Origin of the sequence: Nocardioides sp. (genome assembly GCF_036493135.1) — a bacterium.
Taxonomy (GTDB): Bacteria; Actinomycetota; Actinomycetes; order Propionibacteriales; family Nocardioidaceae; genus Nocardioides.
The window spans coordinates 1-57165 of the sequence record NZ_DASXQG010000027.1 but is presented as its reverse complement, the minus strand read 5'-3'; the positions used below and the strand labels follow the sequence as shown (position 1 = coordinate 57165).

Here is a 57165-nt window from a genome sequence, read left to right as displayed (position 1 = left end):
CCGGAACCGGATGGGTGCTCATCGGCGTCGGAGACATCATCAGAGTCGTGTGGCTCGCGAACGTTTCGAAGTCCCCCATTTCATTTCGCAGTGGCGGCCACAAGGTCTTGTCCTCCTCGAGGTGGTTCCCTCCCGCGGCCAGGAGGCGCATAGTGGGGGCAACACTGTGACGTTCTCCGGGGGATGAACGCATGGACGACCAAAATGTGGCGAACTGGGTCGGCGGGGTCGCGATCGGGCTGATGCTGGCCGCCCTGGCATGGCTGCTCGTAGCTCCGAGCTCCGGTACGAGCGGCGGCAATGACCAGGTGCCTGTGAGCGACCGGCAGGCCTCCGGCACCGGATTCGCGGTCCATCGACCGCTGCACCAGGGGCAGCGCTGCATCGCGGCAGGCTGCGTGGCAGCGCGCTTCGCACCGGCCCCGCCTCCTACGCCGTCCAACCGCGTAGTTCAGCGGTCGACCAGCCCGCGTGCGGTGGCGGTCACGCCTCCGCCTGCCCAAGTCTCCGCGCCCTCGGCACCGGCGAGTGTGCCGCCACCGACCACGCCGCCATCGACCTCGTCGTCGCCCGCCCCGACACGGCAGCGGTTGCCACATCCCGGGCCCGTGCCAGGAGGGAACACCAGCCCGCCGCACACCGGTCCCCGCCCCTAGCTCCTTCGCCCGTGCACGCCGTCGCACCCAGCGACAAGGGATTCGTGGAGCAGCCGGATCAGACGAAAGGAAGGCCGATGACCCCCAGCCACACGCGACCTCGTCACGCCGTCGCACTGGCCGCCGTGCTCCTCGCCGGCGTAGGCCTCGGCACCATCCCGGCCCCCACGCAGGCCGCAGGCCCACAATCACGGCCGGGGCTGGGGTTCCGGATCGGGGGAAGCCCTCACGCCGACGGGACCTGGGTGGGGCGGTATCGGGTCGGCAGCCAGCTTGCCTACCGCACCCAGCCCCGCAAGAGCAATGCCGAGTCCGCCTACCACCCCCCGCACCGGGTCACCCAGGTGCGGGGCGTCAGCCCGGCGGCCACGGCGCGGTCCGCGTGGATCCTCTCGACGTACGGCGGCACCCGTGACCGCACCACGGCCGCTGCGGTCGACGTCGCCCTGCACGCGCTGCTCAGCCGCGGCAAGTGGCGGGTGGGCACGGCGTACACGGCCCGTCGGACCAACCTCACGGGCGACGGCCGCGTCCTGCGCGCCTACGCCAGGACGATTGTGCGGCAGTCGAAGCACCGCCACGGCCCGTACCGCACGACCGTCACGGCTCGCCGGGTGCCGGCCGGCAACCAGACCACCGTCACCGTTCGGGTCCAGAACAAGCGGGGCCTCGGGCCGGTCATCACCGGCCAACAGCGAGGCCTCGCCGCCGACGTCACCTACCCCGGCGCGGGGACCAGGACCGTCTATCTGAACAACCACGGGGTGGGCCGGGTCTACTTCCGTGCCGTTGCCGGGAGGACACGTATCACCGCGGCCGTACACACCGTGCCCGACGTGGCTCTGTTCCTTCGCCGCCCGGACAACAAGGCGGCCTCCCGGATCGCGGTCGCCGGCCATCAGCGGACCCTGAGGCTGCGGGGCTACGGTCTCGGGGTCAGCACCCAGACCCTCACGGTCACCAACACCTCGGCCTCCGTCCTCGTCGGCCACCCGCTACCCGGCACCTACAGCGTGACCGGACTGACCGGACGCGAGACCGTGGACTACGCGGTCTACGGCCCGTTCACCGCGGCCGCCATCGGCTGCACCGGGACCGCGCGGACGACCGCGAAGACCATCATCGGCAGCAACGGCACCCGCTCGCTGCCGCCATGGAGTCCGGCGAGGACCGGCTACTACGCCTGGCGGGTAGCCGCCCGCGGGAACTCCACCACCCGACCGGCGAGCGCATGTGGCACCGCCTATCTGGCCCGGAAGAACACCACGACCAAACAGTCCCGGGTCGGGGTGGCCCGCACCGTCAGGATCGGCCACGCGTTCGGCCCGGACATCCTCGTGTCCGGGTTCGACCGGCCAGAGGTGCACACCGCCTACACCCGGGTCTACGGGCCGTTCCGGCACAAGGAAAGGACCCGCTGCACCCGCAACCACCTCTTCCGTACCCTGCCCACGTCCGTCCGCGCCAACAAGCGGTGGCACGAGACCACGGTCGTGAACTACCGCGGCAACATCGGTTACTTCGTCTTCCGGACGACGCTCGACGCCGGCACCTTCATGCGCGGCTCACAATCGGGATGCGGCAGCACCATCCACGTGACCACGTGATGCTCGGACGGCAGACTCGCCGGCGTACGACGAGACGACGCAGGGCAGGATCGACCACACGATTCGGCGCGGTGACGACAACAGGCACGATCGCTTCGGGGCGGGCAGATCTGACCTGACCACCCCGATCCGACGTGCGACGTGCCTCGCTCGGGCGTCCACCGGTCGAACCTGGAGCTGGCCCGACACTCAGCCGGCTGAACGCCGGCGTCAGGTCATCCCACGACCTGTCGGGCGAGGGCGGCGGCTTCGCCGCGGTTGGTGACGCCGAGCTTGGCCAGCAGGTTCGACACATGCACGCTGGCGGTTTTCTCGGTGACGAACAGGGACTCGGCGATCGCCTTGTTGGTGGCGCCGGTGGCGAGGTGGTCGAGGACCTCGCGCTCCCGTGGCGTCAGCCGGCTCAACGGTCCCTCCCGCGCTGCCGACCGGGGCAGCGGGACGCGGGTGCGGGTGGCGAGCCGGCGGGCGCGGCGCTCGAGGTCGTGGGCACCCATGTCGTGGGCAGCCCTCCAGCACTCGACGAGCAGCTCGCGGCCCTCGTCTCGACCGCCGTGGGCGAGTAGCTCGGTGGCCAGGTTCAGGCGCGGCTCGAGAGCGAAGTAGGCACCGAACGGCTCCGCCAGCCCAGCCGCCGCCCGGAACTGGTCGACGGCCGGCTCCCCGGCGTACCTGGCGGCGTAGGCCTCGGCGAGCGCGAGCTGGACGCCGTGGTAGGCCGGGCGCCACTCGTCGGTGAGGCCGGCCCGCGCGCGACCGAGGTGCCGCGCTGCGCCGTCCCGCAGCTCGTCGGTCATGAGCCGGGGCGTCGTCCGACCTAAGCAGAGGGCCTGGAAGCCGATCCGGGCGGCCCCGGCCGAGAGCAGCGGCGAATCGGTGTCGTCGAGCTGGGCCAGGCACGACCTCGCCGCCTCGAGGGCACTGGGCAGGTCGTCGAGCATGATCGCCAGCGCGAACTCGGTCAGGACCTCGACGTCCCAGGGTTTCCGATTCGCCGCCTGGGTGTCCGCCGCGGTCTCGCGTACCAGGGGGGTCGCCGCGGCCGCGGCACCTCGTGCCAGCAACAGGTCCGCGCGCAGGGAGCGCCAATGCCCGCTGGATGCGGGCAACCCCAGCTCTGTGAGCTCCTCCAGCCTCTGTTCTGCCTCGTCGAGGCGCCCGCGCCACAGGAGTGCTTGCAGCGCCGCTCCACCACACAGGGTCGCTTGTATCGGAAGTCCCAGGGCCATGCCCTCGTCGAAGCCCTCACTGGCGAGGGCCAGGCCACGATCGACCTGTCCGGCCTGCATGTACTCCAGGGCGAGATATTGGTCGAGCGCGTACCCGACCATGCCCGCCGCCCGTGACACGTCATTGGCTTGCTCCATCCCCGCGAGTGCGGCGGCGATGTGGCCGAGGGCTCCCAGGGAGAGGCATCCGGGGTAGAGGGCATACACCTCGGCTTCCACGCACGCCGCCCTCCTGGCGACGTCGATAGCTCGTTGTGCGGCTGCGACGCTGGCAGCGAACTGGGCCTGACTGTTCAGGTACTGCGACTGGGCGCTCAGGGCCCAGGCCAGCTCCTCGGTCGGGGAGTCACCGGCGTACTCGACGGCGAGGCGGATCGCCTCCTGCGCACCGATCGTGTCCACGGTGTGGAAGGAGCTGAGGGCCAACGCGGAGTAGACGCGGCTGGCCAGCAACCGGTCGGGGTCGGGCCCGAGCATGTCCACCGCCGTGCGGACGAGCGTGTGCCAGCGCTCGAGGTCACCCTGGTCGCCCAACGCGTCCCCCAGCAGGACGACGAGCTCGGCCCGCGGGTGCTCGGCAAGAGTCTCGGCGTCGGGGACCCGGTCCCACAGTGACAGTGCGCGTTCGAGCTGGATGACTGCCTCGGCGGCTCTGAGCCGCTTCGCCGCCAGCCCGGCGCGCACCGATGCGGTCAGGGTGCGGGGCAGGTCGTGGGCGGCGTTCCAGTGGAAGGCGAGCCGGCTCAGGATCGCCAGCCGGGGATCGGGCGCGGCGTCGACCTGGGACTGGAGCTTCTCGGCCAGCCTCGCGTGGATCCGGGTGCGTTCGTCGGGCATCAGGTCGTCGTACGCCGCCTCGCGCAGGAGCGGGTGCCGGAACTCCAGGGAGCCGGCGGCGTGACGCAGGACGTTGGCGTCCAGCGCCTCCCTGAGATAGCTCTCCATCCGACCTTGGTCGAGCCCCGCCAGCTCCGCCAGCGTCTCGGTGTCCAGCCGGGTCCCGTTCACCGAGGCGACCCGCAGCAGCGCCCGCGGGCCCTGGTCGAGGGCGTCGATCCGGGCCAGCAGCAGATCGGAGAGGTGACCCGGGGCCCCTTCCTGGTCGACGGCCAGGAGCTCCTCGGCGTACAGCGGGTTGCCCTCGGATCGCGCGAGCACGGTGCTCACCAGTGACGGGTCTGGTGGCCCTTCGGTGCGGGCGGCGACGAGGCCCGCGATGTCGTCGCCGCCCAAGCCGCCGAGGTCGATCCGTCGGGACCCGACGGTCCGGCCGATCTCGACCAACGCCTTCCGGAACGGATGTCGGCGATGGAGCTCGTCGCTGCGGAACGTCAGCACCAGCAGCAACGCGCCGCGGGCGGTCCGGGACAGAGCGGCCGCGAAGTCCTGGGTCGACCGGTCCGCCCAGTGCATGTCCTCGAGCACTACCAGCACCGGACCGGCGGCCGCCGCCTCCAGGGCGGTCTGACGCAGGTCATCCAGCACTCGGAGCGGTTCGACGCTCCGAGGTGCCTCCGGATCGAGCAGGGTCAGCATCCGCCGCGCGGACGGGCGCGCGTGAAAGTCGTCGAGGCCGGCGAGCAGAGCCCGGACCGCCTCGACCACCGGGGCGAACGAGATGCCCGCCTCGAGGTCGAGGCAGTGCCCGGTCGCCACTGTGAACCCGAGGTCCGTAGCGCGTCGCTCGAGGTGAGCCACCAGCGTGGTCTTGCCGATCCCGGCATCGCCCCCGACCAGCACGACCTGCGGGGTCCCCTGCACCGCGAGCCCGAGTGCCTCATCGAGCTCCGCGGTCTCCCGCTCTCGCCCCAACAGAAGAGGAGGTCCCCCGCTGGGTAGGGGCATGTGTTTCACCGCCCTCGGCGTGGAGGGAGCGAAAACCCCCGGACCAGCCATCGTAGGCGTCTCCCACACCGTTGGCGACCGAGATCGGGCTGGGCCGGGCACGCGCTCGGCACCGGAGGTGCCTTGGACCCTGGCGACCCTTAGGTGGTTCCGCCCGACGGGTGCCGAGGACTAGGAGTCCTCCCCATGTCGTGGCTCGCTCTTTGCGCGAGCGTGGTGCTCATGCAGGCCGGACATCCCGCTGTCACGCGATCGAGGGCGTGAGGCGGTACCGACTCACTTCCGAGAGGAACTCACATGTACAAGACCTTGACCAAGCGCGCCCTGATGACGGTCGGCGGGCTGACCGCCGGCCTCCTGGCCGCGGCCATAGCGAGCCCAGTGGCCCCTGCAGCCGGCGCCTCCAGCTCCGGCTGTGCACCCTCGTCCGCCGATGCGGTGGTGGCCTGGAACGACACCGCCTCCGCGGCTCTGGGCACCGATGCCGCACTCCCCGCACCCGTGATGGCCGTCGGAATGGCCTACGTGCAGGCCGCGGTCTACAACGCCGTGGAGGGGATTGAGCGTTCACACCCCCTCTACCGCTGGCACACCCACGCACCTCCCTGCGCGTCGACCGCCGCCGCTGTGGCCGCGGCTGCCCGTGGAGTTCTGCTGCACTACTTCCCGGTCAGCAGCCCACGCGTGGGAGCGGCGTACGCCGACGCGCTCGCGAGCATTCCCGATGGTGCCGCGAAGGACGACGGAGTTGCGTACGGCGAGCGCGCAGCGAACCACCTGCTGACGCAGCGGGCCGGAGACGGCTGGCTCGGGACCACGATCTTCGACCTACCCCCGGCTCCGGGCACCTGGCGGCCCACGCCGCCACTGCTCATGCCCTACCTGGCTCCCTGGCTGGGCACGATGACCCCGTTCGTGCTGCGGAACGCCGGCCAGTTCCGGCCGAGCGGCCCGCCACGGCTGACGTCTGCGACGTACACGCGCGACTTCCGGGAGGTCGCTGACCTCGGTTCGGCGACCAGTACGACGAGGACGGCCGAGCAGACCGAGATCGCGCTCTTCTTCGCCGGCAACCTCACCAGCCAGCTGCAGGGTGCCTACCGCGACCACGTCGTCCGTCACGGTCTGGACGGGGCCGATGCCGCGCAGTACTTCGCGATCGCCAACCTCGCCGCTGCCGATGCGGTGATGGCGGCCTGGGACGCCAAGCTGCACTTCGGATTCTGGCGCCCCGTGACGGCCATCCGGCTGGGCGACACCGATGGCAACCCGGGCACCCAGGCCGACCCGACATGGACGCCGCTGATCGTCACGCCCCCCTTCCCCGACTACCTGAGCGGGCACACGACGGTGATCGGCTCGGTGACCGCCGCACTCACCGGTCTCGAGGGCACACAGTCCATCGATCTCAACCTGTCCTCGACCGTCACCGGCACCACGCGTCACTACGCCACGGCCAACACCCTGCGGCAGGAGGGCATCGGTGCCCGCATCTGGGGTGGGATCCACTTCCGCACCGCCGACGAGACCGGCGACCGCGTCGGGAGGCAGATCGGCGCAGCGATCGTCGACCGGATCTGTGACTGTCGCGGGTGAACCCCTGGCGCCGAGCGGTCCCGGCCGACGCCGGGGCCGCTGCCGACGCGGGCCACCGTTCCTCGGCTGAGAGCGCACGCGGGTAGCGGCGGTTCAGTGCACGACAGATGGCCACCCGCGCCAGTAGTCTCCACAAGAGCGTTCAGCGATGACGAGGGGGCCGCACATGAGGGCACCGCGATTCTTCCTACCAGCGATGTTGGCTGCGGCTCTCGTGCCGCTTGCCGCCGGGCCCGCGAGTGCGGCACCACCCGGGAACGACGAACCCGCAGGGGCAGTCGCGCTGCACCTGGGTGACCGAGTGCAGCAGGACACGACTCAGGCCACGACCAACGCCGGGGACGACGCTCTCAACGCGAACTGCGGGGCTCCCGCGACGAATGCGTCGGTCTGGTACACGTACTCCCCCCACGTGAAGCGCAATGTCGCACTGGACACCACCGCATCGAGCTACAGCGCCGGCTTGATGGTGTTCGACGGCCTCCCGACAGCGGACTCCCTCGTCGCCTGCGGGCCGGGCGAGGTGGGGCTGCGCGCGCGGGCCGGCAGGACTTACTACGTCATGGCCTTCTCCGACACCGACGTCAACGGCGGCAACCTCGTCCTGACTTTGCAGAACGCACCGACGCCGCGCGTGCACGTGTCGCTGGCCAAGCGGGGGGTGGCCTTCCATGGCGGCGCCGCCAAGCTTCACGGCACCTACTCCTGCACGCACGCTGAGAGCTTCGCCGAGGCGGACACCCACCTGTTGCAGCGTGCCGGGCGGTTGAAGATCCAGGCCGACTCCGGCACGCGCATCCGGTGCGACGGCAAGCGTCACCACTGGTCCACCCGGTTGGTCTCGCCGGTCGGGACCTACGCTCAGGGCGATGCCGTGGCCAAGGTCAAGATCATCTCGTGCGGGCTTATCCAGTGCCGCCAGGACAAGGTCAAGCGACACGTCCACCTTGCGTGGGCACGGGCGCCGCAACGTCAGTGGATGGCGCACCCGACCACTGCCCGGACCGAACACCGGCACCCGCTCCTGGCTCGGCAGAGGCATTGGCCGAGCACCTAGTCATCGAATGCCCGGGCACCGCTTTCGATTCGCGGCCGCCGAGCCCCGCGCCGTACGATTTCTCCTGACCGCTGTGGGGCGTGACGAACCCCCTCCGATCCGGGAGACGAGCGGTGGTCCGTGCGTACGACGTACCGACGAGAGGCCGGCCACTCACTGACAAGGCCGGCGAAGGTGTGGTGGCACCGCGACTTTGCCCCCGCCCACACCTCCAGGGCTGTCCGCTACTGGAGGAACGATGAAACGCACACTCACATCCGCACTGCCCGAGACGACGCCCGGCGAGCAGGTCCGGCTGCAGGGCTGGGTGCACCGCCGCCGCGAGCTGGCCAAGGTCACCTTCCTGATCGTCCGTGACCGCACCGGGTTGGCTCAGGTCGTGCTCCCCGCCGGTACCGACGTCCCGCCGGAGGAGACCCCGGTCGAGGTCGTCGGCACCATGACCGCGAACGCCCAGGCACCTCAAGGCGTCGAGGTCAACGACGCCATGGTGACCGCGCTCAGCGAGCCCGCCGACACCCCGGTCGTCGAGCTCTGGCGGCCGACCCTCGACACCGGCCTGCCCACCCTGCTCGACCACGCCGCGACCACCTGGCGCCACCCACTCCAACGAGCGAAGTGGGAGCTCGCGGCCGCGAGCCTGCGCGGCTTCCGCGAGACGCTCGACGCCGAGGGCTTCACCGAGGTCCACTCGCCCAAGCTCGTGGAGCAGGCGACAGAGAGCGGCGCCAACGTCTTCGAGGTCGACTACTTCGGCCGGCCGGCGTACCTCGCCCAGAGCCCGCAGTTCTACAAGCAGCAGCTCGTGGGCGTCTTCGAGCGGGTCTACGAGGTCGGCCCGGTGTTCCGCGCCGAGCCGCACGACACCGTGCGGCACCTCGCGGAGTACGTCTCGCTCGACGTCGAGCTCGGCTTCGTCGACGACCACCGCGAGGTGATGGCGTGCCTGCGCGACGTCGTCGCCGGGATGATCACGGGCGTCAAGCGGTACGCCGCGCCCGCGGTGGAGCGGCTCGGCATCGAGCTGCCGGAGGTGCCGGAGAAGATCCCGACGCTCCACTTCCCCGACGCCCTCGAGATCGCCGGCGCGCCGGCCGGCGAGCCCGACCTGAGCCCCGCCCACGAGCGCGCGTTGGGCGAGTGGGCCATGGCAGAGCACGGCTCCGACTTCCTGCTCGTCGACGGCTACCCGACGGCCCATCGCGCGTTCTACAGCCACCCCGACCCGGAGGACCCGCACTGGAGCCGGTCGTTCGACCTGATCTTCCGCGGCGTCGAGCTCGTCAGCGGGGCCCAGCGGCTGCACCGGTACGACGACTACGTCCGCGCGCTCGAGCAGCGCGGTTACCCCTACGCGCCGTACGCGTCGTACGTCGAGGCCTTCCGGCGCGGCATCCCGCCGCACGGCGGCTTCGCGATCGGCCTGGAGCGTTGGGTCGGGCGGCTGGTCGAGGCGCCGAACATCCGCGAGGTCACGCTCTTCCCGCGCGACCTGCACCGGCTCGCGCCGTGACGTTGCGATCGCGCGTCAGTGATGCCGGTGGTGTCGCGACTTGCACACCACCGCCGGCAGCGGCGCGTAGCTCACGGTGTACGTCGACGTGTGGTCGACCTGCCCGCGGTCCGCGAAGCTCCTGATCACCGTGACGTCGAAACCGTCGCTGCCCTGCTGCGGCGTACAGCCCTTGTCGTACTGCACGTGTCGTCCGGCCGGTACGACATGTGTGCGGCCGCTGTGGCGCGAGGTCACCGTCCACCGCGGCGTCGACCACAGCGTGACCGTCAATGAGCCGGGCTGTGTGGCGGTCGGGCGCGCGGCCGCTGCCGAGACCAGCACGCCGTACCTGGTGTTGTCGGTGAACGCGAGGTCCTGACCGTCGCGCAGCGACGCGTCGCGCCCGACCGGCGCCTTCCCGGTGTACGTCGCGCCCGCGGCGTGGGACGTCACCTGCAGACCGCCGAGCCAGGCCGCGTTGAAGACCGCCGTCGCAACCGCGTTGCCGCTCGTACCGGTCGGGGTAGCTGACCCGAGGAGACCCCGCACCGACAGAGCATGGCCCGGCTTGATGACGACCCCGTCCAGGCGCTGGACGGCCGCGGCGACCTCCGAGCCGTGCGAGCCGCGGGGCAGGTGGACCGTGAACGACGACACCTGTGTACGGATGCCGAGCCGGCGGGCGTCGGCATTGGTGAACGACGCCTTCGCGAGCGTCGGTCGCACCCGTGCCGCGCGGTGGGGTGAGCCGATGGCGTGCATCAGCGCCGACGCGACGGCGCCGGGCCTGAACGTCATGCCTGGTCGTGCCTTCACGACGTGCGGCCGGCCGCTGACCAGCGCGACGGTGGCCGGGGTTGGCCGGTCGATCGGGGCGCCGGCCAGCTGTGAGTATGTCAGTCGCGCGAGGGCGTGTGCCCGCACCTGTGGCCGGAGCTCGTTGCCGACGCGTCGAGCGACCAGCAGCCTGCCGTACGAGCGCGGCGACAGGTGCAGGGTCGCGCCCCCGAAGTGCAGCTCGACCGACGAGGCCATCGCCGGATTGGCGAACCGCCTCACGAAGCGCTGGATCACCGCCGCGTCGATCGCGGGTGCCGTCGGCATCATCCGCAGGCGCACCGACGGGTTGCCTGAGAGATAGGCGTTCCAGAACGCCGTACCCGCGACGCGCGGGTCGAGCGCGAGCCCCGGACGAGGCGGCTGCACCGTGAACGTCTGATGACCGAACACCACGGACCCGTCCGTCGCGGTCCGCCCATCGGTCACGTCCAGGCGCTCGATCAGCGCGGCGAGGCGGTCCTGGTCGAGGGTCACGACGGGGTCGTACGACGCGCCCTCGGTGAAGTACCTCCACAGCCGCGACGGTCGCCAGCTGCGAGCGGCGCCCGCCTTGCGGACCGAGGCGTCGTAGTCGACGCTCAGCCCGACCTGCGACGGGAGGACCTGCTGGGTGCGGCCGTTGAGCACGACCGTGAACGGCGAGTCGGCGCGCGCCGCGAGACCGGCGCGAAGCACCTGGACGGCCGAGCTCTGGTCGTGACCGCCGATGTCGACGCCGGCGACCTGTGTCCCGACGGGCACCTTGTCGCTCGCTGCGGCGTACGCCGCGACGTACGCGCCACTGGCAAGGAGCGCGAGCCCGAGGATGAGCGCAAGGACGACCCGGCCGCCCTCTTTCTCGGGGCCGGGCCAGTCGTCCCGTCGGGTCGAGCGTGCCACGCGAAAATGCTAGGAGACCGGAGCCCTCGGCGTGGCCGAACGCGCCGATCAGAGTCCGGCGAACAGATCCGACTCCAACCCGTCCGGGCCGGGTGCCGGGGTGCCCTTGGCGATCCGGAACGACTCGACGCCGAGCACCTCGTTCCCCTCGCGGTTCGACAACGCGAAGAAGGGCCCGTCCACCTCGATCTGCGTGCGATGCGCGTGCAGCGCCGCGACCTTCCGGTCGGCGTACTCCGGCGCGTCGATCTCGGCGGCGAGGTCCTGGTCGGGTGTCGCCATCGGCAGCGGACCGTCGGGATCCAGGCCCCGGAAGGACGTCGTGTCACCGGCCTCGCGGATCGCGTGCAGGGTGTGCCGCCAGCGGGACTCCGACCTCGAGACCCAGTAGATCTTGGCGATCTCCCACGGCGTACCGAGGTCGAGCCGGTACGTCGGGACCGCGGCCAAGTGGGTGGCGTACGTCGCGACCCGGTGGGCCTGGATGTGGTCCGGATGGCCGTAGTTGCCGAACTGGTCGTAGGTGATCAGCACCTGCGGCCGCACCTCGCGGATCACCTCGACCAGCAGGGTCGCGGCCTCGGTGAGGTCGGCGTTCCAGAAGGCGTTGCCGGGCACGTCGTCACCGATGACCGCATGGCCGTCCTCGTGCCAGACCATGCCCGAGTCGCTGAAGCGACCGAAGCCGCCGAGGAACCGGTGGTCGGTCACACCGAGGGCCGCCATCGCCTCCGCGAGCTCGCCGCGTCGATGCTCGGCGAGCGTGTCCTCCTGGTCGTGAGCCAGGTGGGTCAGGGCAGGCACCAGGATCTCGCCCCGCTCACCGCCGGTACAGGTGACGAGGGTGACGCCCGCGCCCTCCGCGACGTACTTCGCCATCGTCGCGCCGGTGCCGATCGACTCATCGTCGGGGTGGGCGTGCACCAGCAGCAGCCGACGATCGGGGGTCTCGCTCATGGTCACGACCCTAGGAGCACGGGCAGGAGCTGCGGCAGGAAGGGGCGGTCGGGCTCGAGCCAGTCGAGGGCGTCGAGCTCCTTCGGGGCCAGCCAGCGGAGCTCGTCGTGGTCACGGCCGGGGAGCGGACTGCCCACCGCCACGAAGCAGACGGCCACGTGGAGCAGGTGCGTCGTTCCGATCGGCTCCGCACCGTCGAGCCAGCGATCGATGACGACCCGACAGCCGAGCTCCTCGTGGATCTCGCGTAGCAGCGCGGCGGTGGAGGTCTCGCCGGCCTCGACCTTGCCCCCCGGGAACTCCCACCGGCCCGCGGCCTGGGGCGGCGACGTACGGCGGGCCGCCAGCAGGAGCCCGCCCTGGACGATCGCGGCCCCGACGACGAGATTCACCGTCTTGCCCCCCGGCAGTCGAGACCCGACGTCCGGGCCAGGCAGGAATGTACCTTCCGCGGCAGGCGGCCGGACGGCGAGTCGCCGAGCGAGCAGCGACTGGGGCACCATGAGCGGTGTGACGACGCGGCAGCCGCGCTGGGTGTACGGCGCGGGTGAGGACCCCGACCCCCGCTACACGCTCGCCAACGAGCGGACCTTCCTGGCCTGGGTGCGGACCGCGCTGGCGATGCTCGCCGGCGGGGTCGCGCTGCACGCGCTGGCCGTGCCGAGTACCGACTGGGTGCGCGCCCTGCTGGTCGTGCTGCTGATCGGCGTCGGCGGCCTCGTGTGCGTGTTCGCGCTCGTGCGCTGGGCGCGCATCGAGCGGGCGATGCGACGGCGCGAGCCGCTCCCGTCGTTCGGCCTCGGCGTCGTGATGACGGTCGCGCTGGTGCTGGTCTCGGCCCTGCTCGTGATCGTGCTGCTCTGAGGCCTCAGGCCGCGCGCCCCGAGGTCAACCGGCGGACCATGGCGCGGAGACCGGAGTCGGCGGGCTGCGGACGGCGGATGGGGAGCAGGTGCGTCTTGCCCTCGTGGACCGCGATCATCCGGATCGCCTCGTCGTCGTACTCCGCGGCCAGGCGGTCGGCGCGGGCGAGGTCGTTGTCGCCGATCGCGGCGTTGACGGCCTCGACGTAGCCATCGTGCAGCGCGTTCAGGTCGTCGATCAGGCGGGTCATGGTGGTTCCCTTCGCTGGATCTCAGCTCGAGCCACCAGTCTGCCGGATTTTATTGGATCGTTCCAATCGCCGCGTTCCCAGCCATCGGGATAGTACGTATCAATCGGCCGGCGACCACCCGCGGCGAGTTCCGGCCTTTTGATACGTACTATCCCTCGCTGCGGGGGCGGCCTCGGCGGGGCAGCGGGCCGGCCTTCTTGGGCATCCGGCCCACCTCGGTCAGGGCCTGCCGCAGCAGCATCTCGACGTGGGCGTTGAGGCTGCGGTACTCGTCGTCGGCCCAGCGCATCAGCGCGTCGTGGACGGCCGGGTCGACGCGCAGCAGCACCTGCCGTCTGGAGCTCACCGGTCGCTCGCGTTCTAGTACAGCGAGCCGGCGTTCACGATGGGCGAGGCCGGCTGGTCACCGCACAGGACGACCATCAGGTTGCTGACCATGCTCGCCTTCCGCTCCTCGTCCAGATCCACGACCTCGTGCTCGGCCAGCCTGGCCAGGGCGAGCTCGACCATGCCGACCGCACCTTCGACGATCCGGCCGCGAGCGGCCACGACGGCGTTCGCCTGCTGTCGGCGGAGCATCGCCTGGGCGATCTCCTGGGCGTAGGCGAGGTGGGAGATCCGCACCTCGACGATCTCGACACCCGTGATCGACACCCGCTCGGCCACCTCGGCCGCGAGCTCGCCGGCCACGACGTCGGTCGCACCGCGAAGCGACGCCTCGTCGCTCTCGGAGTCGTCGTACGGGTGGCTGTTCGCGACGTGGCGGAGCGCGGCCTCTGCCTGCACGGAGACGAAGCCCTCGTAGTCGTCCACGGCGTACGTCGAGCGCGCGGTGTCGACGACCTGCCAGACGACGATGGCCGCGATCTCGACCGGGTTCCCCGCACTGTCGTTGACCTTGAGTCGGTTGGTCTCGAAGTTCCGGACCCGGATGCTGACCCGGCGGCGGACCGTCAACGGCAGGACCCACCAGAAGCCCGGGCGGCGCACGGTGCCGACGTACGTGCCGAAGAACTGGATGACCGAGGTCTGGCCCGGCGGCACGATGACCAGCGACGTCACGACCAGCACGCCGACCACGATCGGCAGCCAGATCCAGCCGGAGCTGTGGTTCACGGCGGCGACGATGCCTCCGACACAGAGGGCGAGGACGACCACGCCGAACCAGCCGGTGACGGCGAGAGCGGGTCGCTGGGTGATCTCGACGCGCGCGCCCTGGTGGCCGACCGGGGTGGTGGCGGGTGTGGGCGTGGCGGCCGGTTGGATGTCCGACATGGCATGCTCCTGACCTGAGAAAAAGTGCTATCAAAGTGATATCACTTTTTGGAGCATCTGCCAAGACCAGGGTCAGTCACCCCCAGTACGCCTGCGCACAGCAGGCGGGGACCAGGCTGGAGATGCGCTCTGGTGCCGCTTGTCCGGCTCACTCAGCCGATGAGCGATCGCGACCTTCCGCCGTGGAGGGCCCGCCTCAACCTGACAGACTGGCCGGATGGAGGAAGATGCCGCATCGGCGGAGTCGGGGCAGGCGGGCGATCCACACCGCCGTCGGGCTGCGCACCTCTACGGGCTGATCGTCAGCGGCGCGGTGCTCGCCACAGCGGCTGACGAGTTTCGGCTGGTTCGAGTCGCGATCATCCTGCTCTGCACCCTGGCCATCTACTGGGCGGCGGAGACGTACGTGCACTGGATCGCTCTGCGCACCCTGGTCCGGCGCGATCTCACTCGCGACGAGCGGCGGAGGATCGTCTCCGACGGCTGGCCGCTGATGGCGGCCTGTGCGGTGCCTCTGCTCTTCCTCGGCCTCGAAGCCGTCTTCGGAGTCGAGACGCCACTCGCACTCGACCTGACGCTCGGGGTCAACACGGTGCTGCTCTTCGTTGTCGGCTGGCAGATGGGCGAGGCCGGAGGCCTGACGGGAGCCCGACTGGCGCTCTCCGTGGGGGTCAGCGGCCTCCTAGGCGTGGCCCTGATCGTGCTCAAGACCCTGATGCACTGAGAACCCGGAGCGACGTGGGGTGGTGCGCCCGGCGGAAGTCATGGGTTTAGGGCCCTCCCGAGTGGGTACAACTAGCTGCATCTCGGGTGTCCCGGTCGCGTTCCCCCGTACGTGACCAGGAGACGCCCCGCCGTTCTTCACAAGGCGCAAGGCGGCGGGGCGTTGACACCGGGGTGCCGGGATCGTTGTCGAGCCGGCCCCCCAAAACGGACGATGCGGAGCAGCATGCTCTCGACGTAGGTTCGAGCCATCAGCCTCACTCGGGGAGTAGGGCTGACCGTCTGCCAGTGGCCCCATGCTCTTGCAGGCGGTGACGTCTGGTCGAGAGCCGGACTTACGCCCGCCGGATTTGGAGAGCCGGCGGGCGTTGTCTTGCTCGAAACCGGCACGATCATCGGGCGGATTGGGAGCCGGGATCGCCAGGCCGGTGCCTCCGCCAACGCTGCATCGCAGGGCCCGGGGCACGGTCTGGTTTGATCCGTCTCGGCGCAAGTCGTGGGGAGCTAGGGCTGCGGCGGGACTCGGTGACCACGGAGGAAGCAATGGGCAGCGCTACGACGGGCAGACGGGGCACGTTCGTGGTCGGTGGACGCGGCAGATCAGACGTAGATCAGACGTTGAAGCAAACTCCATCGGGCCCTCCCCCATCCACTCTCAGCCGATGAGCGATCGTTCGAATCGTCCGCGTTTCGGCCTTGACAGCGACCGGCCTGGGGCGTACTCCGAGCAGAGGGGGCATCTCTGCCACTCCCATAGCGGGAGGAGCAATCATGCGCGCCAGGTACCTTCTTCTCGTCGCGGTGGTGGTTGCCGGTCTCTTCAGCGCCATGGCATTTCGATCCGCCCAGGGCGAAGCCCGCTCGGCCCAGGGGCAAGCCGGGCGGACGCTGACGTTCAGGGCCGTCCAGATCTCGCCGCGCGACCACCATCACGTGGACGTGCGCCCGCACGGCCTCTCGCTGGGTGACAGGGACGTCGGGGCGGTGAGCCTTCGCAGGAACGGTGAGCTGTTCGGGCGGGCGATGGTGGTCTGCACGATCAACGATTTGAGTTTCAAGGGACTGCAGTGTGCTCTGACGCTCGTACTCCGAAAGGGTACGATCACCGCCCAGGGTGGGGGACTCGACCGCAACCTTCCACATGCACCACCACCCAGTAACGCCGATGTCTTTGCAGTCACCGGCGGAACGGGAATCTATGCCGGAGCAAACGGCACCCTCACCATCAGCCATGGCCGCCACGCCGACTTCTTCACCGTGGCGCTTCGTGAGTAAGCAACAAGCGCCGAAACGAGTGTGCCCGTCCGGGGAGTGGCCTTGAGTTCTGTTCTGGACCACTGCGGCTAAGCGCGTCGCGCACCGCCGTCAACACGTCGTCAGAAATCCAAATCACGGAGCAGAGTGCCAGTTCCATCGACAGATCATGCCGCTGTCCGGGCGCGGTGAGTGCCGTCATGAGACGATTCGGCTCGTGATCTGGAGACTTCCGCATCCCGGCCGTGGGATCGCAACCTTCCTCGTCATCTTCGTGGTCGGGAGGATGCTGGGCGGGTTTGCGATGGGCTTGTTGGAGTTGGCCGTCTTGGCGCTTCTGGCCGCCGGAGCCGGGCTCCTTGTTGCGACCCGCACCTCGGGAGACGGCGGCTCTCAAAACTGACTCAAGACGGGCGCACATGCCGCTGTCCGCGCGTTACTTCTTGCTTGCAGATGTTTGGGAGAACCGAAACTCCACGACGTCACCGTCCTGCATGACGTAGTCCTTGCCCTCCATCCGCACGCGGCCGGCCTCGCGGGCCTTGAGCAGGGAGCCGGCGGCGAGGAGGTCGTCGTACGAGACGATCTCGGCCTTGATGAAGCCACGCTGGAAGTCGGTGTGGATGACGCCGGCGGCCTGGGGGGCGGTGGCGCCCCGGCGGATGGTCCAGGCGCGGGTCTCCTTGGGGCCGGCGGTCAGGTAGGTCTGAAGGCCGAGGGTGTCGAAGCCGACGCGGGCGAGCTGGTCCAGGCCCGACTCCTCGATGCCCAGCTCCGCGAGCATCTCGTGGGCCTCCTCGTCGGAGTCGAGCTCGACGAGCTCCGCCTCGAACTTGGCGTCCAGGAAGATCGCCTCGGAAGGCGAGACCAGGTCCTGCATCCGCTTCTTGAGGTCGTCGTCGGTGAGCTCGTCGGCGTCGCAGTTGAAGACGTAGATGAACGGCTTGGCCGTCAGCAGTGAGAGCTCGCGCAACAGCGAGACGTCCACGGCCCCGGATTGACTGAGTGCGATCACCGGCGTCCCACCCTCGAGCGACGACTGCGCCGCGCGCGCGGCCTCGAGGTTCGCGGTGAGCGACTTGTTGCCCCGGGCCTCCTTCTCCAGACGCGGGATCGCCTTCTCGAGCGTCTGCAGATCGGCCAGGATCAGCTCGGTCTGGATCGTGGTGAGGTCGGACTCGGGGTTCACCTCGCCGTCGACGTGGGTGACGTCGTCGTCGCGGAACACCCGGGTCACCTGGCAGATCGCCGCGGACTCACGGATGTGGGAGAGGAACTTGTTCCCCAGACCCTCGCCCTCGGACGCGCCGCGCACGATGCCGGCGATGTCGACGAACTCGACGGTGGCCGGCATCAGCCGGGCCGACTCCATCAGCTCACCCAGTGGCTTCAGGCGCGCGTCGGGGACGCCGACCACGCCGACGTTCGGCTCGATCGTGGCGAACGGGTAGTTCGCCGCGAGAACGTTGTTCTTCGTCAGTGCGTTGAAGAGAGTGGACTTGCCGGCGTTGGGAAGGCCGACGATGCCGATGGTGAGAGCCACGTTCGGCGAGTCTACGGAGCGGGAGGGGGCGGCTCCGAATCCTCCGGTACGCCGCGGTCGCCGGCGAGCAGCTCGCCGCGACGCGTCCAGGCGTAGCGCAGGACGGTGATCGAGAAGATCCACGTGACGGCGACGATCACGGCCTCGAACGCGCCACCGCCTCCCTTCGTGAAGATGTCGTGCTCGAGGTCGTAGAGCAAATCCATGCTGCCGAGGTACAGCCCGGCCGCTCCGGTCGCGACCAGCCAGAGCAGGGCGGTGGGGCGACGTCGTACCAGCGTGACCAGGGCGAGGACGCAGACCAGGCCGAGCCAGAGGTCGGCGAGGGGGAAGGCGTTCTCGAAGTCGTAGTAGGCCTGCGTGTGCTCGCTGGCGATCCAGTCGCGTTGCGTGAACCAGATCGCCCAGTACGCCGCATCCAGCGCAATCGCGACCACCAGCATGACCATGACGGTGCGACGCATGTCCAGATCCAAGCAGGTGACTCATGACGACGCCCGGCCCCTGGCCAGGGCCGGGCGTCGTTCGTCAGGTGGTTCAGTGGTGACCGGGGCCGTCGTCTCCGCCGCCGTGCCGACCGCCGTGTGAGCCGCCGTGTCCGCCGCCGTGGTGGTCGGCGTCGTCGCCGTGCCGACCGTGGTCGTCACCGGGCTCCGCCTCACCGTGCCGACCGTGGTCATCGCCCGGCTCGGGCTCGCCGCTGTGCCGTGCGCGACCCGCCGGGTCGTCGGCACCGTGCCGGTGGTGGCCAGCGGGGTCGTCGGCGCCGTGATGGCGGTGGTGTCGTCCGTGGTCGTCGCCCGGCTCGGGCTCGCCGTGCCGGTCGGCGACGCGTCCGTGGGACGACGCGGGGCCGTCGTCGGTCGACGCGAACGCCGCCCACGCTCCGAGCGCCGGGGTGGCGACCAGGGCGCCGGCGGCGGCCAGGATGGTGATGCGCTTCATGGGTGCTCCTCGGGGGTTCGTTCTCCGTGGTCTCCACCGTCACCGAACCCCGGTCGGAACCGCCATCGGACGGTGGTCCTAGGACCATCGGCCACGCCCGCTGATGACAGTGCTGCTAGCGGACCAGCCGCCCCACCCGTCCGTGGGATCCGGAGGACCAGCACACCCCGCCGTGCACGCACTGCACCGAGTCGTATCCCTTGCCGAACGTCGTCCAGCTGAGCCCGCCGTTCTCGCTGACGTCACTCCCGCTGGTGCCCACGGCGATCCACATCCGCGACGATCCGCGGACCCAGTCGACTCCCGACCGGTAGCCGCCGAGGTCGCCCCCGTTGAGCCACGAGCGCCCGCCGTTCCCCGTGGACGCCGAGGCGTCGGTGCCGTCCTTCGGGTGGGTGAAGTCGCCGCCGACCGCGAGGCCCTGCGAAGGGGTGCGGAAGGAGAGGCCGAACGTCCCGCCGGCGGCGGAGGCCGGGATCGTCGAGTCGGCGACGTGCCAGGTGCGACCGCGGTTCGTGGTCCGGAAGACCCGGCTCGCCGCCCCGCCCGACGCCATCCAGGCGCGCGCGTGCCCAGCGGTCACCAGGCAGGTTCCGGACGCGGCGAAGCCGAACTCGCCGTTGACCGCCTTCGGCATGCCGCCGCGGGGCACGACCGTCCAGCTTCGCCCGCCGTTCGTCGTCCGGATCACCCGGAACTTGCCGTTCACGGGATCGCTCATCGCCAGTCCCACGCGCCCGCCGGGCCACATCGCCATGCAGTCGTAGAAGGCCTGCTTGTTGTGGTTGACGAACGTCTTCGTCCAGGTACGCCCACCGTCGGTGGTCCGGTAGATGCGGCTCGCCGTCTTCGTGCCGACGGCCAGGACGAGCGCGTGCCGGGCGTCGGTGGCCTCGACGTCGCGGAACAGCAGCTTCGAGGAGTGTGGCGGTGCGACGTCCTTCCAGTGGTGCCCGCGGTCGGTGGTCAGCCACACGCCGCCGGCGTCGCCGCTCACCCAGGCCGTCCGGCCGTTGATGGCGTCGAGGCCCCGCAGCTCCTGGTCCGAGCCGACCCGGGTCTGGTGCCACGTGACGCCGGCGCGAGCCGTGGTCGTCGTGGCGGAGACCTGGCCGGCCAGAGGTACGGCGAGCGCGAGGGCCAGAGCAGGGGCAAGGGCGAGAGATCCGAGAGTTCGTCGCATGCTGTCCACCCTGTACGGCATCCGACGGGGTGTCCAGATGCCCCTAGGCTGGCTCGGGTGCGGATCGCCACCTGGAACGTCAACTCCCTCCGCTCCCGCATCGCCCGAGTCGAGGCCTTCCTCCAGCGCCACGACGTCGACGTGCTCGCCGTACAGGAGACCAAGGCGCGCGATGACCAGCTGCCGCTGATGGGCCTCCAAGCCGGCGGGTACGACGTGGCGTCATCCGGGGTGAACCAGTGGAACGGCGTCGCGGTGATCAGCCGGATCGGACTGGACGACGTGACGACCGGGTTCAACGGCATGCCCGGGTGGGGCGAGCCGCTCGGCACCGAGTCGCGCGCGATCGGCGCGACCTGCCACGGGGTGCGGATCTGGTCGCTCTACGTGCCGAACGGTCGCAAGCCCGACGATCCTCACTACGTCTACAAGCTCGACTGGCTGGCTCGCCTCCGCGACGCCGCCAAGCCGTGGCTCGACGACCAGACCGCGCTGGTCGGCGACTGGAACATCGCCCCGCGCGACGAGGACGTCTTCGACATGGCGGCGTTCGCCAAGGACACGCACGTCACCCCGCCCGAGCGCGCTGCGTTCCAGGCCTTCCTCGATGACGGGTACGCCGACCTCGCACGGCCCTACACCTCCGACCCGGAGACGTATACCTACTGGGACTACTACCGGCAGCGCTTCGAGCGGAACCGCGGCATGCGCATCGACTTCCTACTCGGCTCACCCTCGCTGGCCGCGCGCGTCACCGGTGCCTTCGTCGACCGCGACGAGCGGGCCGGGCAGGGCGCCTCCGACCACGCACCGGTCGTCGTCGACCTCGCCGACTGACCTCAGCAGGACATCGAGAACTTCGTCGTCGCGACCCAGGTGTCGGTGTGGGCGGCGCCGTCGGCGTCGTGGTAGCGGAAAACGAGCCCCTTGGTCGCCGAGTCGCCCGGCGTCGGATCGACCTGGAGTCGGAGGAAGACGTTGTACCAGCCCACGCCAGGGTCGAGCGTCGCGCCGGTTGCGGTCATCCGTTTGCTCCACTGCAGGTTCGGGTCTCCGGTGACGATCTTGCCCGGTGGCCACCCCTTCACGGTGCCCGTCTCCCCGGTCGGCGCACTCGGTGCGACCCACGACCCCGCCAGGACGACGCCCTGGGTGGTGTGCAGGTCGCCGATCGAGTCGAGGGTCACCGGGCTCGAGGCCTTGACCAGGACCGGGTAGTAGAGGAACTCGGCCGGATCGTCGCCCGGGACGAGCCGCTGGCAGTCGTCGAGGTGCTTGCCGCCGGACTTCGGGCTGAACCGGAGCACCGACGAAGACGGTGCCGTCGTCGGTGGCTGGGACGTGCCGATGGTCGACGTCGGGTCGGTCGGAACCGTGGGCCCCGTGGGCCCCGTGGGCCCCGTGGGCTCCGTGGTCCGGGAGTGGTGACCGGTGCCGTGAGCCGCGGTCGACTCCTGGGAGCCCGAGCCGAAGCAGCCGGACAGCAGGGTGAGCGCTGCCACGGACCCGACCACGGCCGCCCAGGTGTGCCTTCTGTGACTCATGGGGTTCACGCTATCCACTGTTGTCGGTGGTCCCTGGCACCCTCGCCCGTATGGACATGATGTCGGCACTCCTGATGCTCCTGGTCGGGCTCGCGCTGGGGGCCGCGGTGGGCGTGCTCTGGGCGCGCTCGCGACCGGCGTACGTCGACGGTCTGGGGCAGGGTCTGGTCGACCAGGCCGAGGTGATGCAGGGCCTCGACCGGCTCAGCGACCAGCTCCACGACCTCGACCACGCGCGGGCGTCCTGGCAGGGCCAGCTCCACCAGCAGGTGCTCGACATGCGGCTGACCACCGACGACCTGCGTCGCGAGACCCAGACCCTGTCGACCGCGCTGCGCCGGCCCCAGGTGCGCGGACGATGGGGCGAGCTCCATCTGCGCCGTGCCGTCGAGGTGGCGGGTCTCGTCGACCGCTGCGACTTCCTCGAGCAGGTCCACCTGCACGACGGCGCCGACCGCACCCTGAGGCCCGACGTCGTCGTCCGCCTCGCCGGCGAGCGGTCGGTCGTGGTCGACGCCAAGGTGCCGCTCGACGCGTTCCTGGACGCCATCGCCGCCGATGACCCCGACCAGCGCGACGCCCACCTGGCGAGGCATGCTCGGCAGCTCCGCGCCCACGTCGAGCTGCTCGGCTCGAAGCGCTACTGGCGCTCTCTGCCCGAGACGCCGGAGTTCGTGGTCCTGTTCCTGCCCGCGGAGTCGTTCCTGTCCGCGGCGCTCGAGGCCGACGCCTCGCTCATCGAGTACGCCGCAGACCGCGGCGTCGTCCTCGCCAGCCCGACCACCCTGATCGCACTGCTCCGCACGGTCGCCCACGGCTGGCGCCACGAGGCCCTGGCCGACCGGGCCCGCGAGATCCATCGCGTCGGTCGCGACCTGCACGAGCGGATCGGGACCATGAGCGGTCACCTGGGCAAGCTCGGCCGCTCCCTCGACGGCGCCGTCGCGGCGTACAACCAGGCGGTCGGGTCGTGGGAGTCGCGGGTGCTCGTGGGGGCTCGCCGCTTCGAGGAGCTCGATGCCACCGACGACCGGCTGGAGGGGGTCCGAGCGGTCGAGTCGACCGCGCGACCGGTCGGCTCGGTCCATCCGCTGCCTCGGCGCGCCGCGAGCAACGACGACTCGCGCGAGCATACGGTGGGGCCGTGACCACGCGTGCGGCGCGAGCTCACCCGGAGGCACGGTGAGTGACGTGAGGGCGCGCCCGGGACACCCCCGCCTCTCGCCCCGCCGCGAGCCGCTGCGCCCCGTCTGGGACGGCGTCAGTCGCGGGAGCGAAGTCGTCGCCCTGGCCAGTGCGCTCACGCTCACCGCGGCCACCGTCGAGATCGCCGTCGGTGGCCATCTGGGGCTGTTCTTCGACGTCTGCTTCGTGGCGATCTGCCTGGCCTCGGCGCTCATGGTCCGGCCCCGCGACTACTTCACGGTCGGCGTCCTGCCGCCACTGCTGATGTTCGGGACCATGGTCCTGGTCGCGCTCAACGGCACCCGGGTGATCGCCCACCGGCACGACAGCGTGGTCCAGGCGGTGATCACCGGGCTCGCGCACCACGCCGTGGCGCTGTTCATCGGGTACGCCGTATGCCTGGTGACGCTCGTCCTGCGTCAGCGTGCGGGCCGCTGAGGGCTCACTCCTCGAACCGGTCCGGATCTCCCGCGCCGCGGCGGATCACCTCGGGATAGCCCTCCGACCAGTCCACGACGGTGGTCGGCTGCGCGAGCGTCTCGCCGGCCTCGACCACGAGGTCGACGGCATGGTCGAGCTCCTCCTTGATCTCCCAGCCCAGCGCCCTCGGCTCGGTCTCGCCCGGCAGGATCAGGGTGCTGGTGAGCATCGGCTCGCCGAGCTCGGACAGCAGCGCCTGACAGAGCGCATGGTCGGGGATGCGCACCCCCACGGTGCGCTTCCTCGGATGCAGCAGCCGGCGCGGGACCTCGGCCGTCGCCGGCAGGATGAACGTATAGGGGCCCGGGGTCGCGTGGCGGATGGCCCGGAACGCGCTGTTGGAGATCTGCACGAACTGCCCGAGCTGGGCGAAGTCGGAGCACATCAGCGTGAAGTGGTGCTTGTCGTCGAGCTCGCGGATCGTCAGGATCCGGTCGCGTCCGTCACGGTTCCCCAGGCGGGCACCGAGCGCGTAGCCGGAGTCGGTCGGGTAGGCGATCAGCTCGTCGGCACGCACCGCGCCGGCGATCTGCGCGATCAGCCGCGGTTGGGGGTTGTCGGGATGGACGTCGACGAACGTCGCCACGGGGCGAGTCTAGGAGTGTCTGGCGTCCCGCGGGTCCGTCGCATGGTCGACAGGTTCGCAGCACACCCACAGGTCGCACGCAGCGGACGCGCAGGCTCACGACGTACACCTCGGGCATGACCCGACGTCAAGTTTGGCCGTTCCGCCGACGCTCCCGGACCACCCGTGTCACCCTCGGTGACATGGCCGAGAGCGGTGGTGCGCGGCGAGCGCTGCCCGTCACCGTCGTGCGCTTCGCCGCCGTCGGTGTCGTGAACACCGCTATCGACGTCGGGCTGTTCTGGGTGTTGAACGCGCCCCTCGGCATCCTTGTCGCGAACTTCGTGTCGACGTCGGCCGGCATGGCGTTCAGCTTCGTGGTCAACGGGCGTCACACGTTCGGCGCGGACCGGGTCACCTGGCGCCAGGCGGGACTGTTCCTGGCCACCAACGGTTTCACGATGTGGTTGCTCCAGCCCCTGCTGATCCACGCGGCGTACGACGTGGCGGCGACACCGTTGATGGTCGCCAAGGTCGTGGCGCTCGGCGGCAGCGTCGTGGCGAACTTCCTGCTCTATCGATACGTGGTCTGGGGCGACCGCGCCGCCGCACCCGCCGGAGGCGGGGGCGGCGACAGCGCGGGAGCGTTGAGCAAGCGCACGGCCGAGCCTGCGAGGCCGTGACCGCGCGGCGAAACCGCCGCCGGAGGCGGCGTCAACCGACCGCCGGAGGCGCCGTCAGCCCTTGGCAGCGGCCCGCAGATCTCGTCGCAGCTCCGGAGGCAGCGCGAAGATGAGCGACTCCTCGGCGCTGTGCACCGCCTCGGCGTCCGGGTACCCCTTCTCTGCCAGGTAGGACAGCACCCCCTCGACGAGCGCCTCGGGCACGCTGGCGCCCGAGGTGACACTGACCTTGTCGACCCCCACCAGCCACGACTCGTCGATCTCGGCGGCGTCGTCGACGCGATGGGCGGTCTTGGCGCCGGCCTCGAGCGCGACCTCGGCCAACCGGACGGAGTTCGAGGAGTTCGCCGAGCCGACGACGATCACGAGGTCGGCGTCGTGCGCGATCTCTTTGACCGCGAGCTGGCGGTTCTGCGTGGCGTAGCAGATGTCGTCACTGGGCGGATCGAGCAGCTCGGGGAAGCGCTGCCGGATCGCATCCACGGTCTCGAGGGTCTCGTCGACCGACAGGGTGGTCTGGGAGAGCCAGGCGACCTTCGACGGGTCACGGACCACGATGCTCGCGACGTCGCGGGGCCCCTGCACCAGCTGGATGTGCTCGGGTGCCTCGCCCGAGGTGCCCTCGACCTCCTCGTGACCGGCGTGGCCGATCAGGAGGATGTCGTAGTCGTCGTTCGCGAACCGCTTCGCCTCGTGATGGACCTTGGTCACCAGCGGGCAGGTCGCGTCGATGGTCTTGAGGTTCCGCGCGGCGGCCTCCGTGTGGACCGTCGGCGAGACTCCGTGGGCGGAGAACACGACCGTCGCGCCCTCCGGCACCTCGTCGAGCTCCTCGACGAACACCGCGCCGCGGGACTCGAGGTCGGAGACGACGTGCTTGTTGTGCACGATCTGCTTGCGCACGTAGACGGGCGCGCCGTACAGGTCGAGGGCCTTCTCGACGGTGATCACCGCGCGGTCGACGCCGGCGCAGTAGCCGCGCGGGGCGGCCAGGCGGACGCCTTTCGTGGGCATACCCAGGTCGACACTCATGTCGTCGAGGCTACCGGCGGCGGGGCGAACCCCCGAGTCGGCGGGCTGCCCTAGGGTCGCCGCATGGCTCTGGAGACCTCCCCGTCGGCGCCCGCGCCGGTGCGGCAGATCGCCCTGGCCATCTCGCAGTGGGTGGGTCGGCTGGGGGCGGTGTGGGTAGAGGGACAGATGACCCAGGTCAGCCGCCGGCCGGGTGTCGGCACCGTGTTCATGACGATGCGCGACTCGGCCGCAGACATCTCCGTGCCGGTCACCTGCGCCCGCACCCTCTTCGACAGCCTGAACCCGCCGCTGGTCGAGGGCGCCAGTGTGGTGATCCATGCCAAGCCCGACTACTACGCCAACCGCGGCTCGCTCTCCCTGGTCGCCCGCGAGATCCGGATGGTCGGGCTCGGCGAGCTGCTCGCCCGGCTCGAGCGCCGGCGTCAGCTGCTCGCCGCCGAGGGGCTGTTCGCCGCCGAGCTGAAGAAGCCGCTGCCGTTCCTGCCTCGATGCGTCGGCCTGATCACGGCCCCGGGCTCCGCGGCCGAGCGCGACGTCGTGGAGAACGCCCGTCGCCGCTGGCCCGGCGTCGCCTTCGAGACGGCGTACGCCGCGATGCAGGGCACGCGCGCCGCCAACGAGGTGATCGACGCCCTCGAGCGTCTCGACCGGGCCGAGCACGTCGACGTGATCGTGGTCGCGCGTGGCGGAGGCTCGGTCGAGGACCTCCTGCCGTTCAGCGACGAGGCTCTCGTGCGCGCCGTGGCCGGCATCCGCACGCCCGTCGTGTCGGCCATCGGCCACGAACCGGACACCCCGCTGCTCGACCTCGTCGCGGATCTGCGCGCCTCCACGCCCACCGACGCGGCCAAGCACCTGGTGCCCGACATGGTCGAGGAGCTCAAGGGCGTGAGCTGGGCCCGCGACCGGTTGCGGTCCATGATCCGTCAGCTGGTGGAGCGGGAGTCACAGGCGCTCGCCGAGCTCCGGGCCCGGCCCGCCCTGGCCGACCCGCGCAACCTGCTCGACGCCCGGTCCGTCGAGCTCATCGACCTGCGCGACCGCGGCCGCCGTGCGTTCGACCACGTGCTCGCCCGTGCCCACGACGACGTCACGCACCAGCGCGCCCGAGCCCAGGCGCTGTCCCCGCTGGCCACGCTCGAGCGGGGATACGCCGTGGTGCAGCACGCCGGGGGCGAGGTCGTGACCTCGGTCGGCGGGGTGACCGACGGGACACCGCTGAGCATCCGGGTGGCAGACGGCAGGATTGCCGCGACCACCACCGGTGTGGAGGCCGATTCGATCGAGGAGAGCCATGGCTGAGACGACCCCGAGCAACGGCGAGGACCGTCCGGGCTACGAGGAGGCGCGCGCCGAGCTGATCGAGGTGGTCCGCGCCCTCGAGGCCGGCGGCACCACCCTCGAGGAGAGCCTGGCGCTCTGGGAACGAGGCGAAAGACTCGCCACGATCTGCCAGGAGTGGCTGGACGGGGCCCGGCGTCGCCTCGATGCGGCGATCGAGGCCGACGAGGACTGACCTGCGCCCCGGATGATGGTGTCCGGCGTGCTGTCATAACTGCGCGATCGCGCCGTTGTGACAGGCGCGCAGGCGTTTTCGGTGTCATAACCGCGCGATCGCGCGGTTACGACAGCCCCCCGTCAGCCCTCGCCCGGTATCGCAGCGGTGGTCAGCGAGGCCGCCAGTTGCTCGAGCTCGGCCCGTGGCACGGAGCCGAACACCAGCAGCGACCCCGCCGACGAGCCGTGCCCACGCCGGGCGACGAGCGCGGTGTCACCGCCGCTGTCGGTCCACGTGTCCCACCGCCTCGCCACCGACCCGTCGACGATCGCCGGGGCACCCGCCTGCGGATGCGGGTCGACGTACGTCGTCACCAGCTCGGGTGCCGACTCGGGCGACTCGACGATCCCGACGTACTCCCCCTCGCCGGTGAGCATGGACAGCTCCATCTCGACGGGCTTCCCGGGCGACACCGTGATCTGGGTGGCGTACCAACCGGAGGGGAGGCGGGAGGGGTAGACCACGTGGGAGCCGGCCTGCTGCGCGTACCTCACCTGAGCGAGGTAGTCGACGTGCTCCGGCTTCACGTCGAGGTCGGACCGGTTCAAGGCCCGGAAGCCGACGAAGGCCAGGATCACCAGCAGCGTGACGAGCAGCGCGCCGATCATGCCGGACGTCGAGCGCTGGTACCGACCCGGCTGCTCGCTCACCTCACATCCCCTGCACCCATGAGGCCCCAATCCTCACAGGTGCACCCCCAGGGCCGCGGAAGGGGGACGGCCTAGGCTCGCCGTCGTGCCGCCCACTGCCGACGTCGTCGTCGTGCTGGCACTCGGCGGCATGCTCGCCGTGGCGTTCGGGCATCCGCGCGGCCGGGTGGAGGCGGCGGCCGGTGTGGTGTGCGCCGGCGCGACCCTGGCGACCGGCCTGCTGACCCTCGACCAGGCCCGCGACGCGGTCGACGACCTGGCGCCCGTGGTCGCCTTCCTGGTCACGATCCTGGTCGTCGCGGATGTCTGTGCCCGCGCCGGCCTGTTCGAGGTCGCAGCACAGTGGGTCGGGCGGTGGAGCGGCGACTCGGCCGTCCGACTGTTCACCGGCGTCTTCGTGCTGGCCGCGGTCGTCACCGCCACGCTCAGCCTGGATGCCACGGTGGTGCTGTTGACCCCGGTCGTCCTCGCCGCCGGCATCGCGCGGTCGGTCCCCGACGAGCCGGGCACCTATGCCTGCCTCCGGATGGCGAACTCCGCCTCGCTCCTGCTCCCGGTCTCCAACCTCACCAACCTGCTCGCCCTCCCCCACACGGATCTCACGTTCACCGGCTTCGCGGTCCGGATGGCCCCGGTGCTCGGCGTCGTGCTGGTCGTGGAGTACGTCGGGCTGCGGCTGGTCTTCCGCGACCGCCTCGCCGTGACACCGGCCGGTGGCGACGCCCACCCGGGCCCGGTCCCGGTGTTCCCCCTGGTGGTCGTGGTGCTGATGCTCGCCGGCTTCGCGGTGGTCTCGCCCTTCGGCGGCGAGCCGTGGTGGGTCTCGCTCGTCGCCGCCGTCGTCCTTGCCCTGTGGGCGCACCGCCGCGGCCTGGTCCGGCCGATCCACGTGGTCCACGCCATGCATCCGGGCTTCGCGATCTGGGTGCTCGCTCTCGGCGTGGTGGTGGCGGGGCTGGCACAGGGCTTCCTCGGTGACGCCGTGCAGAACGTCGTGCCGGGGAGTACCGGCCTCGGTGCACTTCTTGGCATCGCCCTCCTCGCGACGCTGCTCGCCAACGCGCTCACCAACCTGTCGGCGACGCTGCTCCTCGTGCCGATCGTCGCGCCGCTCGGCAGTACCGCCGTGCTCGCCGCACTGCTCGGTCTCAACATCGGCTCCGGCCTCACCTGGTCCGGTTCCCTGGCGAACCTGCTCTGGCGTCGCACGCTGCGCCGCCACGACGTACGGCCGGGCAATGCGGCGTTCCACCGGGTCTCGTTGACCCTGACCCCGATCTCGCTGCTCGGGGCGGTCCTCGTGCTCTGGGCCGTCGGCTGAACCTGTGGGGAACAATGCGGGCGTGACATCGGTGACCCGGCTCAGGCAGGCGCGCCTCGGCCGGCCGCCAGTGGCGCTGATCGTTCCGGCCGCGATCGCGGCGCTGCTGCTCGTCGTCCCGATGGTCACCCTGATCGCGGACACACCGTGGAGTGACTTCGCCGACCAGGTGACGTCCCGCGCCGTGGGCGAGGCCCTGTGGCTGACCGTCCTCGCCTCGGCGTTCACCGTCGTGCTCTGCCTGCTGCTCGGCACACCGCTCGCGTGGGTGCTCGCCCGGGTCGCCTTCCCCGGCCGCTCGCTGCTGCGCGCCGCCGTACTCGTCCCGCTCGTGCTGCCACCGGTCGTCGCCGGCGTCGCGCTGGTCACCGCCCTCGGCCGCACCGGCTTCATCGGCAGGCCGTTGTACGACGGCTTCGGCATCACCATCCCCTACACGACGACGGCCGTGGTGATCGCGCACACCTTCGTCTCGTTGCCGTTCTACGTGCTCGCGGTCGAGGGCGCCCTCCGCTCCGCGGGTGAGGAGTACGACGCGGTCGCGGCCACCCTCGGCGCCGACCGGTGGACGACGTTCCGCCGGGTCACGCTCCCGCTGGCGATGCCCGGCGTGCTCGCCGGCGCTGCGCTGGCCTGGGCGCGGTCGCTCGGCGAGTTCGGCGCGACGATCACCTTCGCCGGCAACTACCCGGGCACGACCCAGACGATGCCGTTGCTGATCTACACCCAGCTCCAGTCCGACCCGCTCGTCGCGCGCACGGTCAGCATGGTCCTGCTGATCGTCTCGATCGGCGTGTTGGCCCTGCTCCGCAACCGGTGGTTGACCCGCCCATGAGCACCCTCGAGCTTGACCTCACGGTGCCGGGTCGCGTGCAAGCGACCGCGATCGCCGAGCGCGGCCAGGTCGTGGCGGTGATCGGACCCAACGGCGCCGGGAAGTCGTCCCTCCTCCGAGCCGTCGCCGGTCTGGTGCCCGCTGCGGGAGAGCTCCGGGTCGACGGCCGCTCGTGGATCTCTCTGCCCGTGCGCGAGCGGGCGGTGGGGATGGCGTTCCAGGACCAGCTGCTGTTCCCACACCTGACCGCCTTGGAGAACGTCGCCTTCGGGCCGCGCACCGCCGGCGCCGTCCGCGACACCGCGCGACGTACCGCCCAGGAGTGGCTCGACCGGTTCGGGGTCGGCGACCTGGCCGGGCGCAAGCCCCGCCAGCTGTCCGGCGGCCAGGCGCAGCGCGTCTCGATCGCCCGGGCCCTGGCCACCGACCCGCGGCTCCTGCTCCTCGACGAGCCGTTCTCCGGGCTCGACATCGGGGTCGCCGCGAGCCTCCGGGTCGAGCTCGCCCGACACCTCGCGTCGTACGACGGCGTCACGCTGCTGGTCACCCACGACGCGATCGACGCCCTCACCCTGGCCGACCTCGTCTGGGTGCTCGACGACGGCAGGCTCGTGCAGGTCGGGCCACCGCGTGAGGTGGCCGCCGCACCCTTGACCCGACACGTCGCCCGCCTGGTCGGGCTCAACGTGCTCACCGACGGCGATCGCTTCCTCTCCTTCAGCCCCAGCTCGGTCACGGTCTCGCCGGCCGAGCCGGCCGGGTCGGCCCGGCACCGGTGGCCCGGGACGGTGACCAGCCTCGCGCCGCATGGCGACGCCGTGCGGCTGCTGGTCTCCGGGGAGCACGATCTGCTCGCCGACGTGACCCCAGCGGCGGTCGCCGAGCTGGAGCTGGCGCCCGGGCGCGAGGTCTGGCTGTCGGTGAAGGAGACGGCGGTGCGCAGCTACGCCGCGGAGCCCGAGACCACCCCGCCCTGACCGCTAGGCTCCGGCCCATGACGGAGAGCCTGGAGCCCGCCCCCGACTCACCGGACCGCAACCTGGCGCTCGAGCTCGTCCGGGTCACCGAGGCGGCGGCCCTCGCCGCCGCCCGCTGGGTCGGGCGTGGCGACAAGGAAGGCGCCGACGGGGTCGCCGTCGACGCGATGCGCAAGATGATCGCCACTGTCCAGATGAAGGGCGTCGTCGTGATCGGCGAGGGCGAGAAGGACAACGCCCCCATGCTGTTCAACGGCGAGGAGGTCGGCGACGGGACCGGCCCCGAGTGCGACGTCGCGGTCGACCCGATCGATGGCACGACCCTGACCGCCAAGGGCATGAACAACGCCGTGTCGGTGATGGCCGTCGCACCGCGCGGCTCGATGTACGACCCGTCGGCGGTGTTCTACATGGAGAAGCTGATCACCGGTCCGGAGGCGGCGGCCGTGGTCGACATCCGCGCGTCGGCAGCGGAGAACATCCATGCCGTCGCCAAGGCCAAGGGCTCGCACGCCGAGGATGTCACCGTCGTCATGCTCGACCGGCCGCGGCACGAGAAGCTCGCCGACGAGGTGCGCTCGACCGGCGCCCGGATCAAGTTCATCGTGGACGGCGACGTCGCGGGCGCGATCATGGCCGCACGCCCGAACACCGGCGTCGACCTGCTCCTCGGCATCGGGGGTACGCCGGAAGGCATCATCGCCGCTTGCGCGATGAAGTGCGTCGGCGGCGTGATCCAGGGCCGGCTCTGGCCCAAGGACGACGAGGAGCGTCGGCGCGCCATCGACGCCGGCCACGACCTCGACCCCGACCATGTCCTCTCCACCGATGACCTGGTCACCGCCGACGACTGCTTCTTCGTGGCCAGCGGGATCACCGACGGCGAGCTGATGCAGGGCGTCCACTTCCGCGCCCACGGCGCCACCTCGCAGTCGCTGGTGATGCGCTCGCGTAGCGGGACGGTGCGTCTCATCTCCAGCGAGCACCAGTTCGAGAAGCTGCGCGGCCTCTGACGGCCCTCGGCCGTCAGGGCTCCGAGCGCAGCGACGGGCCGGCGGCGACCGCGCCGCAGACCGCCCGGATGGCGGCGGGGTCGACCACCATCCCGAGGTGCGAGGAGCGCACCTCGACCGCCGTCGCCAGCGGGTCGACGCAGGCACGCCAGTCGACGATGCCGTCACGCCGGGAGTAGACGGCGGTGAACGAGACCTCCGGCGGGATCGGCAGCCGACTCTCGTCGAAGCTCGTGCGCGCACAGTCGCCGGCAACGCATTCCAGAGCCATCAGGCCGGGGACGCCGGCCCGGCTCAGCCGGACCAGCGCGTCGAGGCTCCGGGTCAGCGCCACGTGGTGGGCGCCCGGGGCGAGCATGGGGCTGCCCAGGGTGACGATGCCCGAGATCAGGTCGGGGCGGCGTACGGCGAGCCCGCGGGCGAGGAGACCGCCGAGACTGTGCCCGACGATGGTGACCCGGCGGCCGCGCCGGGCGGCCACCGACTCCAGGCGCGACTCCAGCTTCTCGGAAGCGCGCACGGTGCACCCGACGTTGGCGTGGATGCGGGACCGATAGGTGCGGTGACCCTGCTCGCGCAGCGCGTGCGTCAGCGCGGACAGGCTGGCGTCACCGGCCATGAACCCGGGGACCAGCACGACCGGATCCACGTCTCGCAGCACCGTCTGTCCGGGGTACGGCGGTCGACGGCCGCCCACCCGTCGCTCGAACCGCGACCAGGCCAGCCGACCGGCCTCGGTGACGACCCGGACCTCGCGCAGCACCGCCCCGCGTCCCGGGGCGTCGAAGCCCTCAGGGAGCAGGAAGTCGGCGACAGGAAACGTGGCCACGATCATCGACGGTACGACGTCGCGGGGACGACGTACGCGGATCCACCCGACCGTGGCCGTGTCGCAACCATGCGGTTGACTGGATGGCATGGTCGGTCCCGCCTCCGCCACGCCCGAGACCCCGCCACCGGCAGGCGACGGCCACGCGTCGGTGGCGGTCTCGCCGGAGCTCTTCGCCCCGGTCTCGACCGGCGTTGAGCTGTGCTACCGCACGTACGGCGACCCTGCGGACGACCCGCTGCTCCTCCTGATGGGCCTCGCTAGCCCGCTGAACTGGTGGGATCCCGAGCTCTGCTCGATGCTGGCCCGGCGCGGCTACTTCGTGATCACCCTCGACAACCGTGACGTCGGCCGCTCCACCAAGGTCGCCGGACGGGTGACGCGCGGAATGCTGGTCCGGGCCTCCGCCGGCGGCCACGTGCGCGCGCCGTACTCCATGACCGACATGGCGCGTGACGCGTTCGGGCTGCTCGACCATCTCGGGATCGAGCGTGCCCACGTGGTGGGCGTGTCGATGGGCGGGATGATCGCGCAGACGATGGCGATCGAGGAGCCCGCGCGGGTGCGCTCCCTGACGAGCATCATGTCGACGACCGGCAAGCGGACCGTCGGCTGGCAGCACCCGAAGCTGTTCCCGGCGCTCCTGAAGCCGGCCCGGCCCGGCCGGGAGGCGTACGCCGACGACAGCGTGGCGATGTGGCGGCTGATCGGCTCACCGCGCTACCCACGCCTGGAAGAGGACACCCGGCAGGTCGCCGACGAGACCTTCGACCGCGGCCTCTCACGCAGCGGCACGCTGCGCCAGATGCTGGCGGTGCTGACCCAGCCCAACCGTTCCGACCGCCTGCACGGCGTCCGGGTGCCGACGCTGGTGATCCACGGGCTCGCCGACCCGATGGTCCACGTCTCCGGCGGTCGAGCCACCGCGGCGGCCGTCCCGGGCGCCGAGCTGGTCCTGGTCGACGGCATGGGGCACGACCTGCCCGTCGACCTGTTCCCGATGTTCGTCGACGCCATCGACCGCACGGCCCGGCGGGCCGACTGAGTCTCGGCCCGGATCAGCTCGGATCGGCCCGGATCAGCCTCGATCAGCCCGAGAGGCGCTCGCCGGTGACGGTGTCGAACACATGCACCTGGGCAGGGTCGGCGATCACGTGGATCACGTCGTCCCTGCCCGCCGCGGTGCGCGCGGCGACGCGTACCACCATGTTGGCCGGCGTCCCCGCCACGTCGCACGTGCCGTAGACGTAGCCGTCGGCTCCGAGCTCCTCGACCACCGAGACGCGCACCGGCAGCCCACCCTCACCCGGGCTGACCAGCCGCCAGGCCTCCGGCCGCACGCCGATCGTCACGTCGCCGGACAGCGGCCTCCCCACCGACGCCCCCAGCGGTACGTCGTACGTGCCGACGCGGGCCACGCCGTCGGCGGCAGTGGCACTGAGGAGGTTCATCTGCGGAGAGCCGATGAAGCCCGCCACGAACAGGTTGGCCGGCTTGTCGTAGAGCTTCAACGGGGTGTCGACCTGCTGGATGATCCCCTCGTCCATCACCGCGACCCGGTCGCCCATCGTCATCGCCTCGATCTGGTCGTGGGTGACGTAGACCGTGGTGACCCCGAGGTCGGCCTGCAGCCTTGCGATGTCGGTACGGGTCTGGACCCGCATCTTGGCGTCGAGGTTGGACAGCGGCTCGTCCATGCAGAAGACCTGTGGATTCCGCACGATCGCGCGTCCCATCGCAACGCGCTGGCGTTGCCCGCCGGAGAGCTGCTTCGGCTTGCGCTGGAGGTAGTCGGTGAGACCGAGCAGCCGAGCCGCCTCGTCGACCCGCTTCTGCCGCTCGGCGCCGGAGACCTTCGCCATCTTGAGCGCGAAGCCCATGTTCTCCGCGACAGTCATGTGCGGGTAGAGCGCGTAGTTCTGGAACACCATCGCGATGTCGCGGTCCTTGGGCGGGACGTGGGTGATGTCCCGGTCGTCGATGAGGATCCTGCCCTCGTCGACCGTCTCGAGCCCCGCGAGCATGCGGAGAGTCGTGGACTTCCCGCATCCCGACGGCCCGACGAGGACCATGAACTCGCCGTCGCCGATCTCGAGATCCATGCTGGGTACGGCGGGCGCATCGGCCCCCGGATACCAGCGCCGTGCCTGTTCGAAGCTCACTCTGGCCATGACGTACTGCTCCCTCCACCGGCAGGTACGTGCCGGACGATCCGAAGTGAAGTGGTGGCGTCACCCTAGTGCTTGTCGACGTACGGAGGGACAGGCCCGGAGACCCGGAATCGTGCCCCGATCCACCAGGTGAGACGGACCGCCGCGCGCGGGAGCGCGGAAGCGTGACGCACATAGGACGGATTCCGTCAAGGCTTGCGGTGACCTGCGAATACGACTAGACGTGACGTAGTTCACCTTCGTGGAGGGAGCGCATCATGCACGTCCCCAAGCGATCTCGGGGGGCTTCGATACCTCCCGGTCGATCGGGTACACGCCGGCGCGTCGTCGGCTCGCTCGCCGCACTGGCTACCGCGGCAGGGGTTCTCACGGCCTGCGGCGGTGGCAACGGCACGACCACCCTGGTCTGGTACATCAACCCCGACAGCGGCGGCCAGGCAGCCATCGCGAAGACCTGTAGCACCGACCAGTACACGATCACCACCCAGACGCTCCCGCAGGACGCCAACCAGCAGCGCGTGCAGCTCGCGCGCCGGCTCGAGGCACACGACTCGGGGATCGACCTGATGAGCATCGACCCGCCGTACACCGCCGAGCTCGCCAACGGCGGCCTGTTGGCGCCGATCCCGCAGGCCGAGCAGGACACGCTCAAGCAGCAGTCGTTCAAGGGAGCCACCGACGCTGCGACCTGGAACGGCAAGCTGGTCGTCTACCCGTTCTGGTCGAACACCCAGGTGCTGTGGTACCGCAAGTCGTTCGTCCAGAAGGCCGGCCTCGACATGAGCCAGCCGGTCACGTGGAACCAGATCATCCAGGCAGCTGCCGACAACGGTGGCACCGTCGCCGTGCAAGCCAACAAGTACGAGGGCTACGTCGTCTGGATCAACGCCCTGGTCTCCGGAGCGGGCGGCACCCTGGTCACCGACGCCTCCAAGGGCATCGATGCCAACATCACGATCAACAGCCCGGCCGGCCAGGACGCGGCGAAGGTGGTCGAGGATCTCGCCCACTCGAAGGCCGCCCCACCGGACCTGTCGATCGCCCAGGAGGGTCAGGCCGGCGCGACGTTCGGCACGCCCCAGGGGGCGTTCATGGTGAACTGGACCTACATCTGGCACAACTACGACTCCACCCAGCCCGACGTGGCCAAGGACATCGGCTACGCGAAGTACCCCGAGACGGTGCAGGGAGACCCCTCCCGGCCTCCCTACGGCGGCATCGGTATCGGGGTCAGCACCTACTCCAAGCACATCGACGAGGCCAACCAGGCCGCCGCGTGCCTGGTGGAGCCGAAGCAGCAAGCCACCAACGGGGCGATGACCGGCAACATGCCGGCCAGCCCGGCCGGCTACCAGGACCCGCAGATCCAAAAGCTGTTCCCGGCAGCGCTGATCACGCTGTTCGAGGACAGCGTGAACAGCGCCGCCCCGCGCACCGTTACGCCGTACTGGAGTGACATCTCCGGCGCCATCCAGAGCACCTGGCACCCACCCGCCAGCGTCAACTCCTCGACGCCGGAGAAGTCCGCGACGTTCATCCAGGACGTCCTGACCGGAAAGAAACTGCTGTGACCGCCACGACGATTCCCAGAGAGGCCACCAAGGCCGCCCCGCCGGGACACAGCGACCGATCGGTCGCGGAGAACCGGCTCGGCCAGAAGCTCGTCGCACCTGCCCTGATCCTGATGGTGCTGGTGACGGCGTACCCCATGCTGCAGGCCCTGTACCTGTCGCTGTTCCGATACCGCCTGACGACGCCCGACGACAAGGGCTTCGTCGGCCTCGGCAACTACGTCACGATCCTGTCCGACTCACTGTTCTGGAAGGACACCCTCAACACCGTGATCATCATGGTGGTCACGGTGGCCGTGGAGCTGGTCATCGGCTTCGCCTTCGCGATGGTGATGCACCGGATCATCTTCGCCCGCGGCGCGATGCGCACCGCGATCCTGATCCCCTACGGCATCATCACGGTGGTCTCCGCCTTCGCCTGGCAGTTCACCTTCTCCATCAACAACGGCTGGGTGAACGCCTGGTTCGACTGGCTGCCGGGCATCTCGGCGACGACCAACTGGTACGGCGACCACTGGCACGCCATGTTCGCGATCATGGTCAGCGAGATCTGGAAGACCACGCCGTTCATGTCGCTGCTGCTGCTCGCCGGCCTCTCGCAGATCTCCGAGGACATGCTCGAGGCGGCCAAGGTGGACGGCGCCACGGCGAGCCAGCGGCTGTTCAAGGTGATCCTGCCGAACATGCGGGCCGCGATCATGGTGGCGGTGCTGTTCCGGGCGCTCGACGCGTTCCGGATCTTCGACAACATCTTCATCATGACCAAGGGGGCGCAGAACACCGAGTCCTCGTCGTTCCTCACCTACCGACAAGCGATCGAGCAGTTCCAGCTCGGGATGGGGTCGGCGCTCTCGGTGCTGCTGTTCCTGACCGTACTGATACTCGCGTATCTGATTGTGAAGTTCTTCCGGGTCGACCTGGCCCAGGCAAGGGGTGAGGGCTGATGAAGCGCAGGACCAGTGTCGGCACCTGGCTCGGGTTCATCGTGATCCTGGTCTGGTGCCTCCTGCCGATCGCGTGGATCATCTCGTTGTCGTTCAAGTCGCTGGCAGAGACCACGACGGGGAGTCCACAGTTCCTCCCGAAGGACGCCACGTGGGAGAACTACAAGATCCTGCTCGGCATGACCGCCGACAAGACCGCGTCGCACGACTTCCTGGCGGCGCTGCGCAACTCGTTCGGCATCTCGATCGTTGCCACGATCCTTGCCGTGATGATCGCGACCCTGGCGGCGTACGCCATCGCTCGCCTGGAGTTCCGGGGCAAGCGACTGGTGCTCTCGCTGGCCCTCGCGATCGCGATGTTCCCCGTCGTGTCGCTGGTCGGGCCGCTGTTCGACATGTGGCGCACGTTCCACCTGTTCAACACCTGGCCGGGCCTGATCATCCCCTACATGACGTTCACCTTGCCGCTGGCGATCTGGGTGCTCTCGGCGTTCTTCCGCGAGATCCCGTGGGAGATGGAGCAGGCGGCGCAGGTCGACGGTGCCACCTCGTGGCAGGCGTTCCGCAAGGTGATCGTCCCGCTGGCGGCACCCGGCGTGTTCACCGCGGCGATCCTGACGTTCTTCTTCGCCTGGAACGAGTTCGTGCTCGCCATCTCGTTGACGTCGACCACGAAGTCGCGGACGGTGCCGGCGCAGATGGCGTACTTCGTGGGGCCGGACCCGTTCAACCCGCCGTACGTCCAGCTCGCCACCGCCTCGGTGATCGTCACGATCCCGGTGATCATCATTGTCCTGTTGTTCCAGCGCAGAATCGTCGCCGGCCTGACGTCCGGCGCAGTGAAGGGTTGATCCAATGGCTGCCATCGAGATGAAGAACATCGTCAAGCAGTACGGCGACGGCTTCCCGGCCGTGAACGACATCTCCATAGACGTGGAGGACGGGGAGTTCATGATCCTCGTCGGTCCGTCGGGATGCGGGAAGTCGACGCTGCTACGGATGATCGTCGGGCTGGAGGACATCACGTCCGGCGACATGGTGATCGGCGGGAAGCGGGTCAACGACCTGGCTCCTCGCGACCGCAACCTGGCCATGGTGTTCCAGAACTACGCGCTCTACCCCCACCTCACCGTCTACGAGAACATCGCGTTCCCGCTGCGGCTGGCCGGTGCGAGCAACGAGGAGGTCGACAAGAAGGTCCGGGATGCCTCCAAGACCCTCGAGCTCGACGAGCACCTCGAGCGCAAGCCCGGCAACCTCTCCGGGGGCCAGCGGCAGCGCGTCGCGATGGGGCGGGCGATCGTGCGGGACGCCCAGGCGTTCCTGTTCGACGAGCCGCTGTCCAACCTCGACGCCAAGCTGCGCGGCCAGATGCGCACCGAGATCGCGCGCCTGCAGCGCCGGCTCGGAATCACCACGGTCTACGTCACTCACGACCAGACCGAGGCGATGACCCTGGGTGACCGGGTGGCGGTGCTCAAGCGGGGAATCCTGCAACAGCTGGCCACCCCACGGGAGCTCTACACCAACCCGGTCAATCTGTTCGTGGCGGGCTTCATCGGCAGCCCGCCGATGAACTTCCTGCCGGCGACGGTGGAGGGCAGCTCGGTGAAGATGCCGTTCGGCACGGTGAAGATCCCCGAGGACAGGGCGAAGCGGGCGCAGGGAAAGGGGCTGTTGATCGCGGGCATCCGTCCCGAGCACTTCGAGGACAGCGCGGTGATGGAGCCCGGCAAGGCGACTCCCGGGTCGACGTTCAAGACGAAGGTCGACGTCGTGGAGTGGCTGGGCAACCAGGCCTTCGCCTACAGCCCGTTCGAGGCGCCGGCGGAGGTGCAGCAGCAGCTGCTCGAGCTCGAGCGCGATCTGGACGGCGAGGCTCTGCACACCCAGCTGGTGATCTCCCTGGACAGCTCGAGCCGGGTCAAGGAGGGAGACGAGGCCGAGATCTGGGTCGACAGCTCCAAGATCCACCTGTTCGACCCGGTCACGGGCGACAACCTCACCGTCGACGAGTCGGCGGCCGGCACGATCCCGTCGGACACGTCGACCGCCGAGGTTGCCGACCAGCAGAACGCGATCGCCACTCCGGGCGAGCAGGAAGCTGCTACCGAGACCTGAGCCGACGCTCTGACGAGCCCCCACCAGGGGCGGGGCGGCGTGACACGTCCACGCCGCCCATCAGGGCGAACCCGCGGACGCGGACGATCGGGCTGTTCTGGTCCAGCTCGGGTGCGGTCTTGTCGGACGGGCCGCTGAACGCGCCCATGATCCCGGTGCCCTCCATGATCACGTGGGTGTGCGGGTTGACCTTGATGTCGGCACCGCCCATCACCGCGTTGACCGTGAGCACGACCTCGCGCGCGGCGAACTGCGCCCGCCGCAGGTCGAGGTCGGCGCCGCCCATGAAGCAGGTCACCGTCAGGTGCGCCGGGACGGTCCACACGCCCTTGCGCTCGAGGCCGCTCAGGATCGCCAGGTGCCTCTCCTCGGTGGGACCACCCGGGACGACCGGCGACGGGATCGCCGCAGGCTGCACCGGCAGGTTTTCCGCCTTCTCGATCGGGAGGTCGAGCGTGATCGGGACCAGGTCACCGTAGGTGCGCGCGGCGTACGTCGCCTCGAGCCGCTGGTCCAGCTCCTCGAGGTCGATGCGCCCGTCGCCGGCAGCCTCACGGAGCACCTCGGCCACCTTGTGCCGGTCGGAGTCCGAGATTCTCAGGCGTGAGGGGTCCTGCGCTTCCATGGAGTCACCCTAAACCGCCTTCACAGCGACGACGAGGTCACGGAGGATCGCCTGGTCGACCCGGTGCTCGAAGCCGCCGTACGCCGCGGTGTCGCGGGGCTCCAGACCGGTGTCGCGGAGCAGCGCGAACGCCTCGTCTCGCGGGCAGGTGCGGACGTTGATCGCGATGCCCACCGCTCCCCCGGGTCGCAGCAGCCGGGACCAGCCGGGCAGGGCCTCACCGAGGAGTTCCAGGGGCCGCCGCCGGAGGCCGCCGGCCGACCGACTGCCGTGCTGCACGCCGTACGGCGCGTCGGTGACGAGCGCGTCGAAGCTCGCGGCCTTGAACACCTCCGCCGCCTCACGGGTGTCCGCCAGCGCCGTCGACAAGGTGATCGTGTCGCCGTCCGCCCAGGCCCGCTTGCTGGTCGCGAGCTCGACGTCGAGCCGCCGACCCAGGGTCCGGCCGTCGCGCCGGAGCTTGGCGGTCGTCGCGGTGTGCTTGAGCCGCTTCTCCTTCAACCACCGCGGCAGGAAGGCGGCGTACGTGTCGAAGTCGGCGCTGTCGATGTCGACGCCGGCCGCGTGCCAGCCGTACGTCAGCACCTGGTTCAGCGTCGTGCCGCGGCCGCAGAGCGGGTCGAGCACGCGCAGCCGGTCGGTCAGCATGCGGGGGGCGCTGCCGGAGGCCAGCACGGTGACATTGAGCAGGAGCTTGGTGAACAGCTCGTTGGTCTTTCCGGGGTACTTCAGGATCGAGAGCAGGTCGTCGTCGAGGCAGTCGAGCCGCTCGAGCGACACCGGCCGGAAGGCGTCGTCGGCGGTCCTCTCGAACAGCGCGAACGCGGTGGAGACGTTGGCGACGCGTGCCAGCCCCTCGGTGTCGAGGTCGCCGTCGAACGTCACATACTCGACGCCGGCCACCACCTCCGGAGCCGCCTCGCCGAGCCGTCCCTCGAGCACGGTCTCCGCCAGAACACCGAGCTCGGCGACGGTGAGCGCGGCAGCGGCGCGGGCGTAGACCCGGTTCGCGGACGGCGACACGAGCAACGCGTACGAGCTCATGGTGGTCGAGACTACGGTCGGTTTGCGAAGATCATGCCTCCGGCCCTGCCCGTCCCGTTCCGTTCTCAGCCAAGGAGCGCCTCATGCCTGAGGTCGATCGTCGTCGGTTCCTCCAGCTCGCCGGCGGAAGCGCGGCGATGACCGTGCTCTCGTCCTCCATCGCCCAGGCCGCGTCGATCCCGGCGTACCGCCGCACCGGCTCGCTCCGCGACGTCGAGCACATCGTCGTGCTGATGCAGGAGAACCGTTCCTTCGACCACTACTTCGGGACGATGCGCGGCGTCCGGGGGTACGGCGACCCGCACCCCGCGATGCTGCGCAACGGCAGGTCGGTCTGGCGACAACCCTCGGGGAAGCACCTGAACAACGAGGTGCTGCCCTTCCGGCCCGACCTCGACAATCTCGGCCTGGCCTTCCTGCAGGACCTCGATCACGGCTGGGAGACACAGCACGACGCCTTCGCACACGGGAACCACGACCGCTGGGTGCCGGCCAAGGGAACCCCCGTGACGATGGCTCACCTGCGTCGCAAGGACATCCCCTTCCACTACGCCTTGGCCGACGCCTTCACGGTGTGCGACGCCTATCACTGCAGCATGCTCGGCCCGACCGACCCCAACCGCTACTACATGTGGACCGGCTGGGCCGGCAACGACGGCAAGGGGCGCGGCCCGGTGATCAGCAACGCCGAGGCGGGCTACGACTGGAAGACCTACCCGCAGCGGCTCCAGGAGGCCGGGGTCGACTGGAAGATCTACCAGGACACCGGCAACGGTCTCGACCGCGCACACAACTGGGGACTCGACTTCTTCCATCCCGACATCGGCAACTACGGCGACAACTCCCTGCTGTACTTCCACGACTACCAGCGCGCCAAGCCCACCAGCGCGTTGTACCGGAAGGCCCGCACCGGCACCGACGTGCAGACGTCGGGCACATACTTCGACCAGCTGACAGACGACGTCCAGAGCGGGCACTTACCGCAGATCTCCTGGATCGTGGCGCCCGAGGCGTTCAGCGAGCACCCGAACTGGCCCACCGAGTACGGCGCCTGGTACATCTCCCAGGTCCTGCAGGCGTTGACCAGCGACCCGGACGTCTGGTCGAAGACCGTGCTGTTCCTGACGTACGACGAGAACGACGGCTTCTTCGACCACAAGATCCCGCCGTACCCCAACGTGGGCAGGTTGAACGGCGCCTCGACGGTGTCACTCGCGAATGAGCTGTACACCGGCAACGAAGGCAGCCACGGACCGTACGGCCTCGGCATCCGGGTCCCGATGACGGTGATCTCCCCCTGGAGCACCGGCGGCTGGGTCTGCTCGGAGACCTTCGACCACACCTCGATCATCCGGTTCATGGAGCGGCGCTTCGGAGTGCGCGAGCCGAACATCACCCCATGGCGCCGGACCGTGTGCGGCGACCTCACCTCGGCGTTCGACTTCTCCCGCTCGGGCAGCCCGGCGCCGACCCTGCCAACCGCGCCGTCCGAGCCGGCCGACACCGGACGCCGCCCGAGCGAGCCCGGGGTCCACCCGCCGGCGAAGCAGCGAGTGCCCCGCCAGGAGCCCGGCACCAGGCCGGCGCGCCCGCTCGACTACCACCTCAAGGTCGACCTGCGGAGCACCCGGCAGGGTCTCGCCTTCACGCTCGCCAACGACGGGAGGCGGGGAGCTCACCTGCAGGCCCGTTCGCGGGACGTGAAGGGAGCGCCGTTCAGCTACACCCTCGGACGGGGGAAGACGCTGAAGCCCGTGCTGGAGGCCCACGGCCGCTTCGACGTCAGCTTCCACGGCCCCAACGGGTTCTTCCGGCGGTTCGCCGGGTCCACGGAGCAGCCGCTGCTCCAGGTCCGGGGCCGCCGTGAGGGCCACCACCTCGTGCTGACGTTCCACGGTCGGTCCGACCACCCGCTCCACGTGCACGTCGCGGACGCCTACGGCCCGGACCGGACCGTGCGCGTGGGCGCACGCGGCAGGAAGAAGGTGCGGATCGCGATCAACGACACCCACGGGTGGTACGACGTGCTCGTGACGCTGCGTGGCCATCCGCACTTCAAACGTGGACTGGCCGGGCACTTCGAGAACGGCCGGGCCAGCGCGAGCGATCCTCAGCTCGGTCGCTGACCGGCACCCGCTGCTACCTCACAGCGCGTTGCGCTCGATCACGCCGGCGTACCAGCGAGCCGAGTCCTTGAGCGTCCGGCGCTGGTCGGTGAAGTCCACGTGCACCAGTCCGAAGCGCTTGTCGTAGCCCCACGCCCACTCGAAGTTGTCCAACAGCGTCCAGACGTAGTAGCCACGCACGTCGGCGCCGCCCCGGCGTGCCTCCAGGACCGCCGCGAGGTGGTCGCGCAGGTAGGCGATGCGGTCGTCGTCGTGCACCGCTCCTTCCTCAACGACGTCGCGGCCCCCGAGCCCGTTCTCGGTGACGCTGACGGGCAGCCCCACGTCGCGCTGCACACGTAGCAGGAGGTCGGTCAGGGCCGACGGCACGATCGGCCAGTCCATCACGCTCCGCGGGCCCGGGATGTCGACGTAGAAGGCCCGGTCGCTGCCGGGGAACGGCCGGCTCTGCTCGCGCGCTCCACCGCGGACCCGGCTCGGGTTGTAGAAGTTCACCCCCAGCGAGTCCAGCCCGACGCCGATCTCGGCCTCGTCCCCTGGCCGGACGAAGCCCCAGTCCGTGAGCCCCTCCGTCGTGGCCCGCAGCTCGTCGGAGTACCCGCCGCGGAACATCGGGTCCAGGAAGATCCGGTTCGCGATCAGGTCCGCGTGCGTGGCCGCCGCCAGGTCCTCCGGTCGGTCCGAGGCCGGCTCCACCTGGTGCAGGTTGAGCGAGACGGAGACGTCCGCGCCCTGAGGCAGGACTCCGCGCAGAGCCGTGACGGCGCGTCCGTGCGCGAGGTTGAGGTGGTGTGCGGCGCGGTAGGCGAGGGCGTTCTCCGTCCGCCCGGGCGCGTGCTCGCCGGTGGCGTAGCCCAGGTACGCCGAGCACCAGGGTTCGTTGACGGTGGTGATCGCCGGCACCCGGTCCCCCAGCTCCTTGCCCACGAGCACGGCGTAGTCGACGAAGCGGTCCGGGACCTCGCGGGAGAGCCAGCCGCCGGAGCTCCCGACGTCGAGGCTCGCGGGCAGGTCCCAGTGGTAGAGCGTCATCAGCGGCCGGATGCCGCGCGCGAGCAGCCCGTCGACGAGCCGGCGGTAGAAGTCGAGCCCCTCCTGGTTCACCGTGCGACCGTCCGGCATCACGCGGGACCAGGCCATCGAGAACCGGTAGGAGGTCACGCCGATCTCCGCCATCAGCGCGAGGTCGTCCGGCCACCGGTGGTAGTGGTCGCACGCCACGTCTCCGGTGTCGCCGTTGTCCACCGCGCCGGGCGTGTGGCTGAACGTGTCCCAGATGCTCGGGCCGCGTCCACCTTCGTCCACCGCCCCTTCGATCTGGTACGACGAGGAGGCCACGCCCCACACGAAATCGTCAGGGAACGGATACTCCGAGACCGGGGTTCGACTCATCCCTTCACCGCTCCTTGCATGATGCCGCCGACGATCTGCCTGCCCAGGAGGGCGAAGACGACCAGGACCGGGACCGTCCCGTAGAGGGTGCCGGCCATGATGATGGACTGCTGTGGCGCGTAGCCCGTCGCGAGGCTCTGGAAGGAGACCTGCACCGTGGGGTTCTGGGTGCTGAGGGCGATGATCGGCCAGAAGAAGTCGTTCCACGCCGTCAGGAAGGTGAGCATCCCGAGCACCGCCATGGCGGGTCGCGTGGCCGGCACCACGACGGACCAGAACACCCGCAGCGGGCCGGCGCCGTCCATGTAGGCCGCCTCGATCAGCTCGTCCGGGACCGCGCTGGAGATGTACTGCCGCATGAAGAACACCCCGAACGCGGTGCAGAGGCTGGGCAGGATCACCGCCGGGAGGTGTCCGGCCAGGCCGAGACGCGCCATCAGCATGTACAGCGGGATCACCCCCATCTGCAGCGGCACCATCATGGTCGCCACGCAGATCGCGAGCAGCAGGTTGGAGCCGCGGAACCGCAGCTTGGCGAACGCGAACCCGGCCAGCGTGCACAGGGCGACGGTGCCCGCGGTGATGGCGCCGGAGACGATCAACGAGTTGATCAGGCCCTGGTTGAGCGGCGCGAGCTCCAGCGCCTTCTTCATGTTGTCGAAGATCGACATGGTGGGGAGGACCGGCGGCGTCGACGCAGCCATCTCGGCATTGGTGTGGGACGCCATCACGATCGTGTAGTAGAGCGGGAAGACCGACACCAGCGTGATCAACGTGACCAGCGTGTAGGTCACCCAGCTGCCCTTGAGCACGCCGTTCACCGGGCCGTCACCTCCGGCACGCCGGCCAGCAACGGCGTACGTCGTGAGCGCCCGACGTCGCGCCGCTCGCGGCGTCGCGCCAGGAGCAGGTTGACGCCGACCGCGAGCACGATGATCAGGAACATCGTCCAGGCCGTGGCCGACGCGAGCCCGAGCCGGTCGTTGGCCCAGCCCTGCTGGTACATCAGCAGGCCGAGCGTCTGGTACTGATTCTGCGTGCCGCCGTCCGGCAGCCCGTTGTGGTAGAGCAGCGGCTCCCCGAACAGCTGAGCGGCACCGATGGTGGACACCACGATCGTGAACAGGATCGTGGGCCGCAGCCCGGGCAGCGTGACGTGGCGGAACTGCCCCCATCGGCTGGCGCCGTCCATCGCGGCCGCCTCGTAGAGCTCGGACCCGATCGCCTGCATGCCGGCGAGGTAGATCAGCGCGTTGTAACCGGTCCAGCGCCAGATGACGATCGAGGACACCGCGATCTGCGACGGCCACTTCGAGCCCTGCCAGTCGACGGTCGGCAGATGGAGCGCGTGCAGGCTCCAGTTGACCAGACCGAGGTTGGGGTCGAAGAGCTCGGCGAAGATCACGGTCGCGGCGGCGAGGCTGGTCGCGTAGGGCATCAGGAGCGCGATCCGGAAGAACGTCCGCCCGCGGAGCCGGTAGTTCAGCAGGTGGGCGATGCCCAACGCCATGCACAGCTGGGGGACCGTCGAGATGATCCCGATGGTGATGGTGTTGCGGAAGGCGTTCCAGAAGAACTTGTTGGTGAAGAGGTTGCGGTAGTTCTCGAGGCCGATCCAGCTTGACTGGTGGTACGTCGAGAGCCTCGTGTCGTGCAGCGACACCCACGCCGTCGCCACCCACGGGTAGACGCTGAACGCCGCGAAGACGAGGAAGAACGGCAACACGTAGACGTAGGCGATCCGGCGTCCGGGCAGGTGGCCCCGGCTGCGCACGGTCGGCCGGGTCGGCCGGGTCGCCTGAGGAGCGACCCGGGTCTGCGGCAAGGCGGTCATGACACCTTTCCTACGGCAGATCGGCGGTCATCTGTGGGAACGAGGCCCGGCCGCCGACCCGGCGCAGGTGGGGGTCGGCGGCCGGTGTCGGTCAGCCGGTGACCTGCGCGATGGCGTCGAGAGCCGCCTGGAAGGCGTCGTCGGGCGACGTGCCCTTGGTCTCGACGTTGGTCAGCTGTGTGGTCAACGCCTGCTGGATCTGCGTGTCGTACAGCCCGATCGGCGGGATCTTCATCTGGCTCGAGATGTCACCGAAGATCTGGCCCACCGGTGCGTTGCTGAAGTACGCGCTCTTGGCGGTGCTCACCGCCGGAGCCGCGGCCGCGTCGGAGTTCGACGGGAAGTGGCCGCCGTCCTTCCACATCGTCACCTGCTGGTCCTTGGCAGACAGCCACTCGACCAGCGCGATCGCCGCGTCCTTGTTCGCCGCGTGGGTCGGGACACCGAGCCACGAGCCGCCCCAGTTGGTCGCGCCTCCGGGCAGCACCGGCGCGATGTCCCACTTGCCGGCGTAGGCGTCGCCCGCCTGGCCCTGGATGTAGCCCATCATCCACGTCGGGCAGGCCAGTGCCGCGAACGCGCCGCTCGAGAAGGCCTTGTTCCAGGCCGGCGTGAACTGCTGCAGCCCGGCGGTGATGCCGTCCTGCGCGGCCTGGCTGGCGTAGCTCCAGGCGTTCTTCACCCCGTCACTGTTCTCGACATCGGGCTGTCCGTCGGCGTTGGCGTACGCCTCGTCGCCCTGGTAGACCGCCGTGGAGAAGATGCTCGCGGCGCTGTCGACGAAGTGCGAACCGGAGGGCTTGGTCGACGACGCCTCGTACTGCTTGCCGAAGGCGATGAAGTCGTCCCACGTGCTCCACTTCTGGGCGAGGGTACTGGGGTCGGACGGGAGGCCGGCCTGCTTCAGCAGGTCACGTCGGTAGCAGATGGCCTCCGGGCCGATGTCCGTGCCCAGTCCGACGGTCGAGCTGCCGTCGCTGGTCGAGGCCAGCTGCCACTTCCAGGGGTAGAACTCCGCCTTGTCCGCGGCGGCGTTGGGCACGCTGTTCCAGTTGACGAACTGGTCCGCGTGGTTCTGCACGACGTCGGCGACGAAGCCGATCTCGATCGCCTGGACGTCGTCGAGACCGCTGCTCGACGCGAGGCGCGTCTTGAGGCGCGTCCAGTAGTCGGCCGACTGCTCGACGACGTCCTCCTTGATCGTGATGTTGGGGCAGAGCTTGTGGTAGGCGTCCCACAGACCCGCCTCCTTGAAGCCGAAGGTGCCGAACAGACCGACGGTGAGCGTCGTGTCTGCGGTGGTCCCGCAGGGACCGGCGTCCGCCGGGTCGGCCGACGTGGCCGACGAGTCGGAGCTGCCGCAACCGGCGAGGACGAATGCCCCGAGCGCGGCGACCGCGAGCAGTGCCGCGCCTCGGCGGCGGGTGGTGCTTCGGAGCATGGGGGATCCTCCTCGATGACCTCGTCCAGATCCGCCTGCCGGATCTGTGAGAGCGCTCTCACAAGCGATGTGGCTCAGGATGATGGGGCGGCGTCCTGCTGTCAAGGACCAGTTTCGGCAACCGCTCCACGCAACCGGTTGCTCACGCCGTCTGGCGCAGGACGAGCTGGACAGGCAGCACCGTCCGGCGCGGCAGGTCGTCACGTCCCTCGATGCGGTCGAGCAGCAGCCGGGTCATCGTCGTGCCCAGGGCCGGGATCGGCTGGCGCACCGTGGTGAGGGCCGGCGACTGTTCGGCGGCCTCGGGGATGTCGTCGAAGCCGATCACGGTCACGTCGTCTCCGACGCGGCGGCCGGTCTCGCGCAGGGCACGAACCACCCCGAACGCCGCGAGGTCGGAAGCCGCGAAGATCGCGTCGACGTCGGGGCGACGCTCCAGCAGGGCCAGTGTGGCCGCGTGCCCGCCTGCCTGCGTGAAGTCCCCGATCGACACCAGGCTCTCGTCGAGGTCGCGGCCCGCCGCCTCGACGGCTGATCGGTACCCGGCCAGCCGATCCTGCCCGGCGCACATGTCGAGCGGGCCGGTCACGGTCGCGACGTGCCTGCGACCGGACTCGAGGAGATGGTTCGTCGCGAGCCGGCCACCCGCGACGTTGTCCGCGTCGACGTACCAGAGACGACGACGCCCGCTGAGGGGCCGCCCGCTGAGCACGGTGGGCACGCCCAGGGCCTCGAGCCGTTGCGGGAGCCGGTCCCGACCGTGCAGCGAGAGCAGCAACACCCCGTCGACGTGCCCGCCGGCGGCGTAGGCCAGGAAGCGCTGCCGGTCCTCGGCCCTGTTCACCACGGTGAACACCAGCTGCAGTCCCGCGACAGCGACGGCTTCCTGGGCACTGCGCAGCATGCCGAGGAAGAACGGGTCGGCGAACATCCGCTCCTCGGTCTCCTCGACGAGGAAGGCGATCGAGTCGCTTCGCCCGGTGACCAGGGTGCGGGCGGCCAGGTTGGGCACGTACGAGATCGCCTGGGCGGCCGCGTGCACGGCGTCCCGGGCGTGGTCGCTGACCTTCGCGTCGCCACGCAGCACGCGGCTGGCCGTGGCACGCGAGACGCCCGCGCGAGCCGCCACCTCCTCCAACGTCGGAGCCGGACGGACGCGTGTCCCCTTGCGTGGAGCCGTCGTCACGGACGCAGTGTGGCACGGACGTCGGTCGACGATCTCGAGCCGCCGAAGGACGACTATCGTGCAGCCGTGAGTGCTGCTCCCTCCTCTCCCGAGTCCAGGGGTCCCGAGTTCTCCTACTCCGACCTGCTCCCGATCGGCCCGGACGACACGCCGTACCGGCTGGTGACGACCGACGGGGTGTCCACGTTCGAGGCCGGCGGCCGGACGTTCCTCCGGGTCTCCCCCGAGGCCATCCGGCGGCTCACCGCCGAGGCGATGCACGACATCGCGCACTACCTGCGCCCTGCCCACCTGACCCAGCTGCGGAGGATCATCGATGACCCCGAGTCCAGCGGGAACGACCGGTTCGTGGCGCTCGACCTGCTGAAGAACGTCAACATCTCCGCGGGCGGTGTGCTGCCGATGTGCCAGGACACCGGAACGGCGATCGTGATGGGCAAGAAGTCCGAGGGCGTGCTGACCGGGGTCGACGACGGCGAGGCGATCAGCCAGGGCGTGTACGACGCGTACACCGAGCTCAACCTGCGCTACTCCCAGCTCGCGCCGCTGACGATGTGGGAGGAGACGAACACCGGCACCAACCTGCCGGCGCAGATCGAGCTCTACTCGGCGCCCGATCACGACGGGCTGCCGGAGTACAGGTTCCTGTTCATGGCCAAGGGTGGCGGTTCGGCGAACAAGTCCTTCCTCTACCAGGAGACGAAGGCGGTCCTGAACCCGACGCGGATGCTCACGTTCCTCGACGAGAAGATCCGGTCGCTCGGGACGGCCGCATGCCCGCCGTACCACCTCGCGGTGGTGATCGGCGGCACGTCGGCGGAGTTCGCGCTGAAGACGGCGAAGTACGCTTCGGCCCACTACCTCGACCACCTGCCGACCTCGGGATCCCAGTCTGCACACGGGTTTCGCGACCTCGACCTGGAGGAAGAGGTCTTCAAGCTCACTCAAGGTTTCGGTATCGGCGCGCAGTTCGGCGGCAAGTATTTCTGTCACGACGTCCGCGTCGTCCGACTCCCCCGGCACGGTGCCTCGTGTCCGGTGGCGATCGCGGTCTCGTGCTCGGCCGACCGGCAGGCGCTCGGCAAGATCACCCCCGAGGGAGTGTTCCTCGAGCAGCTGGAGACGGACCCGGCGAAGTACCTGCCCGCCACCTCGTCCACGCAGCCCTCGGACGACGCCGACGTCGTACGCATCGACCTGAACCGGCCGATGGTCGAGGTCCTCGCCGAGCTCTCCCAGCACCCCGTGAGGACGCGGCTGTCACTGAGCGGGCCGCTGGTGGTCGCCCGCGACATCGCACACGCCAAGATCAAGGAACGGCTCGACGCGGGCGAGGAGATGCCGGCGTACTTCCGCGACCACGCGGTCTACTACGCCGGCCCTGCCAAGACGCCAGAGGGCTATGCCTCCGGCTCCTTCGGTCCGACGACGGCCGGCCGGATGGACTCGTATGTCGAGCAGTTCCAGGCCGCGGGTGGGTCGATGGTGATGCTCGCGAAGGGCAATCGCTCCAAGGCGGTGACCGAGGCCTGTGCCACCCATGGCGGCTTCTACCTCGGCTCGATCGGCGGGCCGGCCGCCCGGCTCGCCCAGGACTGCATCAAGTCGGTGGAGGTGCTGGAGTACCCCGAGCTCGGCATGGAGGCCGTCTGGAGGATCGAGGTCGAGGACTTCCCGGCGTTCATCGTCGTCGATGACAAGGGCAACGACTTCTTCACCGACCCCTCCGGCGCCGTCACGGTGCCGTTATCGGGGATCCGGGTCCGCTCCGCCGAGTAGCCGCCTACAACGTCATACGTTCTGGTCGCTAGAACGACCAGAACGTATGACGTTGTGGGGGATCAGGCGGGACGGCCGAGCATCGGGCAGCCGCGCGAGATCAGCGCCTCCTCGATCTGAGCGAAGAACGAGTCGCGAGCGACCCGGAAGCCCAGCAGGGGTAGCCGGAGCACCAGCATGTCCTGGAGGGCGACGTCGTTCTGCCGCAGCGCGTCGCCGACCACATGGACGGCCCAGGAGTGGTGGATGCCGTCGATCTCCACGGCGACGCCCCACGCCTCCCAGGCCACGTCGAGGTAGTACCGACCGTCTCGTCCGCGTCGGACCACCTGCCTCGTGGGTTCGGGCAGACCGCGTCGCCGACACTCGCGAGCGAAGTCCAGCTCACCCAGGGAGCGCACGCCACCAGCCAGGTCCAGGATCACCTCGGGCAGAAGGCGACGGCGGCGGTCGCGCTTGATGCGCAACGCCGCCAGCCCGAGGTCCTGGGGAGTGGTCAGGCCCTGCTGGACGCTCATGGTGAGCAGGAGCGCCGCCTGTCGGTCGGTCCTGGCCCAGAGGGCACCTCGCACGGCGGCTACCGGGCTCACCGTCCGAGGAACTCCCGTGGTCACCAGGTCGCCGGCGTCCCAACGTCGCGTCTGCCGGATGTCGAGGCCGCGAGCCCGACGTACGCGAGCACCGCGAGGTACCGATACCCGCACGCGGTCCGTCCGGTACCCCACGAGACCGGCGGCGATCAAGGCCGAGGCACCGTCCAGCTGTGCTCGCGGACCCGCCTCGAACACCGCCGCCCACTGCTTCGCCGCGATCGAGACCGGTCCCGTCCTGAGCCCGATCGACTGGCTCCCGACCCGCCGCCAGCGTCGAGCACGGACGTTCGCCCGGATCTGCGAACGGGTCACCCCCAACCCATATGCCTGGAGCCGGGACACGACGCCCGCTTGCTGCTCGGCCAGCTGGTCAAGGCGAGTGACGGCGAGCGTCGATCGTGAGACGGGCATGCGCCGAGTGTCGACCGCCTCGACGGCCTCGGCCACCGGGATCGAGAGAGCTGTGGACAACCACCTCAGGACGTCATACGAACTGGTCGTTCTAGCGACCAGAACGTATGACGTTGCGGGAACCGACGGAATCGCGGCGCCGCTGGTCGAGTGGTGACGAACGTCGGTCGAGACGGCCGTCGAGCAGGGCCAGGGCTCGTTCGGCCTGGCCGTCGCTGACCAGGCAGTACAGCAACGTCTCCTCGACGATCTCCCGCTGCGCGGCCGATCCGCCCACGCGGGGCAGGCCGGGCAGCACGTCGGCCAGCACCCGGGCGGCCTCGCCCCACCGATGTTCGCCGGCCGCCAGGAGCGCCTCGCACACCGACGCGACGGTGGTGCGGACCGCCGGCTCCGAGCTGCCCTGGCAGTGTGTGCGGAGGGCGGCCAGGCGCGGCAGGTCGCCCGCGGCCGCCAGCGCCAGGGCCGCGTGCAGGGCGACGAACGGCGTCTCCGGGTGGTCGACCAGCGCGGGTCCGACCGCGTCGAGCACGCACTCGACCGGCGGCGGTGCGGCCTCGCCGGTGAAGGCCGCGGTGCCTGCGGCGGCGTCCCATCCGGACGTCGTCACCACCCAGCGCCAGAGCAGCGACGCGGAGTCGATCAGTGCGCGCACGCCCGTCACGGTCGGGGGCGCGAGCTGGGTGTAGTAGCGCTGGCGCACGGCCTCGGTGTCGCCGATGGCCAGCTCGTGGAGCGCCGCGTGCCACGAGAAGTGCGCGCGGTGGCTCGCGGCACGGCCGCTCTCCGCGACCCAGTGGTCGAGCCAGGCGCGGCCGGCGTCGTGGCGGCCGGTCTCGTACATCACGTGCGTCTGCGCGTGTACGGCGTGCCCGGACGTCGGCTCGCACTCCAGCGCCGTCTCGGCGAGCAGTCCGGCGTCATCGAAGCGCGACTGGTCCTGCCGGGTGAAGGCGAGCAGCGAGATGTACCACCAGTGGTCGCCGTACGCCGGCGCCAGGCCCTCGACCAGCTCCCACGCCTCCTGCTGGATGTCGGTGACGCCCGAGAACGCGATCGTGGGCACCGCGGCCGAGACCGCGAGCACGTCGCGTGGGTGCTGAGCGATGTGGTTCATCAGCGCGGTCGCGCCGGAGTTGCGGACGTCCTCGACGCGACGGCCGACCACGTCGACCAGGCTGCGCTCGCGGTCGTCGGCGCGGCTGCGGGCCGACTGCCGCGCCGACTCCAACGACGCACGTACGTCGACCGACGACCCGCCCTCGTGACCGAGCATCGCCAGCGCGGCATGCGCCACGGAGAAGTCGGGGTCCAGCGCCACCGCCTCGAGCAGCTTCTCGTCGGCCCCCGACTGCAGCCGCATCAGGCGCTCGAGCCCGGCGTTGTACGCCGCGGCAGCCTCGGCCGTGGTCGACAGCGGCAGCCCGAGCGGGTCGCGCGGCCTGGCGACGGGGTGATGACCGCCGACGAGTCTGCCGTCGGCGAGGCGCCGGGGCTCCGGGGCGATCTCCTCGATCACCGCGGTCGCGATCTGCGCCGCCTGGGTGCGGATCTCCGGGATGGCGGTCGACTCGTACAGCTCTCCGCGCCGCACCGACCCGAGCGTCCAGATCGGCGCTCCGGTGGAGCCGACCGAGTCGACGAGCCGCCCGCCCTCCGTCTGGAGCCCGAGCCCGGCAGTGCTCAGGCGACCGAGCGAGACGCCGGCCCGCGGGGTCAGCAGGTCGTCCGCCAGCGGGTCACCGCCCGGGCGCACGACGATGCTGGTGCCGGTGCAGTTCACCACCCACCCGACGTCGTGGACGCTGCCGTCGGTGAGCGTCACCCGCAGGCCGCCGCCGGTGAGCGGCTCGGCGGCGGCAACCTCGCCGGAACTACGGGTCAGGGTCCCCGAGGCCTCGAGCGCGGTGATCACGTCGGCCGAGCCGGGAGGCATCCGATGGCGCAGACGTCCCCAGGTGCTGGCGTCGTCGCGCAGGAACGCCGTGCGATCTGACTCATCGAGCCGCTGCCACAGCGCCTGCACCACGGTCCGCAACCCGTCGACCGCCGGACGCCAGTCGCCGGTCGCGCGCTGGACCCCGGCGATGTGCTCGGCCGCGCGGGTGCGGTAGTCCTCCAGGCTGACGCCCCAGTCGTCGATCTCAGGGATGGCGGCGAGCTGGAGCTCGTCCGAGTGCCGCTTCGGCAGCTCGCCGTGCCGCGAGACCGCGTGGAGATGCCGGTCCGGTCGCTGCGACGGCCCCGTCAGCGAGAGCACGACGTCGACCATCGTCAGGCCGGTGCCGATCAGCAGCACGTCGGGCGGTCCCGCCGCGTCACGACGTACGACGTCGACGGCGCCGGGCGCCCACGGGTCGGGGACGAAGAACGCCGAGCGCTGCAGCGCCTCGGGGGCCCAGGCGAAGCCCGGCGGCTTCTCGCCGGTGGCGAGGACCACCGCGTCGCCGACGACCACGTGGCCGTCGTCGGTGGTGACGACGACCCCGGAGTCGTCGCGACGGATCCCGGTGGCACGCACGCGCAGGTGGCGCAGCCCCACCGGGTCCCGACCCGCGAACGCCTGGGCCACGGTCTCGTCGAGGTAGCGGCCCCAGTCGACCCGTGGCGCGAACACGCCCGGCTCGGTCATCAGCTCGGGGTGTTGGCGCGCACGCCAGGCGACGAAGTGCCCGGGGTCCTCGGGCAGAGCGCTCATACCGCCGGCCGCGACGTTCAGGAGATGCTGCGGGTCGGTCGTCCCGAACGCCGTGCCGCGGGCGCGGTGGGCGGCGGGGTCGACCAGGACCACGTCGAGACTCGTGCCGCGGCGACGCGCGGCTCGGGCGAGGTGGAGCGCCGTGAGACTGCCGGAGGCCCCGGCGCCGATCACGACCACACGGGGCGTCGGTCGGTCGTCCTGCATGCGGGCCTCCCCCTTGTCTCACGTCTCCGGCACCACCCGGCGCCTGCTTTGTCGACCTTATTGCTCCACTTTAGATGGGTGCGCCAACTCCCCGCGCCGAGCCGGTCGTCAGGTGCCTACGGTAGAGCCGTGGAGTACGTCGAGGTAGCCCGCTGTGTCTCCGAACGCGGTGAGCTCGTGCTGCGCGAGCGACGACCCGACGGCGGAGGGCCGACGGTACTCGAGCTGCGGGCCAACGGCACGTTCGTGATGGACACCGCCGAGCATGCCTCCGAGCGCGCCCTCGCCGATGCCGCGCTCGACGCCGTCGCCGATCCGCGCCGAGTGCTGGTGGGCGGCCTCGGCCTGGGCTTTACCCTCGACCGGGTTCTCGGCGACAGCCGGGTCGAGCACGTCGACGTCGTCGAGATCGAGCCGGTGCTGGTCGACTGGATGCGCGACGGCACGATCCCCCACGGGCGCCGTCTGCTCGCCGACAGCCGGGCGCGGGTCGTGGTCGCCGACATCGCCCGTGCGGTCACCGAGGCCGGCGACGCGACGTACGACGTGGTGCTGCTCGACGTCGACAACGGCCCCGACCAGCTCGTCCACGACGCCAACCGCGCGATCTACGAGGAGCCGTTCCTGCGCACCGTCCACGCCCGGCTCGGCCCGGGTGGCGCACTGGTCGTGTGGTCGGCCGCTCGCGCGCCACGCCTGCTCGAGACGCTGCGCTCGGTGTTCAGCGACGTCGAGGAACGCGACCACGCCGTACGCCTCCAGGAGCGTGACGATCACTATTGGCTCTACGCCGCGCGTCGGACCTGACCACGACCCGGCCGACTCGCGCCGCGTAGCCTCGAGCGCATGAGCGGCGACTTCCGCACCGAGCACGACTCCATGGGCGACGTCGAGGTGCCCGTCGACGCGCTGTGGCGGGCACAGACCCAGCGGGCGGTGCAGAACTTCCCGATCAGCGGCCGCCCGCTCCCACCGGCGCTGATCCACGCACTCGCGCGGATCAAGGCCGCCGCGGCCCGCACGAACGCCGACCTCGACGTGATCACCGCCGAGCAGCGAGACGCGATCGTCGCCGCGGCCGCCGAGATCGTCGACGGCCGCCACGACGAGCACTTCCCGATCGACGTCTTCCAGACCGGGTCCGGCACGAGCACCAACATGAACGTCAACGAGGTGATCTCCTCACTCACCACGATCGCTGGCGTCGACTGCCACCCGAACGACGTCGTCAATGCCAGCCAGTCGTCCAACGACACGTTCCCCAGCGCGATCCACGTGGCAGCCGTGCTGGCCGCCGGGCCGCTCGACGGGGCGATGGCCGCCCTGGCTGACTCGCTCACCCGCAAGGCGGAGGAGTACGCCGACGCGGTGAAGTCCGGCCGCACCCATCTCATGGACGCCACCCCGGTCACCCTCGGGCAGGAGCTCGGCGGGTACGCCGCCACCGCGGCGTACGCCCGCGAGCGGCTGGCCGCGGCCCTCCCTCGAGCCCGCGAGCTGCCCCTCGGCGGCACCGCCGTCGGCACCGGCATCAACACCCCACCGGCGTTCGCCGAGCAGACCATCGGCCATCTCGACGACGACACCGGCGAGTCGTTCACCGAGGCCCGCAACCACTTCGAGGCACAGGGCACCCAGGACTCCCTGGTCGAGCTCAGCGGTGCGCTCAAGACCTACGCGGTGGGCCTGGTGAAGATCTGCAACGACCTGCGCTGGATGGGCAGCGGCCCGACCGCGGGCCTGGCCGAGATCCACCTGAAGGACCTCCAGCCGGGGTCGAGCATCATGCCCGGCAAGGTCAACCCGGTGATCCCCGAGGCGACCCTCCAGGTGTGCGCCCAGGTCATCGGCAACGACGCCGCCATCACCTTCGCGGGGGCCTCCGGCAGCTTCGAGCTGAACGTGATGCTGCCGGTGATCGCCCGCAACCTGCTGGAGTCGATGGGGCTGCTCACCAACGCCTCGCGCCTGCTCGCCGACTGCGTCGACGAGATCACCGCCGACCGGGGGCGGCTCCGTGCCTACGCCGAGTCCTCGCCGAGCATCGTCACCCCACTCAACAAGTACGTCGGCTACGAGGCGGCCGCCAAGATCGCCAAGCAGGCACTGGCCGACGGTGCGACCATCCGGCAGACGGTGATCGACCTGG

General features: G+C 70.3%; 52 protein-coding genes. 26 read left to right on the top strand and 26 right to left on the bottom strand.

The features are described from left to right. Positions 1-733: 733 nt before the first annotated feature. Positions 734-2263: a hypothetical protein gene (locus VGJ24_RS04405; RefSeq protein WP_331499281.1), complete on the top strand. Its 1530-nt coding sequence runs from the start codon at positions 734-736 to the stop codon at positions 2261-2263. Between the two features lie 215 nt (positions 2264-2478). On the opposite strand, the gene VGJ24_RS04400 is transcribed toward VGJ24_RS04405, so the two are convergent. Continuing rightward, a complete protein-coding gene (locus VGJ24_RS04400) occupies positions 2479-5304 on the bottom strand; it encodes a helix-turn-helix transcriptional regulator (protein WP_331499280.1) in 2826 nt (941 codons plus the stop codon). Positions 5305-5634: 330 nt separating this feature from the next. Between VGJ24_RS04400 and VGJ24_RS04395 the strand changes: the two genes are divergently transcribed. From VGJ24_RS04395 to aspS, 3 genes are all read left to right on the top strand, one after another. Then, the gene (locus VGJ24_RS04395; protein WP_331499279.1) at positions 5635-6933 is read left to right on the top strand and encodes a vanadium-dependent haloperoxidase; all 1299 of its coding nucleotides are present in this window, start codon (positions 5635-5637) and stop codon (positions 6931-6933) included. 412 nt (positions 6934-7345) lie between these two features. Next, positions 7346-7990: a DUF6299 family protein gene (locus tag VGJ24_RS04390; RefSeq protein ID WP_331499278.1), complete on the top strand. Its 645-nt coding sequence runs from the start codon at positions 7346-7348 to the stop codon at positions 7988-7990. A gap of 238 nt (positions 7991-8228) precedes the next feature. Further along, positions 8229-9503, top strand: a complete 1275-nt coding sequence (gene aspS, locus VGJ24_RS04385) for an aspartate--tRNA(Asn) ligase (protein WP_331499277.1) — start codon at positions 8229-8231, stop codon at positions 9501-9503. 15 nt (positions 9504-9518) lie between these two features. Here the strand turns inward: aspS and VGJ24_RS04380 are convergent, their stop codons facing one another. The 3 genes from VGJ24_RS04380 to VGJ24_RS04370 are packed head-to-tail and all read right to left on the bottom strand — an operon-like array spanning position 9519 to position 12553. Beyond that, positions 9519-11204, bottom strand: a complete 1686-nt coding sequence (locus tag VGJ24_RS04380; protein WP_331499276.1) for a VanW family protein — start codon at positions 11202-11204, stop codon at positions 9519-9521. A 48-nt stretch (positions 11205-11252) separates the two neighbouring features. Beyond that, positions 11253-12161 carry an N-acetyl-1-D-myo-inositol-2-amino-2-deoxy-alpha-D-glucopyranoside deacetylase gene (gene mshB / locus VGJ24_RS04375; RefSeq protein ID WP_331499275.1) on the bottom strand — a complete coding sequence of 303 codons (909 nt, stop codon included), beginning with the start codon at positions 12159-12161 and terminating at the stop codon, positions 11253-11255. A gap of 2 nt (positions 12162-12163) precedes the next feature. Then, a complete protein-coding gene (locus VGJ24_RS04370) occupies positions 12164-12553 on the bottom strand; it encodes a (deoxy)nucleoside triphosphate pyrophosphohydrolase (protein ID WP_331499274.1) in 390 nt (129 codons plus the stop codon). 118 nt (positions 12554-12671) lie between these two features. Between VGJ24_RS04370 and VGJ24_RS04365 the strand changes: the two genes are divergently transcribed. Next, complete coding sequence (locus VGJ24_RS04365) at positions 12672-13025, top strand: YidH family protein (protein ID WP_331499273.1); 354 nt, start codon at positions 12672-12674, stop codon at positions 13023-13025. Positions 13026-13029: 4 nt separating this feature from the next. Here the strand turns inward: VGJ24_RS04365 and VGJ24_RS04360 are convergent, their stop codons facing one another. The 3 genes from VGJ24_RS04360 to VGJ24_RS04350 all read right to left on the bottom strand — a co-directional run bounded on the left by VGJ24_RS04360 (position 13030) and on the right by VGJ24_RS04350 (position 14550). Then, positions 13030-13275, bottom strand: coding sequence for a hypothetical protein (locus VGJ24_RS04360; protein WP_331499272.1), 246 nt, complete (start codon positions 13273-13275; stop codon positions 13030-13032). Positions 13276-13423: 148 nt separating this feature from the next. Further along, positions 13424-13621, bottom strand: coding sequence for a hypothetical protein (locus tag VGJ24_RS04355; protein WP_331499271.1), 198 nt, complete (start codon positions 13619-13621; stop codon positions 13424-13426). A gap of 14 nt (positions 13622-13635) precedes the next feature. Beyond that, on the bottom strand, positions 13636-14550 hold the full coding sequence (locus VGJ24_RS04350; RefSeq protein ID WP_331499270.1) for an SPFH domain-containing protein: 915 nt from the start codon (positions 14548-14550) through the stop codon (positions 13636-13638). 217 nt (positions 14551-14767) lie between these two features. On the opposite strand from VGJ24_RS04350, the gene VGJ24_RS04345 reads away from it, so the two are divergent. Next, positions 14768-15274: a hypothetical protein gene (locus VGJ24_RS04345; RefSeq protein WP_331499269.1), complete on the top strand. Its 507-nt coding sequence runs from the start codon at positions 14768-14770 to the stop codon at positions 15272-15274. A 770-nt stretch (positions 15275-16044) separates the two neighbouring features. Next, positions 16045-16548: a hypothetical protein gene (locus VGJ24_RS04340; RefSeq protein WP_331499268.1), complete on the top strand. Its 504-nt coding sequence runs from the start codon at positions 16045-16047 to the stop codon at positions 16546-16548. 415 nt (positions 16549-16963) lie between these two features. On the opposite strand, the gene ychF is transcribed toward VGJ24_RS04340, so the two are convergent. The 4 genes from ychF to VGJ24_RS04320 all read right to left on the bottom strand — a co-directional run bounded on the left by ychF (position 16964) and on the right by VGJ24_RS04320 (position 20198). After that, the gene (gene ychF / locus VGJ24_RS04335; protein WP_331499267.1) at positions 16964-18070 is read right to left on the bottom strand and encodes a redox-regulated ATPase YchF; all 1107 of its coding nucleotides are present in this window, start codon (positions 18068-18070) and stop codon (positions 16964-16966) included. 11 nt (positions 18071-18081) lie between these two features. Then, a complete protein-coding gene (locus VGJ24_RS04330; protein WP_331499266.1) occupies positions 18082-18534 on the bottom strand; it encodes a hypothetical protein in 453 nt (150 codons plus the stop codon). A 73-nt stretch (positions 18535-18607) separates the two neighbouring features. Beyond that, positions 18608-19015, bottom strand: a complete 408-nt coding sequence (locus VGJ24_RS04325; RefSeq protein WP_331499265.1) for a hypothetical protein — start codon at positions 19013-19015, stop codon at positions 18608-18610. A gap of 115 nt (positions 19016-19130) precedes the next feature. Next, positions 19131-20198, bottom strand: coding sequence for an oxidoreductase (locus tag VGJ24_RS04320; RefSeq protein ID WP_331499264.1), 1068 nt, complete (start codon positions 20196-20198; stop codon positions 19131-19133). A 57-nt stretch (positions 20199-20255) separates the two neighbouring features. Here VGJ24_RS04320 and VGJ24_RS04315 point away from each other — a divergent pair, with 57 nt between their 5' ends. Further along, on the top strand, positions 20256-21035 hold the full coding sequence (locus VGJ24_RS04315; RefSeq protein WP_331499263.1) for an exodeoxyribonuclease III: 780 nt from the start codon (positions 20256-20258) through the stop codon (positions 21033-21035). Between the two features lie 2 nt (positions 21036-21037). Here the strand turns inward: VGJ24_RS04315 and VGJ24_RS04310 are convergent, their stop codons facing one another. Continuing rightward, positions 21038-21742, bottom strand: coding sequence for a hypothetical protein (locus tag VGJ24_RS04310; protein ID WP_331499262.1), 705 nt, complete (start codon positions 21740-21742; stop codon positions 21038-21040). A gap of 50 nt (positions 21743-21792) precedes the next feature. On the opposite strand from VGJ24_RS04310, the gene VGJ24_RS04305 reads away from it, so the two are divergent. Beyond that, on the top strand, positions 21793-22890 hold the full coding sequence (locus tag VGJ24_RS04305; RefSeq protein WP_331499261.1) for a DNA recombination protein RmuC: 1098 nt from the start codon (positions 21793-21795) through the stop codon (positions 22888-22890). Positions 22891-22933: 43 nt separating this feature from the next. Further along, positions 22934-23365, top strand: a complete 432-nt coding sequence (locus VGJ24_RS04300) for a DUF6542 domain-containing protein (RefSeq protein ID WP_331499260.1) — start codon at positions 22934-22936, stop codon at positions 23363-23365. A gap of 4 nt (positions 23366-23369) precedes the next feature. Here the strand turns inward: VGJ24_RS04300 and VGJ24_RS04295 are convergent, their stop codons facing one another. Then, a complete protein-coding gene (locus VGJ24_RS04295; RefSeq protein ID WP_331499259.1) occupies positions 23370-23993 on the bottom strand; it encodes an L-threonylcarbamoyladenylate synthase in 624 nt (207 codons plus the stop codon). Between the two features lie 182 nt (positions 23994-24175). Here VGJ24_RS04295 and VGJ24_RS04290 point away from each other — a divergent pair, with 182 nt between their 5' ends. Beyond that, on the top strand, positions 24176-24655 hold the full coding sequence (locus VGJ24_RS04290; protein ID WP_331499258.1) for a GtrA family protein: 480 nt from the start codon (positions 24176-24178) through the stop codon (positions 24653-24655). Positions 24656-24709: 54 nt separating this feature from the next. Here VGJ24_RS04290 and VGJ24_RS04285 read toward each other — a convergent pair whose 3' ends face one another. Continuing rightward, positions 24710-25687 (bottom strand): 4-hydroxy-3-methylbut-2-enyl diphosphate reductase, encoded by a 978-nt coding sequence (locus VGJ24_RS04285; protein ID WP_331499257.1) that lies wholly within the window; start codon positions 25685-25687, stop codon positions 24710-24712. A gap of 63 nt (positions 25688-25750) precedes the next feature. On the opposite strand from VGJ24_RS04285, the gene xseA reads away from it, so the two are divergent. Continuing rightward, the gene (gene xseA / locus VGJ24_RS04280) at positions 25751-26992 is read left to right on the top strand and encodes an exodeoxyribonuclease VII large subunit (RefSeq protein ID WP_331499256.1); all 1242 of its coding nucleotides are present in this window, start codon (positions 25751-25753) and stop codon (positions 26990-26992) included. After that, a complete protein-coding gene (locus tag VGJ24_RS04275) occupies positions 26985-27206 on the top strand; it encodes an exodeoxyribonuclease VII small subunit (protein ID WP_331499255.1) in 222 nt (73 codons plus the stop codon). Before xseA ends, VGJ24_RS04275 begins: the two co-directional genes overlap by 8 nt. Positions 27207-27328: 122 nt before the next feature. Here VGJ24_RS04275 and VGJ24_RS04270 read toward each other — a convergent pair whose 3' ends face one another. Further along, complete coding sequence (locus VGJ24_RS04270) at positions 27329-27898, bottom strand: DUF4245 family protein (RefSeq protein ID WP_331499254.1); 570 nt, start codon at positions 27896-27898, stop codon at positions 27329-27331. 85 nt (positions 27899-27983) lie between these two features. Between VGJ24_RS04270 and VGJ24_RS04265 the strand changes: the two genes are divergently transcribed. The 4 genes from VGJ24_RS04265 to glpX are packed head-to-tail and all read left to right on the top strand — an operon-like array spanning position 27984 to position 32044. Continuing rightward, complete coding sequence (locus VGJ24_RS04265; protein WP_331499253.1) at positions 27984-29219, top strand: SLC13 family permease; 1236 nt, start codon at positions 27984-27986, stop codon at positions 29217-29219. Between the two features lie 22 nt (positions 29220-29241). Continuing rightward, the gene (locus VGJ24_RS04260; protein WP_331499252.1) at positions 29242-30054 is read left to right on the top strand and encodes an ABC transporter permease; all 813 of its coding nucleotides are present in this window, start codon (positions 29242-29244) and stop codon (positions 30052-30054) included. Next, positions 30051-31031 (top strand): ABC transporter ATP-binding protein, encoded by a 981-nt coding sequence (locus VGJ24_RS04255; RefSeq protein ID WP_331499251.1) that lies wholly within the window; start codon positions 30051-30053, stop codon positions 31029-31031. The genes VGJ24_RS04260 and VGJ24_RS04255 overlap by 4 nt, the downstream gene beginning before the upstream one ends. Positions 31032-31048: 17 nt before the next feature. After that, entirely contained in the window at positions 31049-32044 is a 996-nt protein-coding gene (gene glpX, locus VGJ24_RS04250; RefSeq protein ID WP_331499250.1) for a class II fructose-bisphosphatase, read from the top strand. Between the two features lie 13 nt (positions 32045-32057). Here glpX and VGJ24_RS04245 read toward each other — a convergent pair whose 3' ends face one another. Further along, positions 32058-32873: an esterase/lipase family protein gene (locus VGJ24_RS04245; protein ID WP_331499249.1), complete on the bottom strand. Its 816-nt coding sequence runs from the start codon at positions 32871-32873 to the stop codon at positions 32058-32060. 88 nt (positions 32874-32961) lie between these two features. Between VGJ24_RS04245 and VGJ24_RS04240 the strand changes: the two genes are divergently transcribed. Beyond that, positions 32962-33918, top strand: a complete 957-nt coding sequence (locus VGJ24_RS04240; protein WP_331499248.1) for an alpha/beta fold hydrolase — start codon at positions 32962-32964, stop codon at positions 33916-33918. Positions 33919-33961: 43 nt separating this feature from the next. Here VGJ24_RS04240 and VGJ24_RS04235 read toward each other — a convergent pair whose 3' ends face one another. Beyond that, entirely contained in the window at positions 33962-35044 is a 1083-nt protein-coding gene (locus tag VGJ24_RS04235) for a sn-glycerol-3-phosphate ABC transporter ATP-binding protein UgpC (RefSeq protein ID WP_331499247.1), read from the bottom strand. Between the two features lie 257 nt (positions 35045-35301). Between VGJ24_RS04235 and VGJ24_RS04230 the strand changes: the two genes are divergently transcribed. The 4 genes from VGJ24_RS04230 to VGJ24_RS04215 are packed head-to-tail and all read left to right on the top strand — an operon-like array spanning position 35302 to position 39680. After that, on the top strand, positions 35302-36615 hold the full coding sequence (locus tag VGJ24_RS04230; protein ID WP_331499246.1) for an extracellular solute-binding protein: 1314 nt from the start codon (positions 35302-35304) through the stop codon (positions 36613-36615). After that, entirely contained in the window at positions 36612-37559 is a 948-nt protein-coding gene (locus VGJ24_RS04225) for a sugar ABC transporter permease (RefSeq protein WP_331499245.1), read from the top strand. Before VGJ24_RS04230 ends, VGJ24_RS04225 begins: the two co-directional genes overlap by 4 nt. Further along, positions 37559-38410, top strand: coding sequence for a carbohydrate ABC transporter permease (locus tag VGJ24_RS04220; RefSeq protein WP_331499244.1), 852 nt, complete (start codon positions 37559-37561; stop codon positions 38408-38410). The genes VGJ24_RS04225 and VGJ24_RS04220 overlap by 1 nt, the downstream gene beginning before the upstream one ends. 4 nt (positions 38411-38414) lie before the next feature. Next, positions 38415-39680, top strand: coding sequence for a sn-glycerol-3-phosphate ABC transporter ATP-binding protein UgpC (locus VGJ24_RS04215; RefSeq protein ID WP_331499243.1), 1266 nt, complete (start codon positions 38415-38417; stop codon positions 39678-39680). Here VGJ24_RS04215 and VGJ24_RS04210 read toward each other — a convergent pair. Then, positions 39667-40305, bottom strand: coding sequence for a DUF1707 SHOCT-like domain-containing protein (locus VGJ24_RS04210; RefSeq protein WP_331499242.1), 639 nt, complete (start codon positions 40303-40305; stop codon positions 39667-39669). The genes VGJ24_RS04215 and VGJ24_RS04210 overlap by 14 nt on opposite strands. A 9-nt stretch (positions 40306-40314) precedes the next feature. Next, positions 40315-41349, bottom strand: a complete 1035-nt coding sequence (locus VGJ24_RS04205) for an SAM-dependent methyltransferase (RefSeq protein WP_331499241.1) — start codon at positions 41347-41349, stop codon at positions 40315-40317. 83 nt (positions 41350-41432) lie between these two features. On the opposite strand from VGJ24_RS04205, the gene VGJ24_RS04200 reads away from it, so the two are divergent. Further along, positions 41433-43475, top strand: coding sequence for a phosphocholine-specific phospholipase C (locus tag VGJ24_RS04200; protein ID WP_331499240.1), 2043 nt, complete (start codon positions 41433-41435; stop codon positions 43473-43475). An 18-nt stretch (positions 43476-43493) separates the two neighbouring features. Here VGJ24_RS04200 and VGJ24_RS04195 read toward each other — a convergent pair whose 3' ends face one another. The 5 genes from VGJ24_RS04195 to VGJ24_RS04175 form a co-directional block, all read right to left on the bottom strand. Beyond that, complete coding sequence (locus VGJ24_RS04195; protein ID WP_331499239.1) at positions 43494-44867, bottom strand: GH1 family beta-glucosidase; 1374 nt, start codon at positions 44865-44867, stop codon at positions 43494-43496. Beyond that, positions 44864-45688: a carbohydrate ABC transporter permease gene (locus VGJ24_RS04190; RefSeq protein WP_331499238.1), complete on the bottom strand. Its 825-nt coding sequence runs from the start codon at positions 45686-45688 to the stop codon at positions 44864-44866. Before VGJ24_RS04190 ends, VGJ24_RS04195 begins: the two co-directional genes overlap by 4 nt. Next, complete coding sequence (locus tag VGJ24_RS04185; RefSeq protein WP_331499237.1) at positions 45685-46701, bottom strand: sugar ABC transporter permease; 1017 nt, start codon at positions 46699-46701, stop codon at positions 45685-45687. The genes VGJ24_RS04190 and VGJ24_RS04185 overlap by 4 nt, the downstream gene beginning before the upstream one ends. Positions 46702-46792: 91 nt before the next feature. Beyond that, positions 46793-48142 carry an ABC transporter substrate-binding protein gene (locus VGJ24_RS04180; RefSeq protein WP_331499236.1) on the bottom strand — a complete coding sequence of 450 codons (1350 nt, stop codon included), beginning with the start codon at positions 48140-48142 and terminating at the stop codon, positions 46793-46795. 142 nt (positions 48143-48284) lie between these two features. Continuing rightward, positions 48285-49328, bottom strand: coding sequence for a LacI family DNA-binding transcriptional regulator (locus tag VGJ24_RS04175; protein ID WP_331499235.1), 1044 nt, complete (start codon positions 49326-49328; stop codon positions 48285-48287). A 66-nt stretch (positions 49329-49394) separates the two neighbouring features. Here VGJ24_RS04175 and VGJ24_RS04170 point away from each other — a divergent pair, with 66 nt between their 5' ends. Continuing rightward, the gene (locus VGJ24_RS04170) at positions 49395-51107 is read left to right on the top strand and encodes a fumarate hydratase (RefSeq protein ID WP_331499234.1); all 1713 of its coding nucleotides are present in this window, start codon (positions 49395-49397) and stop codon (positions 51105-51107) included. A 62-nt stretch (positions 51108-51169) separates the two neighbouring features. On the opposite strand, the gene VGJ24_RS04165 is transcribed toward VGJ24_RS04170, so the two are convergent. Continuing rightward, the gene (locus VGJ24_RS04165) at positions 51170-52111 is read right to left on the bottom strand and encodes a hypothetical protein (RefSeq protein WP_331499233.1); all 942 of its coding nucleotides are present in this window, start codon (positions 52109-52111) and stop codon (positions 51170-51172) included. A gap of 91 nt (positions 52112-52202) precedes the next feature. Continuing rightward, a complete protein-coding gene (locus tag VGJ24_RS04160) occupies positions 52203-55016 on the bottom strand; it encodes an FAD/NAD(P)-binding protein (protein WP_331499232.1) in 2814 nt (937 codons plus the stop codon). Positions 55017-55145: 129 nt separating this feature from the next. On the opposite strand from VGJ24_RS04160, the gene VGJ24_RS04155 reads away from it, so the two are divergent. Both VGJ24_RS04155 and VGJ24_RS04150 read left to right on the top strand, forming a co-directional pair. Further along, a complete protein-coding gene (locus VGJ24_RS04155) occupies positions 55146-55823 on the top strand; it encodes a hypothetical protein (protein ID WP_331499231.1) in 678 nt (225 codons plus the stop codon). A 39-nt stretch (positions 55824-55862) separates the two neighbouring features. Next, on the top strand, positions 55863-57165 hold a 1303-nt coding region (locus VGJ24_RS04150), incomplete at its 3' end, for a class II fumarate hydratase (RefSeq protein ID WP_331499230.1).

Excerpts from the sequence above, each read along its gene's own strand:
- VGJ24_RS04405 (WP_331499281.1), top strand. The coding sequence starts at position 734 with ATGACCCCCAGCCACACGCGACCTCGTCACGCCGTCGCACTGGCCGCC.
- VGJ24_RS04395 (WP_331499279.1), top strand. The coding sequence starts at position 5,635 with ATGTACAAGACCTTGACCAAGCGCGCCCTGATGACGGTCGGCGGGCTG.
- aspS (WP_331499277.1), top strand. The coding sequence starts at position 8,229 with ATGAAACGCACACTCACATCCGCACTGCCCGAGACGACGCCCGGCGAG.
- mshB (WP_331499275.1), bottom strand. The coding sequence starts at position 12,161 with ATGAGCGAGACCCCCGATCGTCGGCTGCTGCTGGTGCACGCCCACCCC.
- VGJ24_RS04360 (WP_331499272.1), bottom strand. The coding sequence starts at position 13,275 with ATGACCCGCCTGATCGACGACCTGAACGCGCTGCACGATGGCTACGTC.
- VGJ24_RS04350 (WP_331499270.1), bottom strand. The coding sequence starts at position 14,550 with ATGTCGGACATCCAACCGGCCGCCACGCCCACACCCGCCACCACCCCG.
- VGJ24_RS04345 (WP_331499269.1), top strand. The coding sequence starts at position 14,768 with ATGGAGGAAGATGCCGCATCGGCGGAGTCGGGGCAGGCGGGCGATCCA.
- VGJ24_RS04340 (WP_331499268.1), top strand. The coding sequence starts at position 16,045 with ATGCGCGCCAGGTACCTTCTTCTCGTCGCGGTGGTGGTTGCCGGTCTC.
- VGJ24_RS04330 (WP_331499266.1), bottom strand. The coding sequence starts at position 18,534 with ATGCGTCGCACCGTCATGGTCATGCTGGTGGTCGCGATTGCGCTGGAT.
- VGJ24_RS04325 (WP_331499265.1), bottom strand. The coding sequence starts at position 19,015 with ATGAAGCGCATCACCATCCTGGCCGCCGCCGGCGCCCTGGTCGCCACC.
- VGJ24_RS04320 (WP_331499264.1), bottom strand. The coding sequence starts at position 20,198 with ATGCGACGAACTCTCGGATCTCTCGCCCTTGCCCCTGCTCTGGCCCTC.
- VGJ24_RS04310 (WP_331499262.1), bottom strand. The coding sequence starts at position 21,742 with ATGAGTCACAGAAGGCACACCTGGGCGGCCGTGGTCGGGTCCGTGGCA.
- VGJ24_RS04305 (WP_331499261.1), top strand. The coding sequence starts at position 21,793 with ATGGACATGATGTCGGCACTCCTGATGCTCCTGGTCGGGCTCGCGCTG.
- VGJ24_RS04290 (WP_331499258.1), top strand. The coding sequence starts at position 24,176 with ATGGCCGAGAGCGGTGGTGCGCGGCGAGCGCTGCCCGTCACCGTCGTG.
- VGJ24_RS04285 (WP_331499257.1), bottom strand. The coding sequence starts at position 25,687 with ATGAGTGTCGACCTGGGTATGCCCACGAAAGGCGTCCGCCTGGCCGCC.
- xseA (WP_331499256.1), top strand. The coding sequence starts at position 25,751 with ATGGCTCTGGAGACCTCCCCGTCGGCGCCCGCGCCGGTGCGGCAGATC.
- VGJ24_RS04275 (WP_331499255.1), top strand. The coding sequence starts at position 26,985 with ATGGCTGAGACGACCCCGAGCAACGGCGAGGACCGTCCGGGCTACGAG.
- VGJ24_RS04255 (WP_331499251.1), top strand. The coding sequence starts at position 30,051 with ATGAGCACCCTCGAGCTTGACCTCACGGTGCCGGGTCGCGTGCAAGCG.
- glpX (WP_331499250.1), top strand. The coding sequence starts at position 31,049 with ATGACGGAGAGCCTGGAGCCCGCCCCCGACTCACCGGACCGCAACCTG.
- VGJ24_RS04240 (WP_331499248.1), top strand. The coding sequence starts at position 32,962 with ATGGTCGGTCCCGCCTCCGCCACGCCCGAGACCCCGCCACCGGCAGGC.
- VGJ24_RS04235 (WP_331499247.1), bottom strand. The coding sequence starts at position 35,044 with ATGGCCAGAGTGAGCTTCGAACAGGCACGGCGCTGGTATCCGGGGGCC.
- VGJ24_RS04230 (WP_331499246.1), top strand. The coding sequence starts at position 35,302 with ATGCACGTCCCCAAGCGATCTCGGGGGGCTTCGATACCTCCCGGTCGA.
- VGJ24_RS04220 (WP_331499244.1), top strand. The coding sequence starts at position 37,559 with ATGAAGCGCAGGACCAGTGTCGGCACCTGGCTCGGGTTCATCGTGATC.
- VGJ24_RS04215 (WP_331499243.1), top strand. The coding sequence starts at position 38,415 with ATGGCTGCCATCGAGATGAAGAACATCGTCAAGCAGTACGGCGACGGC.
- VGJ24_RS04210 (WP_331499242.1), bottom strand. The coding sequence starts at position 40,305 with ATGGAAGCGCAGGACCCCTCACGCCTGAGAATCTCGGACTCCGACCGG.
- VGJ24_RS04205 (WP_331499241.1), bottom strand. The coding sequence starts at position 41,349 with ATGAGCTCGTACGCGTTGCTCGTGTCGCCGTCCGCGAACCGGGTCTAC.
- VGJ24_RS04200 (WP_331499240.1), top strand. The coding sequence starts at position 41,433 with ATGCCTGAGGTCGATCGTCGTCGGTTCCTCCAGCTCGCCGGCGGAAGC.
- VGJ24_RS04195 (WP_331499239.1), bottom strand. The coding sequence starts at position 44,867 with ATGAGTCGAACCCCGGTCTCGGAGTATCCGTTCCCTGACGATTTCGTG.
- VGJ24_RS04185 (WP_331499237.1), bottom strand. The coding sequence starts at position 46,701 with ATGACCGCCTTGCCGCAGACCCGGGTCGCTCCTCAGGCGACCCGGCCG.
- VGJ24_RS04180 (WP_331499236.1), bottom strand. The coding sequence starts at position 48,142 with ATGCTCCGAAGCACCACCCGCCGCCGAGGCGCGGCACTGCTCGCGGTC.
- VGJ24_RS04165 (WP_331499233.1), bottom strand. The coding sequence starts at position 52,111 with ATGCCCGTCTCACGATCGACGCTCGCCGTCACTCGCCTTGACCAGCTG.
- VGJ24_RS04160 (WP_331499232.1), bottom strand. The coding sequence starts at position 55,016 with ATGCAGGACGACCGACCGACGCCCCGTGTGGTCGTGATCGGCGCCGGG.